The organism is Azohydromonas lata, from assembly GCF_034427735.1.
GTDB lineage: Bacteria > Pseudomonadota > Gammaproteobacteria > Burkholderiales > Burkholderiaceae_C > Azohydromonas > Azohydromonas lata.
The window spans coordinates 1-56206 of record NZ_JAXOJX010000042.1 but is presented as its reverse complement, the minus strand read 5'-3'; the positions used below and the strand labels follow the sequence as shown (position 1 = coordinate 56206).

The window sequence follows — 56206 nt, the reverse complement described above, 5'->3', positions numbered from 1 at the left end:
CTGCAATGGACGGACCGCCACCTCGCCCAAGGCGAGCTGGGCGAGCGCCTGCCCGGCTGGCGCTGGGGCCGCCACGACGACGGCCAGTGGACGCTGCTGGACGCCAACGCCGCCGCCGACGCCGACCTCTGGCTCGCCCATACGCTGTTCGAGGCCGCGCGGCTGTGGCGCGAGCCGCGCCATCGCACGCTGGCCACGCGGCTGCTGGCGCGCATACGCGAGCAGGAAGTGGTGGAAGTGCCGGGCCTGGGGCCGACCGTCCTGCCCGGCCCGCAGGGCTTCAGGCTGGACGGCGGCGTGCTGCGCCTGAATCCGAGCTACCTCGCCGTGCACCAGTTGCGCGGCCTGGCGCGGGAAGACGCCTCCGGCCCCTGGGACGCCATCGCCGCCGGCACCCCGAAGCTGCTGGCCGCCATCGCGCCGCGCGGCTTCGTCCCGGACTGGACGCTCTACGCCGACAAGCTGGGCTGGCACGTGGACGCGTCCTCGCCACCCCTGGGGAGCTGGGACGCCATCCGCAGCTGCCTTTGGGCCGGCCTGCTGCACGCGGACGACCCGTTGAAAGCCCGCCTCATGCACCTCACCCGCGGCATGGCCGCGCTGCTGCAGTCCGGCAAGGAGCTGCCGCAGCAGGTGCGCACCGACACCGGCGCCCCGCAAGGCGCGGCCCCGGCCGGCTTTTCGGCGGCGCTGCTGCCCTGGCTGCAGTCCGGCCAGCGGCCCTGGCTGCTGACGGGGCAGTTGGAGCGGCTGCGCTCCCTGAGCGCCGACGGCCTGCGCTGGCCCGCCGGCTGCACCGCCGGCCTCGTCGGCCAGCCGCCCACCTACTACGACCAGGCGCTGGCGCTGTTCGGCACGGGGTTCGTCGAGGGGCGGTTTGCGTTCGACCGCGCCGGGCGCTTGACGGTGGCCTGGGCACGTTAAGCGACCGAACGGGCCACGCTTGGCGTACTTGTAGGCGGCCCGCCCCTCACATCGACTTCGCCACCCCCAGCGCGATGTACGGCTCCTCGCTCCCATCCCGCGCGCGCAGCCGCCCCGCGCTCAGCTCCAGCGACAGCCCCGACGCCAGCGAGCGCGCCCCGAACAGCCCAACGCCCACCTGGCGGTAGCTTTCGCCGGAGGACAGCGTGGATTCCACGCCCACACGCCAGCCCAGCGCCGCCGGCCGCGCACCCAGTCGCGCACGCACGTAGCGGCTGTTGGGCCCGGCGCTGTAGGACGCCAGCACGTCGGCATCCACCGACTGCGTGAACGCCTGCCGCGCGATGAGCTGCGGCGTGAACGCCCAATGCGTGCCGCGCACATCGCTGCCCGGGTCCACCGGGCTCAGCCGCGTGTAGCGCAGCCCAATGCCCGCCGACAGCTCCAGCGATGAGCGCTCGCCGCTCCACGCCCGGCCAATCGCGTATTCCAGCCCCGGCGCGCGCGCGTGCACGCTGCGCGTGCTGCCCTGCAGCGTCGTGTCGTAGCGGTAGGTCAGCATGCTGGCCACCGAGCGCTGGAACCAGCCCTCGCCCAAGCGCGCGCCCGCAAACGGCTTGATCAGGCCCGCATACGCATAGCCGCCCAAGGACGAGGCCTGCACCCCGCCAATGAACAGCGGCGCCGCCTCCTGTGCCTGCGCCTGCGCGCCCCCATGCAAGGCCGCCAGCAGGCCCATCACGGCCAGGCCGCGGCCCAGGCGGTTGAGGTTGGAATTCACTCGTTCGCTCATCGTCTCGTCTTGGTGTTGGGGGAGGGTCAAGCCTTGTCGTCATGCCGCCGCGCGGGCTGCGCGGGCAGGTGGCGGCGGCGGTAGCGTGCCAGCGACGTGCGCAGCAGCCACACCACCGAGCCCAGCAGCACCAGCAGGAAGGACAGCGCCCACCACGGGTACTGCGAAATCCACAGGCCCAGGCCGCCGCGCAGCGAGTAGGCGGTGAAGGGCGCGTCGTCCGGCGTCACGGTCTGCAGCGGCTCCTCGCCCGCGCGCCACAGCGCCACGCTGCCCTTGAGCTGGCTCCACGCGCCATGGCCCACGAGCTGGCGCATGCCGGCCTCCAGCGCCGCGGCGTCCAGCGCGGTGAACACCGTCACCGGCTCGCCCTTGTCGAGCGTGGTCACCGCCGCACTGCGGCCCTGCAGCGCCGGCGCCACCGCCGCTTGGGCCGAGAGCGTGCCCGGCGCGGCGCCGAAGGCGTCCACCTGGTCGCGCAGCGCCAGCAGCACCTGGCCCTCGCGCACGGGCACGTCGCTGGTCTGGATCAGCGGCACGGGCACGTCCAGCCCGCCCTGCGCGTCCAGCCCCGCGGCGCGCCGCACGGCGTCGGGCAAGCCGCCCACGGGGCCCACCCACACGTGGTTGGTCACGCCCTGGGCCGCGCCCACCGTGAGCTGCGTGCGCAGCAGCGGGCCGCGGAACACCTGCGCCAGCTTGGACAGCAGCGTCAGCCCCGCGCCCACCGTGGCGTCCTGCGCGTCGGTGAGCTGCACCGCCATGCCCACGCCCACGGGCACGTCCGGCATGGGCCGACCGCTGTAGGCCAGCAGCCCCAGGTCCGGCCGCTGCAGCGGGCTGCCGCCAAAGGTCTGCAGCGTCGTGTCCTCGTACACCGTCACCGCCAGGTTGCCGGGGAAGAAGGCCTGGCACTCGCCGCCGTTGTTGCGCGGCACCAGGTTGGGCTGCAGCGTCAGCGTGTTCCAGCCCGGGCGCAGGGCACCCGCGGGCACGGTCACGGCGTAGTTGTCGTAGACGCCGCCGGCCGGGTTGTCCAGCGGGATGGAGCCGTGCATCGTCCCGTTGGCCACCACGTTGAGCGCCGACTGCGGCGCCATGCCCGCCGCGTAGGCCGCGTGCACGCGCACCTGCACCCGCCCCTGCCACGCCGGGTTCCAGAAGCGCACCGACGCGCCGCCGCTGCCGCCCATGCCCACCAGCGTGACGGTCCTGAAGCCCTGGGCGCTCAGCGGAAAGGCCTGCGTGGCCGGGCGCAGCGACGCCGCCGCCCCCGTCACCGAGCCCAGCGGCGGCATGCGCAACTGGCTCACCGTGGCCCACGGCTTGTCCGGCCAGGGCATGCGCGGCATGGCAAAGGCGCGGGCGATCTGCTCCAGCCCCGCCGCGTCCTGCGCGGCCAGGACGAGCAGGAAGCGCCCCTCGTCCCCCGGCAGCCGCCGCAGCACCGCCACCGGCGCGCCGCCGGAGGGCAAGGGCACGCCGGCCAGCATGGGCGCCATCTGCGCCAGCGTGCCCACGGCCACGCCGCCGCGCGCCCCCGGCGGCAGGGCCTCGGCCACGGCCTCCAGCCGCGCCGGCAGCCGCGCGCTGCCCACGCGCACGGGCAGGTAGTCGTAGCGCTGGCCTATGCCCTGCGCCACCAGGCTCAGCGCGGACAGCACCCCGGCGTCCGGCGCCGCGGCGGTGAACACGGGCACCAGCGGCGCCTCGTCCCAACTGCGCTTGTCGAACAGCTCGTCGAGCCGGTCCAACCGCAGCGGCACCGCGCGCGGCGCGGCACGCACCACGAAGCGCGAGGCCACCGGGTCGATCTGCGTCCACAGCTCCGGCGCCATGGGGTACTCGCAGCGCTCGTGGTAGTGCTGCGCAAAGGCCAGCCGCACCTCGTTGTAGCCCTCGTGCAGCAGGCTCACCGGCAGCGCGACGGACAGGCGCAGCGCGCTCTGACCGGCCAGGCGCTGCTGCGCCACCACGCGGCCGTTGAGCTCCACCGCCACTTGCGAGCTGTTGATGAGCGCCTGCGACGCCGTGCCCACCAGCTCCAGCACCACCTCGCTGGCCGACAGCAGCGCCGGCATGGGCAGCGACAGCCGCAGCTCCCCCTGCACGCCCTGCACGCGCAGCGGCGCCGTGTCGCCCGTGAAGCGCGACAGCGGCAGCGACCACGTGGTGGCCACGGCACCGGCGGCCACGGGGGTGGCCGAAGGCGCGGGCGCCGCCGCCGGTGCTTCGCCCGGCACCGCCTGCTGCGCCACGGCGGGCAGCGCGCACAGGCCCGCCGCCATGCCCACGGCCGCTCCCGCCGCCCGCGCGGCCCGCCACCAGCGCCGCAATTCGTTCATCTCAAGCCTCATGGCTGTGCCCATCCATCGTTCTCCGCTTGTCTCGCCGCTGCGCCGCCCGGGCCCGCTGGCGCTGCACCCACAGCTCGCGCAGGTGCAGCAGGTGGTCCAGCCCGTCGGTGAGCGCGTGCCTGAACAGCGCCACCAGGCTGCGCAACACGCTGCGCCCGGCATGGCGGCGGCGGTTGTTGGCCACCAGCACCTCGCTGGAGCCAAAGGCCACGTCCACCGCCAGCCGCTCCTGCAGCACGTTGTCGAAGGCGTAGCGCAGGCCCACGCCCACGCTACCGTCGCGCCGCGGCCTCACGCCCAGCACGGTGGCGTGCAGCCGGCGCTGGCGCCCCGGCAGCTCCACGTCCACGCGCAGCCCCGGCGCCAGGCCGCCAAAGCCCTCAGGCCGCGGCGACAACTGCACGCCCAAGCCGGTGGACGAAGCGTCCACCGTCGCGCCCGTCCAGGTGCGCCGCCCGCTGTGCAGCACCACGCCCTCCTCGTGCGGCGCGCGCGGCTCGTTGCGCAACTGCCGGCGCTCGAAGGTGATGCCCAGCACGCCCAGCAGCAGCAGCAAGTCCAGCGCCCCCCAGAACAGGACGAAGGCGATGGCGCCCTGGTTCCACGGCTCGTGCTGCCAGCGGTACAGGCCCGCGAGCACGGCCGCCGCGGTCAGCGCCAGCAGCACGTAGAAAGGTCGCGCCAGCGAGGAGACGAAATCCGCGTCCAGCGTCTCGCCCTTGGGCGTGACCTTGAACGACGGCGCCGTGGGCCTGCGCATGACTTCCCACAGCCCCCGCACCACGTGCACCGACTGCACGATCTCGTAGAGCTGCGACACGAAGGGCCAGCGCACCCGCCCGTAGATGAACTGCGTGCTGGCGAGGGAGCCCAGCAGCGCCGGCCCCGCATAGGCCAGCAACTGGTCCGCCGTGGTGTCGCACAGGTTGATGCCCAGCAGCAGGTAGGCCGGCGGCGCCAGCAGCATGATCAACCTCGCGCCGGCAAAGCCCCAGTAGAAGGCGAAGTTGGTGTACAGGATGCGCTGCACCAGCCGCAGCTTGGGCTGCTTCCACGGGTTCTTGAGCATGAAGATCTGCCACATGCCCTGCCCCCAGCGCACGCGCTGGACGATGAAGCCCGCGAAAGTCTCGGGCTGCAGCCCCGACACCATGGGCCGGTTGTAGTAGGCGGCCTTGTAGCCCAGCGAGAGCGCGTCCAGCGTGGTCTCGGCGTCCTCGGTGATGGTGCGGCCGGAGATGCCGCCCAACTCGTCGATCACGCAACGGCGCAGCACCGCGGCCGAGCCGCAGAAGAAGGACGTGCCCCAGAAGTCCAGCCCCGGCTGCATCACGTCGTAGAACAGCTCGTTCTCCGCCGGCGACTCGTGGTGCGTGTCCAGGTTGCGCTCCAGCGGGTCGGGGCTCACGAAGTTGTGCGGCGTCTGCAGCACGAACAGCTTGGGATCGGCCAGGAAGAAGCCCACCGTGCGCCGCAGGAAGTCGGCCGTGGGGATGTGGTCGCAGTCCAGGATGAGCAGCAGCTCGCCCCGCGCGTGCGCCAGCGCCGCGTTGAGGTTGCCGGCCTTGGCGTGCAGGTTGCGCTCGCGCGTGAGGTAGGTGGCGCCGTAGCGCTCGGCCAGCGCCTTGAGCGATTCGGCGCGGCGCCGCGCGGCGTCGGCGCGCAGCGCATCGGGGTCGGCGAGCTTTTGCGCCGTGCCGCCGTCGTCCAGCACGTACACGCGCAGCTTGTGCGCGGGGTAGTTCAACTGCGTGGCGGCGATGACGGTGGGCCGCAGCACGGCCGCGTCCTCGTTGTAGGTGGGAATGAACACGTCCACCGTGGGCAGCTCGCGCTCGTCGGCCGGCAGCGGCACGCTGCGGCGGTGGAACGGGGCGCTGTTGATCATGAAGCCCAGCACCATGTTCACGAAGCCGTAGGCCTCGGCCAGGAACAGCAGCAGCCCGCCCACCATGGCGGCCATGCCGAACTGCAGCGGCATGGACTCCGTGGCCCGCCAGTGCATGTAGCGCAGCGACAGCAGCGTGCACACGGCAATCACCGTCAGCCGCCACAGCGACTGCGCGCGCAGCGTGTGCGCATGGCGGCCAAAGTAATGGCAGGGCACCAGCGCCGCCAGCAGCGCGCCTGACAACAACAGTTGCGCCTGCAACGTCGTGGGCACCAGCGCCAGCAGGAACAGGACGGACGCCGGCAACAGCCAGGCCAGGTCCTGCACGTGCAGGCCAGGCGTGGCGCGAAGAGGCAGCGTCGGCAAATCGTTCAGCGGATCTTCTCGTTTCATGCAACCCACCCGGGCAGCGCACGGCGCATGCCGCCGCGCGGCGCTGGGGTGAGGCACCCCGGCTGTCCGGGGGATTTTGTCCTACCTTGCCGAGATCAACCCGCTGCCGCGCTGGGTGCCGCGTCCCGCTGCACGTATTGCGTCACGAAACTGCGCGTGCGCCCGTCCGGGAACTTGATGGCCACCTCGCCGGCGCTGGACGAGGCCACCCGCCCGCTGCCGTAGCGCGGCACGCGCACCGCCTCGCCCACCTGGAAGGCCGCGGGCGCCGACATCGAGGGCGGGCGGCCCGGCTTGCGCAGCCCCCCCATGGGCACCGAGGCAGGCTGCGGCTCACCCACCACCACCTCCGGCCCGGGCTGCACCGCCTGCGGCCGCGGCTGCTCCTGCAGCGCCGAGGCGGCAATGGTCTCGTTGGCCGCCGCCGGGGCAACGGCCCTGGCGCTGGCCGCCGCAGCATCCTGCTGCCGCGCCGCCTCCTGGGCACTGGCGAAATTCAGGCAGTTGTCGCAGTGGCCACAGTGCTCGCCCTCGAAGGGCGGCTCCTGCTCGAAGTACTCCAGCAGCGCCCGCCAGCGGCAGCGGCCCGTCTGCGCGTAGAACACCATGCGCTCCAGCGCCTCGTGCTCGTGCTCGGCGCGGGCCTCGTAATCGGCCACCAGCGGCGTGATGTCCAGGTGCTCCACCCCGCGCAGCAGCGACCACGCCCGCGTGCGGTTGGCGCGCACCATGCCCGCGTCGCGCAGCAGCGTGAGCGCGTGCATGAGCCGGTGGCGCGTGAAGCCCGGCAGGCGTTTGAGCAGCGACGCCACCGGCAGTGGCGCCTCGCCCAGCGCCTGCACCACCGAGCGCAGCTCGTCCGCGTCGGGGCGGCTGCGCGCCAGGAAAAACTGCTGCACCTGCCGGTCGGGCCGGTGGTAGAGCAGCGCGCAGTCGGCCGCCTCGCCGTCGCGCCCGGCGCGGCCGGCCTCCTGGTAGTAGGCCAGCAGGCTGCCCGGGAGCTGGTAGTGCAGGACGAAGCGCAGGTCCGCCTTGTCTATGCCCATGCCGAAGGCGTTGGTGGCGATCATCACCCGCGCCTGCCCGCCCATGAAGCGCTCCTGGTTCGCCTGCCGCTCGGCCGCGCGCAGCTTGCCGTGGTAGCGCGTGACGCTCTCGCCCGCGGCCCCCAGGCGCTGATAAAGCTCCTCGCAGGTCTTCACGGTGGCGGTGTAGACGATGCCGGGGCCGTCGGTCTTGCCCAAGGCGCGCTGCAGCGTCTCGAACTTGTGCTTCTCGCTGTCGCACACGGCCACCTGCAGCCGCAGGTTGGGGCGGTACACGCCCGTGTCCACGATCTCCAGCTTGGGCCGCCCAAGGTGGCGGCGCATGTCGGCAATCACCTGCTCGGTGGCCGTGGCCGTGAGCGCCAGCACGGGCGGGTCGCCCAGGGTGCGCAGCGCCGCGCCTATGCCCAGGAAGGCCGGGCGGAAGTCGTGCCCCCACTGCGAGATGCAGTGCGCCTCGTCCACCACCAGCAGCGCCACGCCGGCCTGGCGCAGCGTCTCCAGGAAGGCCGTGTCGGCCAGCCGCTCCGGCGTGGTGAACACGATGTCGCTGCGCGCCTGCGCGATGCGCGCCATGGAGTCCTTCTGCTCGGCCGCGGGCCGCGCGCTGTTGAGCTGCGCGGCCTCCACGCCGGCCTCCTCGAGCTTGCTGGCCTGGTCGTGCATCAGCGCGATCAGCGGCGAGACGACCACGGTGCGCCCGTCCAGGTGCAGCGCCGGCAACTGGTAGCACAGCGACTTGCCCGCGCCCGTGGGCATCACGGCCAGCGTGTCCTGGCCGGCAAGCACGCGCTCGATCACGGCCTGCTGGCCTTCACGCAGCTCGCGCAGTCCGAAAGTGCGGCGCAGGGAGCGGCGCAAGGCCGCTGGAAGGTTGTTGGCGGTCATGGATGTGCCGGGAAAAGGAAGGTGGCAATGAGCGCTCGGACGGCAAGCCGCATTCCCTTGGTCGCGGCAGGGAATTTGCCCGGGAGACCCGGGCGCCGCGCTTCCTACACTCGCTGCCCCCTTCAACGACAAACGAGGATGACCATGGCAATCGAGAAAGCCCTCTATACCGCAACGGCCACTGCCACGGGTGGCCGCACCGGCAGCGCGAAGTCCGACGACGGCCGCCTGACCGTGAACCTCTCCACCCCCAAGGAGCTCGGCGGCGACGGCGGCCAGGGCACCAACCCCGAGCAGCTCTTTGCGGCCGGCTACTCCGCCTGCTTCATCGGCGCCATGAAGGCCGTGGCCGGACGGCAGAAGCTGCAACTGCCCGCCGAGGTGTCCATCACCTCGCAAGTGGCCATCGGCCCGCACGCCAACAAGCCCGGCGCCTTCGGCATCCAGGTGGACATGCAGATCTCCATCCCCGGCATGGACCGCGCCGCGGCCGAGAAGCTCGTGGCCGAGGCCCACGAGGTCTGCCCCTACTCCAACGCCACGCGCAACAACGTGGACGTGAAGCTCACGGTGGTCTGACGCCGCGGCGCTTGCCTTCGTGACGGACAACGCCGGCCATCGCGCCGGCGTTTTTCATGGAAAACCCGGCCTGCCGTCGCGCAAAAGCATCGAAAAAGCCTCAAAAACGCCGTCCTGCTTCAAGTTGCACGCCGCCCGGCCGAAAAAGGCCTGGATGCGGTGATGCAATAACGACAATGAGCAGTGACTTTTCCCGCGGCGGCCCGGGCCGCCGCGCGCCTTTCCACGCCGCGCCCCGGGCGTGGGCCGCCGCAAGCGGCGCGCTGGCCTGCACGCTGTCACTGCTGCCCCGGGCCGCCGCCGCCCAAGAGCTGCTGCTGCGCGAGGTTCCCTCGGTCTTCGCGGCGTCGGGCTTCGAGCAGTCGGCCAGCGACGCGCCTTCTTCCGTCTCCGTCATCACCGCCACGGACATCGAGCGCTTCGGCTGGCGCACGCTGGCCGAGGCGCTGGGCAGCCTGCCCGGCTTTCACACCAGCAGCGACCTCGTCTACGACTACGTGGGCGTGCGCGGCCTGCTGCGCCCGGGCGACTGGAACGGCCGCATCCTGCTGCTGGTGGACGGGCAGCGCGTCAACGAGAACGTCTACGGCCAGGCCGCCCTGGGCCAGGACGCGCTGGTGGACCTGGGCAGCGTGGAGCGCATAGAGGTCGTGCGCGGCCCGGGCTCGTCGCTGTACGGCGCCTCGGCCGTGTTCGCCGTGGTGGACGTGACCACCAAGCAGGGCCGCGACTACCGCGGCTGGCAGGCCGAGGCCCACGCCGGCTCGCAAGGCACGCGCGGGCTGCGCCTGGGCGGCGGCCAGCGCGAGGGCGGCCTGGAGTACGCACTGTCGCTGGCCGCCACGCACAGCGACGGCACCAGCCTCTACTTCCCGCAACTGGCCGCCCAAACGCCCACGGCCGGCCGCTCCAGCGGCGCCGATGCGCTGCGCACCCTGCAACTCCAGGGCAGCCTGCGCGTCAACGGCTGGAGCCTGCAGGCCGGCGCCCAGGACTGGCACAAGCAGGTGCCCACCGGCGCCTACGCCACCACGCTGTCGGACCCGCGCAACGCGTACCAGCAGATGCAGCGCTACCTGCGCCTGGGCCGCGAGGCCGAGGTCTGGGACGGCGCGCTGCTGCGCCTGAGCGGCTCCATCAACAGCTACCACTACTGGGGCGACTACATCACCCGCAGCGACGGCGGCGCCAGTTTCGACTTCACCGAGGGCCACTGGGGCCGCCTCGAAACGGTGCTGGACCAGCGCGTGGACGAGCGCACGCGGCTCAAGCTGGGGGCGGACTTCCAGCGCGACTCGCGCATGCGCCAGCTCTACTACAGCGCCGCGGCCACCATCCTGGACGACTTGCACAGCGGCTCCTCGCGCGGCTTCTTCGTCCAGCTGGAGCGCTCGCTCGCGCCGCATCTGCGCGTCAACGCCGGCTTGCGCACCGACCGCTACAGCACCTTCGGCAGCACCACCAGCCCGCGGCTGGGCCTGATCTGGCAGCCCGCGGAGCGCCACGCCTTGAAGCTGCTGCAGGGCACGGCCTACCGCGCGCCCAACGCCTTCGAGCTCTGGTACACCGACGGCGGCGCCACGCAACGGCCCAACCCCGCCTTGCAGCCTGAACGCATACGCACCACGGAAGCCGTGTGGGAGGCGGGCTGGAGCGAGCGCTGGCAGACCAGCCTGTCCCTCTATCACAACGTGCTGAACCGGCTCATAGACGTCCAGGAGGTCGCGCCCAACCTGCTGCAGTACGCCAACGGCGGCAGCGTGCGCACCACGGGTGTCGAGGGCCAGATCGACTGGCGCCTGGGCTCGGGGCTGGAAACGCGGTGGTCGCTGTCGTGGCAGGACAGCAAGGCCCACGAGGCCGGCTCGGCCCTCTCCAACTCGCCGCGGCTGCTGGCCAAGGGCGCGCTGATGCTGCAGTTGGGCGACGGCGGCAGCACGCTGGCGCTGGAGGCGCGCAGCACCTCCAGCGTGCGCACGCTGCAGGGCGAGCGGCTGCCGGGCTGCATGCTGCTCAACGCCACGCTCAACCTGCCGGCCACGGCGCTGCCGGGCTGGCGCGGCGCGCTGTCGGTTTACAACGCGCTGGACCGCCACGCCATGCAGCCCGCCGGCCAGGAGCACCTTCCGCTGACTTGGCTGCCCCAGCCCGGCCGCACGCTGCTGCTGCGGCTTGAGAAGAGCCTGTGAGCCGCAGCCGCTTGCTCCAGGCCGGCAAAACCCCGAGCCCGACGGCGCGCGCGCTGGCCTGCGGCTGGGCCATGGCGCTGGGCTGCGGCCTGGTGCTGGCCCAAGGCGCCACGCGCACGGTGCTGCTGGTCATGCCGCCGCAGCCCGGCAAGCTCGAAGTGATGGCGCAAAGCGCCGCCAGGGCGCTCGCCAGCGCCGCGCAGGTGCGGCTGATGCCGGCCGACGCGCAGCCCGGTGCGGGGCTGGAGGCGGCCGTGCGCGGCGGCGGCGTGGACCTGCTCGTGGGCGTGGGCGCCGCGGGCGAGCAGGCGGCCCGCGCGCAGGCCGGCAGCGTGCGGCTCATGTCCTGCGGCGCACCCACCACGACGCTGCCCGGCGTGATGCTGGAACACGACCCCGCCGTGCAGTTCGCGCAGCTGCGCCGCATGCTGCCTACGGCGCACCGCGTGGGCCTGGTCCTGCACGCGGCCGAAGGCAGCCCGCGGCTGGACGCGGCCTTGCAGGCCGCGCGCCGCGCGGGGCTGGAACTGCAGCCGCTGCCGGTGGAGTCCGCCGCCGACGTGCAGCCCACCGTGGAGCGCGCAGCCTCCGCGCTGGACGCGCTCATGGTGCTGGCCGACGCGCAGGTGCTCTCGCCCCAGGCCGCGCGCGCGCTGCTGACGGTGTCCATGCGCCAGCGCGTGCCGCTGGTGGGCCCGGCCGGCAGTTGGGCCCGCGCGGGCGCGCTGTACGCGCTGGAGTGGGATTACGAAGACCTGGGCCTGCAGTGCGCCGACGTCGCGCTGCGCCTGCTGGCCCCGCGCGGCCTGGGCGCGGCCCCGCTGGCGCCGCGGCGCGCGGCGCTGGTCATCAACCGCCGCGCCGCGCAGGTGCTCAAAGTACCCTTGGCGGAAGACGTGCTGCGCTCCGCGGAAAGCATCCATGACTAAACCCTGGCACGGCCTGGCCAGCAAGCTGGGCCTCTACGCGGCACTGCTCATCCTGCTGACCACCGTGGCGCTGGTGGCGAGCCTGGTGGTGCGCCACCAGCAGCGCCAGAGCGCCACCTTCCGCGAGCTGGGCCTGAGCCTGGCCAAGACCGTGGCCGAGCAGGCGCAGATGGGCGTGTTCTCCGGCGACGCGGCCGAGCTGGAGCACGTGGCCCACGGCGCCTCCTCCTTCCCCGACGTGGCCGGCGTCACGGTGTTCGACCTCTCCGGCCGCGTCCTGTCGCGCCACGGCACGGCCGGGCCGGCCGAGCTGCCGACGACGCAGCGCCATCCCGAGCCCACCATGCTGGGCGAGCTCCAGGGGCTGCTGCTGCCCGCCAACGTGCCGGTGAACTTCGTCGCCCCCGTGCTGCTGGCCGCCGGGCCGGCCATGCCCGGCAGCCAGGCCGCGAGCGCGCCGCAGGAACCCCAGGGCTACGTGGTGGTGTCGCTCAGCACGGCCTCGTTCCGCCAGCAACTGCTGATGTTCCTGGAAACCTCCATGGGTGCGGCCGCGCTCATGGGCCTGCTGGGCATGGCCGGCATGGCGGTGCTGGCGCGCGTGGTGCTCAAGCCGCTGCGCGAGGTGACCATCGCCGCCGGCCACGTGGCCGCGGGCGACCTGGACCACCAGGTGCGCGTGCACAGCCGCGACGAGGTGGGCCTGCTGGCCCAGGCCTTCAACCGGATGACGGCGCAACTGCGCGAGGCGCGCGACACGCTGGAGGGCCGCGTGGCCGAGCGCACCCGCATGCTGGAGGAAGCCTCGGCCGAGGCCTACCGGCTGGCCAAGCACGACGCCCTCACCGGGCTGCCCAACCGCGTGCTGCTGCGCGAGCGGCTGGACCTCGCCATCGCCACCGCGCGCGAGCACGGCCACAGCGTGGCCCTCTTCTTCGTGGACGTGGACCACTTCAAGGCCGTCAACGACTCGCTGGGCCACGAAAGCGGCGACCTGGTGCTCAAGGCTATCGCGCAGCGCCTCACCGCCCTGGTGGCCCACCACGGCTTTGCCGCGCGGCTGGCCGGCGACGAGTTCGTCCTGGTGCGCGAGGCGCTGCCCGCCGACGAGGGCCGCACCCTGGCGCATGCGCTGGCGCAGCGCGTGCTCGAAGTCGTGAGCGAGCCCATCGCCGTCCCCGGCCAGGAGGTGCGCATGGGCTCCAGCGTGGGCGTGGCCCTCTACCCCGGCGACGCGCAGGACCCCACCACGCTGCTGCGCGCGGCCGACATGGCCATGTACGCGGCCAAGGGCGGCGGCCGCATGGGCGTGCAGCTCTTCAGCGCCGACATGGAAGCCCCCGTGCTGGAGCGGCTGCACCTGGAAACCGACCTGCGCCGCGCGCTGGCCGAGGGCGAGCTCATGCTGTGGTACCAGCCGCAATGGAGCATGGACGGCCGCCGCCTGGTGGGCGCCGAGGCGCTGCTGCGCTGGAACCATCCGCACCGCGGGCTGGTGCCGCCAGGGCAGTTCATCCCCGTGGCCGAGGCCAGCGGCCTCATCCGCGAGATAGGCGCCTGGGTGCTGGACCAGGCCACGCGCGACGCCCAGGCGTGGAACGCCGCCAACGCCGCGCAGGGCGCCGCGCCGCTGCGCGTGGCCGTCAACGTCTCGGCCAGCCAGCTCAACCGCTCGGACATCGTGGAAACGGTGGCCGCCGCGCTGGCCGCGCACCGCCTGCCGCCGCACCTGCTGGAGCTGGAGCTCACCGAGTCCGGCATCGTCGAGAACCCCGAGCACGGCCTGCAGGTGCTGCTGCGGCTGCAGGCGCTGGGCGTGCGCCTGGCCATAGACGACTTCGGCACGGGCTTCTCCAGCCTGTCCTACCTTACCCGGCTACCGGTGCACAGCCTCAAGATCGACCGCTCCTTCGTCGCCGGGCTGCCCGCCGCGCAAAGCGACCTGGCCGTGGTGCAGGCCATCTGCGCCATGGCGCGCAAGCTGGGCCTGCAGGTGGTGGCCGAGGGCGTGGAAACCCAGGCGCAGCTGCAGACGCTCAAGCACACGGGCTGCGACATGGTCCAGGGCTTCCTGTTCGCCAAGCCCATGCCGGCCCACGAGTTCCGCCAGCGCTGCGTGGCACAGCCGGCCACGGCGCACCCGCTGCTCAGCGGGTCTTAAGCGGCCCCATCCGGCCCTGCCGCCGCCGCGCGCCGCGCCAGCAGTTGCAGCAGCAACTCGATGCGCGCGGCCACCGGCGTGAGCGTGCCGGCCGTCTCGAAGCGCTGCCCCGGCTGCGCGATGACGCCGCCGTGCGCGCAGCGGCTGGCCACCAGCACCGGCACGCCCCGGGCCGCCGCTTCCTCCAGCGCGGCCAGCAGCGCCGCGTGCAGCGTGCCGTTGCCGGTGGCGGCCACGGCCAGGCCGTCCGTGCCCGCGGCCAGCAGCGCGCGCACGACGCGCCCGTCCGCGCCGCCGTGCGACATCACCACGTCCACGCGCGGCCAGTGCGCCACGGGCGCGCTCACGGCGGCCAGCCCAAGCGCCTCGCCCGCGGGCCAGTCGCGCAGGCGGCGCAGCCGGCCGGCCTCCACGAAGCCCAGCGCGCCGGCGTCGCCGCAGGACAGCGTGTCCAGCCGGTAGCTGTGCTGCTTGCGCACCTCGGCCGCGCCATGCACGCCGCCGCCCATGGTCACCAGCACGCCGCGCGCGCCCGGCGTGGCGGCCAGGGTCAAGGCGTCCACCAGGTTTTGCGGGCCGTCGGCCATGAGCGCCGTGGCCGGGCGCATGGCGCCGGTGAACACCACCGGCTTGTCGCGCGGCGCCAGCACGCGGTGCAGGAAGTAGGCGGCCTCCTCCATCGTGTCCGTGCCGTGCGTGACGATGACGCCGGCCACCTCGGGGCGCGCCAGGTGGTGGCTCGCGCGCTGCGCCAGCGCCTGCCACAGCGCGTGCGTGGCGTCCTTGCTGTCGAGCTGCGCGAGCTGTTCGGCCTCCACCGGCCAGTCCTTCAAGGCCGGCACCCCGGCCAGCAGCGTCTGGATGCCCAGTTGGGCGGCCTGGTAGCCCAGGTGGTCGTCGGCGGCCGCGGCGGTACCCGCGATGGTGCCGCCGGTGCCGAGAACGACGAATCGGCTTTGCATGCGCTCACTCCATGGATGAAAATACAGGTATGGATTCCGACAGCCGCCCCCGTGCACGGCCGCGCGCCGCGCCCCGCAGTACACCCACCAGCCCAGCAAGCGCCATGAACACAGCCCTCACGCCACGCCAGCAGCAGGTGTTCGACCTGGTCCAGGAGGCCATCGAGCGCACCGGCGCGCCGCCCACCCGTGCCGAGATCGCGGCGCAGCTGGGTTTCCGTTCGGCCAACGCGGCCGAGGAGCACCTTCAGGCGCTGGCGCGCAAGGGCGCCATCGAGCTCGTGGGCGGCACCTCGCGCGGCATCCGGCTGAAGTCTGACACGCTGCGCGCCCTGCGCGCCGCGCGCGCGGACGACGCCATGGCCCCGGCCGCCCTCCTGGCCGCCGCCGCGCTGTCGCTCCCGCTGGTGGGCCGCGTCGCAGCCGGCAGCCCCATCCTGGCGCAGGAGCACATCGACCAGCACTACCAGGTCAGCCCGGCCCTCTTTCCCACCAAGCCGGACTACCTGCTGCGCGTGCGCGGCATGAGCATGCGCGACGCGGGCATCCTGGACGGCGACCTGCTGGCCGTGCAGCGCAGCGACGACGCGCGCAACGGCCAGATCGTCGTGGCCCGCCTGGGCGACGAGGTCACCGTCAAGCGCTTCCAGCGCACCCGCGCCGGCATAGAGCTGTTGCCCGAGAACCCGGAGTTCCAGCCCATCCACGTGGCGCCGGGCAGCGCGGACTTCGCGCTCGAAGGCGTGGCCGTGGGCCTGATCCGCAACTCGCCCCTGCTGTGACGGCGGCGGCACGGCGCCTCGCTCCCTGCCGCTCATGCCCGCGAAAGCGGGCATCCACGAACACCGAAGTCTCGCCTTCGAACTGCATCGTCCAAAGCCGGCGTCGGCGCACCAACATCCCGGCCGGCGTGGATGCCCGCCTTCGCGGGCATGACGGATGAAGGTGCGCGGTGCCCTGGCCACAGGGGCTAACGGGGCGATACCGTTCGCCCCAAGCAGCACCCTGCTTTCACTTGCCACCATTGCCCGCAGCGCTTACCGCTCGGCCACATTCCCGAGCATTGGCAAACGGCCCGTTACGTTTGAATAGCGACTGTCAAGCGGCTTATTTCACGGCTTAGGCCGGCGGCCACGTCCGGACAATGCGGAGCTTGAGACCCCGCTGCCATGAAGCTCTTCCGCCGATCCAGCCGCCGCACCGAATGCTGCCCTCCCGGGCCGGCGAGCTTCGGCACCTTTGACAGCCGCTGGCACTACCGCTGGCACTACTTCACCCGCTGGCTGCGTCCAAGCGTGGACGCCGTGCCGGAAGAGGCCCGCCAGGCCTTCGAGTTGGCCCTGCACGGCCTGCCCGGCGACGAGGCCGAGAAGCTGCGCGTGCGCGTGCGCAGCGCCCCGGGGCTGCGCGAGCTGTGGCACCTGCGCTCGGCGGTGTTCGGCCTGGTGGCGCGCCACGGCAGCCAGTCCGAGGCACAGCGCCGCATGGCCGCGCTGGACCGGCTTTTCACGACCCGGCTGCGCGCCGGCGGGCAAGCCCGGGCCAAGCGCGTCTGAAGCAACTGAAACGCTTGCGCCAACAGGTTCACGCCCGCCCAACGGGACGCTGCCTGATCCAGGGCAGGCAGAATCCGGCCTGCCCATGAACATCATCATCCTCGACGACTACCAGGACGCGGTGCGCAAGCTGCGCTGCGCCAGCAAGCTCGAACACCTCAATGCCAAGGTGTTCACCAACACCGTCAAGGGCATAGGCCAGCTGTCGGTACGGCTGCGCGACGCCGAGGTGCTGGTGCTCATACGCGAGCGCACGCAGTTTTCGCGCGCGCTGCTGGAGAAGCTGCCCAAGCTCAAGCTCATTGCGCAGACCGGCCGCGTAGGCTCGCACATCGACGTGGAGACCTGCACGCGGCTGGGCATCGCCGTGGCCGAGGGCGTGGGCTCGCCCGTGGCGCCGGCCGAGCTGACGTGGGCGCTCATCATGGCCGCCATGCGGCGGCTGCCGCAGTACATCAGCAACCTGAAGCACGGCGCCTGGCAGCAGTCCGGGCTCAAGGCCGCGTCCATGCCGCCCAACTTCGGATTGGGCATGGTGCTGCGCGGCAAGACGCTGGGCATCTGGGGTTACGGAAAAATCGGCCAGATCGTGGCCGGCTACGCGCGCGCCTTCGGCATGCAGGTGGTGGTGTGGGGCCGCGAGCCCTCGCTGATCCGCGCCCGCGCCGACGGCCATGCCACCGCGCTGAGCAAGGAAAGCTTCTTCGAGGGCTGCGACGTGCTCAGCGTGCACCTGCGCCTGAACGACGAGACGCGCGGCATCGTGACGCTGGAAGACCTCGCGCGCATGAAGCCCACGTCGCTGTTCGTCAACACCTCGCGCGCCGAGCTGCTGGAGGAGAACGCGCTGGTCTCCGCGCTCAACAAGGGCCATCCCGGCATGGCTGCGGTGGACGTGTTCGAGTCCGAGCCCATCCTGCAGGGCCACCCGCTGCTGCGGCTGGAAAACGCCGTGTGCACGCCGCACATCGGCTACGTAGAGCTCGACAGCTACGAGCTCTACTTCGGCGCCGCCTTCGACAACGTGCTGGCCTACATGCGCGGCGAGCCCACCAACATCGTCAACCCCGACGCGCTCAAGGTGAACCGTTGAGCCCCGCGGGCGACCGCGCCGGCGGCGACGCCGACACGCCGCGCGCGCGCCCGCGCAACCTGCTGGAGCTGCTGCTGGCCTTCAACCGGCTGGCGCTGCAGGGCTTTGGCGGCGTGCTGCCCATCGCGCAGCACGAGCTGGTGGAACGCCGCGGCTGGCTCACCAAGGCGCAATTCCTGGAGCTGCTCGCGCTGGGCCAGGTGCTGCCCGGGCCCAACATCGTCAACGTCTCGCTGATGTTCGGCCACCGGCACTTCGGCTGGCGCGGCGCCGCCGCGGCGCTGCTTGGGCTCACGCTGGTGCCCAGCGCCGTGGTGCTGCTGCTGGTCGTGCTGTACGGCCGTTTCAACACCCTGGCACCCGTGGCCGGCGCGCTGCGCGGCATGGCGGCCGTGGCCGCCGGGCTGGTGCTGGCCATGGGGCTCAAGCTGTTGCCGGCGCTCAAGCAGAGCCCGCTGGGCTGGCCGCCCGCGCTGGGCGTGGTGGCGCTGTCGCTGGGCTTGATCCTGGTGCTGCACTGGCCGCTGCCGGCGGTGCTGGCCACCGTGGGCCTGGGCTCGGTGCTGCTGGCCTGGAAGCGGCTGAAATGAGCCCCACCGCGTGAGGCCGACCGCATGAACCCCACCGCCGCAGCCGCCGCCATGGGCTGGCTGGACTGGGCCCAGCTCGTGGCCCACTTCATGATGCTGTCGCTGCTGTCCATAGGCGGGGCCATCGTCACCGCGCCGGAGATGCACCGCTACCTCGTGCGCGAGCACGGCTACCTCAGCAGCGCGGACTTCAGCCAGTGCATCGCGCTGGCGCAGGCCGCCCCCGGGCCCAACGTGCTGTTCGTGGCGGCGCTGGGCTGGCAGATAGGCGGGGCTTTCGGTGCGGTGGCAACGATGGCGGGCATCCTGCTGCCTTCGAGCGTGCTGACGCTGGCGCTGGAGCGCTGGAGCAGCAGCCGCCGCGACAGCCGCGAGGTGCGCGCCTTCACCGGCGGGCTGGCGCCGCTGACCGTGGCGCTGCTGCTGTCCACCGGCTGGCTGCTGGCCGAGCCCGCGCAGGCGCACTTGGGCGCCATGGCGCTGGTGGCGGGCAGCGCCTTCGTGTCCTGGCGCTTCAGGCTCAGCCCGCTGTGGCTGATCGCGGCCGGGGCTTTGGCCGGCATGCTGGGTTTGGCGTAAGCCCGCGCGGGCAGCCTTGGGCGCGCGGCTTGCCGACACAGGTCCATTCCGGACCGTTCAAGGGAGATCGAAATGCCGAATTCCGTGGCCACCTGGGCATCCTGGTGGCGCAACGCACAAACCCTGTGGGACATCGCGCTGGCGGCGCCACAGGTCATCGCCCACCGCACGCTGCGCATGATGGCGGCCGGGCACCTGCCCTCCGAGCGCGACGTCAAGGAGTTCCACCTCATGGGCGCGGAGAAGCTGGAGGCCATGGGCGAATCCGCCGTGGCCATGGTCATGCACCTGTGGCAGGTGCAGCAAAAGGCGCTGCTGGCGCTCATGGGCGCGTGGTGGAAGCCGCAGGCCTGGTTCGACGCCGGCCCATGGCTGCACGCCCTGCCCGGCGTGACCGCCGCAGGCTTGAAGCCCGTGCACAGCCGCGTGACGGCCAACGCGCAGCGCCTGGCCAAGGTGGCGCTCAACCCGGTCACGGTGCCCGTGCTGGCCGTGGCCGAGCACGCGCGGCGCAAGGTGGGGACGGCGCCGCAGGCGCGCATTCGCCACCGCCACGCCTGAAGGCCCGCGCCCATGAAAAAGGCGGCCCGCAGGCCGCCTTGAACCTCACAAACGCGCTGCAGGTCAGCGCGTTTCTTCATCCTTGGTGCCGAAGATCTTGTCGCCGGCATCGCCCAGCCCCGGGATGATGTAGCCCAACTCGTTGAGGTGGGAATCAATCGCGGCGGTCCAGCAGCGCACGTCCGGGTGGGCCTTTTCCAGCGCGGCCACGCCCTCGGGCGCGGCGACCAGCACCAGCGCGCGGATGTCCTTGCAGCCGCGCTCCTTGAGCAGGTCGATGGTGGCGATCATGGAGCCGGCGGTGGCCAGCATCGGGTCCACGATCAGCGCCGTGCGCTGGTCCAGGTGGCCCACGAACTTCTCGAAGTAGTGCTCCGGCTGCAGCGTCTCGTGGTTGCGCGACAGGCCCACGACGCTGATCTTGGCGTTGGGCACCATGTCCAGCACGCCGTCCAGCATGCCCAGCCCGGCGCGAAGAATGGGCACCACGGTGACCTTCAGGCCCGCGATCTCATCGACCTCCACCGGGCCGCTCCAGCAATCGATGGTCGTCTTCTGCAGGGGGAAATCGGCGGTGGCCTCGTAGGCCAGCAGCCGCGCGAGCTCGTGCGTGAGCTCGCGGAATTTTTTGGTGGAAATGCCGGCCTCGCGAAGCAGGCCGATCTTGTGCTTCACCAGAGGGTGAACGACGTCAATGGTAGGCATGGGCGGAAGTCTAAAGGCGGCCCCAGGAACAACCCTTGCCGCAGACCGCAACCTCCGCATGCCCTTGGCGCGATTTCCGCCGCGCCCCCCCCTCGCCATGGACCAGCCCGTCTCCACCCGCACGGCACTTGCCGCCGCGGAACCGCCACCCCACCGCGTCTCGCTCCACATCAACGGCGAAGCCGTGGCCCTTGAAGTGCAGGCCCGCGTCACCCTGCTCGACGCGCTGCGCGAGCACCTGCACTTCACCGGCACCAAGAAGGGCTGCGACCGCGGCCAGTGCGGCGCCTGCACCGTGCTCGTCGAGGGCCGCCGCGTCAACAGCTGCCTGACCCTGGCCGTGATGTGCGAGGGCCGCAGCGTCACCACCGTCGAAGGCCTGGGCACGCCGGACGCTCTGCACCCCGTGCAGGCCGCCTTCGTGGAGTGCGATGCCTTCCAGTGCGGCTACTGCACGCCGGGGCAGATCTGCTCCACCGTGGCGCTGCTGGACGAGGCCCGCGCCGGCCGCGCCAGCCACGTCACGCCGGACCTCGCCCGCGCGGGCGAGCCCCTGAGCGACGACGAGATCCGCGAGCGCATGAGCGGCAACCTCTGCCGCTGCGGCGCCTATCCCAACATCGTGCGGGCCGTGCGCCTGGTGCTGGACAACGACCAGGGCGGCCAGGGCCGCTGAGCGCATGGACAACTTCCTCTACGAACGCCCCGCGTCGATTGCCGACGCCCTGGCCCTCATGGCCCAGCCCGGCGTCACCCCCATAGCCGGCGGCAGCAACCTGCTGGACCTGATGAAGGGCGGCATCGCGCGCCCCTGCAAGTTAATTGACGTGAGCCGCCTGCCCTGGGATGCGATTGAAGCGCTCCCCGACGGCGGCCTGCGCATAGGCGCCGGCGTGCGCAACACCGAGGCGGCCGACCACCCGCTGGTGCGCAAGCGTTACCCGCTGCTGTCGCGCGCGCTGCTGGCGGGCGCCACGCAGCAACTGCGCAACATGGCCACCGTGGGCGGCAACCTGCTGCAGCGCACCCGCTGCCCCTACTTCTACGACGACGGTTTCCGGCGCTGCAACAAGCGCGAGCCGGGCAGCGGGTGTGATGCGCTGGGCGGGTTCAACCGCGGGCACGCCATCCTGGGTGCCAGCGAGCACTGCATCGCCACGCACCCGTCGGACATGGCCGTGGCGATGGCCGCGCTGCAGGCGCGCGTGGTGCTGCAGAGCGCGCGCGGCGAGCGGGTGATGCCGCTCTCGGACTTCCACCGCCTGCCCGGCGACACGCCGCAGCAGGACACGGAAATCGCCCCGGACGAGCTGATCACCGCCGTGGAGCTGCCGCCCTCGCAGGCGGCCGGGCACAGCCAGTATTTGAAGATCCGCGACCGCGCCAGCTACGCCTTCGCGCTGGTGTCGGTGGCTGTAGCGCTGGAGCTGGACGGCGCCGGCCGCGTCACCCGCGCCGGCCTGGCGTTGGGCGGCGTGGCCCACAAACCCTGGCGCGTGGAGGCCGCCGAGGCCGCACTCGCCGGCCGGATGCCGGACGAGGCCGCCGCCAACGACGCCGCCGACGCGCTGCTAGCCGGCGCGCGGGGTTATGGCGACAACGATTTCAAGATCGAACTGGCGCGCCGCGCCGTGCGCCGCGCCATCGCCCGCGCCGCCCGCGGCAGCACGCTGTGAACGCGAGGCAGGACGACATGGACGCAACTTCGACATTGACCCTGACCTCGCCCGCCGTGGGTGCCGAAGACGGCAAGCTCGGCGGCGCCCTCTCCCGCGTGGACGGCCCGCTCAAGGTTTGCGGCCAGGCCCGCTACGCGGCCGACTTCCACCTGCCCGGCCTCACGCACGCCACCCTGGTGCAAAGCCGCGTGGCAGCCGGGCGCCTACGCGCCATCGACACGAAATCCGCCGAGGCCCACCCTGGCGTGCTGCTGGTGATGACGTTTTTCAACGCCCCGCGCCTGCCTGAAGGCGGCCAGGCCGGCATCAAGCCGCCCGCGGGGCGCACGCTCTCGCTGCTGCAGGACGATCGCGTGCACTACGACGGCCAGCCCATCGCCGTGGTCGTGGCCGAGACGCTGGAAGCCTCGCGCCAGGGCGCGCGGCTGCTCCAGGTGGAGTACGACCAGGAGCCGCCGCAGCTCGACTTCGAGGCCGCCAAGGCCCAGGCGCATCCGCCCAAGGAGGCCCAGGGGCAGGAGCCGGACAGCCGCCGCGGCGACGTCGAAGCCGCCTGGAGCCAGGCGGCGCACCGGCTTGAAGCCACCTACACCACGCCGTTGGAGCACCACAACCCGCTGGAGACGCACGCCACGCTGGCGGCGTGGGACGGCGACCAGTTGACGCTCTGGGACTCCACCCAGTACGTGCACGGCGTGAAGCAGACCCTGTCGCAGCGCCTGGGCCTGCAGGCCGAGCAGGTGCGCGTGGTGAGCCCCTTCGTGGGTGGCGCCTTCGGCAGCAAGGGGTCGGCGTGGTCGCACGTCGTCCTGGCCGCCATGGCCGCGCGCGAAGTGAAACGCCCGGTGCGGCTGGTGGTGGAGCGCACGCAGATGTTCGGCCCCGTGGGCAACCGGCCCTTCACGCAGCAGCAGTTCCGGCTGGCGGCGGACGGTGGCGGCCAGCTCACGGCGCTGGAGCACCGGGTGCACGCCGAAACCTCCCGTATCGAGGACTGGATAGAGCCCTCGGCGCTGATCTCCCGCTTCCTGTACGCCTGCGACAACGTGGCGACCACGCACCGGCTGGTGCCGCTGAACGTGGGCGTGCCGACCTTCCAGCGCGCGCCGGGCGAGGCCACGGGCTCGTTCGCGCTGGAGTCGGCCATGGACGAGCTGGCTCACCAGGCCGGCCTGGACCCGCTGGAGTTCCGCCGCCGCAACCATTCCGACTTCGACGCCGGGCAGCAGCTGCCCTACTCCAGCAAGTCGCTGCTGGCGTGCTACGACCAGGGAGCGCAAGCCTTCGGCTGGTCGCAGCGCAACCCCAAGCCGCGCGCCACGCGCCGGGGCGACGTGCTGGTGGGCTACGGCATGGCCACGGCCACCTACCCGGCCAAGCGGCTGGCGTCGGAGGCGCGCGCCACGCTGCTGCCGGACGGGCACGTGCGCGTGCAGTGCGGCACGCACGACCTGGGCACGGGCACCTGGACGCTGCTCACGCAGGTGGCCGCCGACCGGCTGGACCTGCCGCCCGCGCGCATCGCGCTGGAAATCGGCGACACGGCGCTGCCCATGGCGCCGGTCTCCGGCGGCTCCATGACCGCCGCCAGCGCCGGCGCGGCCGTGCACGCCGTGTGCGAGCTGCTGCGCACGCACTTGGCCGAGCTGGCCGTGACGGACGAGGCCTCGCCCCTACACGGCGTGCCGCATGAATTGATAGAGCTGCGCGAAGGCCGCCTGCGCAAGACGGACGAGCCCGGCCGCGGCGAAACCCTGGAATCGCTCGCCGCCCGCCACGCCGACATCGATTTGCAGGTCAACGTGCGCGCCACGCCCGGACCGGATGCCGAAAAATATTCCAAGCACTCCTTCGGCGCCGTGTTCGTGGAAGTGCACGTGGATGCGGACCTCGGAGAAATCCGCGTGCCGCGCATCGTGGCGGCCTATTCGGTCGGCAACCTTTTGAATGCCAAGACCGGCCGCAGCCAGTTGCTCGGCGGCATCGTCTGGGGTTTGTCCATGGCGCTGCACGAACATTCGCTGCGCGACCCGCGTTATGGCCGCATCGCCAATGCCAATTTGGGCGAATACCACATCCCGGTGAATGCCGACATTCCGGATATCGAATTGATCATCGTGCCGGAGGACGACCCGCACATCGGCCCGCTGGGAGCCAAGGGCATCGGTGAAATCGGGATCACCGGCGTGGCCGGCGCCATAGCCAATGCGGTATGGCATGCAACAGGCCGGCGCATCCGGGACTTGCCCATTTCCCTGGACAGCCTGCTGCACGCGCAGCGCTGATAAGCATCGTTCCAAGCCCGCCGGTGAAAGCCGGCGGGCATTCCGCGGCTGTACAGCACTTCCATGCCGCCACGCCCCCGCAGCGCCGGCCATGGCGACAGCCTGCCGAAGCAGACGTCAACACCCCGAAAACCGTGACTTACGTCACGCTTTTCTCGGCCGCCTCGTCGTTGGGCACTCAATAGCAGCCTCGCCGAACCGGTTCCCACCTTGCAGAAGGAAAACCAAACCACATTCCCCGAGCGGGCTTATGGAAACCATTTCTGGAATTATTGAACCCAACGCCGGTGAAGACAGGAAGGTTGGCCGCCATATTCTGCGGTCTGCGGACGGCGGAGCCGTGTTCGTCCTGTCCAGCAACGACGTGTATTTGGATATTTTTCTTCGAAAATTCGTTCTTATTGTGGGTTATCGCAGCAATATACGGCTGACGGACGGGCAGGAACAGTTTATTGTCGTGAGCGTGATGCCTGGAGATGACTCCAACGCCGCCAGTAATCTCGGCGATACGTCCGAAGGCATTTTGAAGCTGCTGGAAGACCCGTCCATTCCCTATGGCACGCATGCGCTCCACGATGTGACCGGCAAGCTTTTATACGCCCTGCAGAGCGATATCATCAAGCTGGATAATTATGTCGGTAAACCGGTGATCGTGAAAGGCCACGCCCTGGCGGGATATCCATTTGAAGGCGGCCCGATCAATTTGAGCGTCACGGATGCCTGTATTCCCGTTGACAGCATGCCGGCCAGGAAGTTCGACATCGAGCTGAGGCTCAAGAATTTGACAACCCATGCCTGGGCCCTGGCCGCGATTTCAGATCGGCCGGTGGTTGAATTGATTGGCGAGCGTCTCGTGCCGGATGACCAAGCGGTGGATGGCAGCTCCGGGACGGCACGGTTCTTATTCTGGACCTCGTCCAGCGGCCGGACGACGCTGACCTTCAAGAAATCCCGCATCTGGGAGTCGGAGAAGGTTCTGGCTGAGGTCAAGTATCTCGTTGTCAGTGAATAAGTCGTGGGCGGCCCCACACCAGAGCGCAGAAACAGCGCGAAAAACTACCACGCCATACTTTTGAAATGCCCATATTTCAAAGCCAGCCCCTTTGATCCTGGCCACCCGCCGCCGCCTCGGTCAAACTTCAGGCTTAGATTCACCGCCCCTGGAGCCACACCGCATGACGGACGACCGCCCCGAAATCACCTGCACCGCCTCGCGGCTGGTTTATGAAAACCGCTGGATCAAGTTGCGCGAGGACGCCATCGTCCGTGCCGACGGCAGCCCCGGCATTTACAGCGTGGTGGAGCGGGCGGATTTCGCCGCCATCGTCGCGATTCAGGACGGGCACATTTACCTGGTCGAACAGTTCCGCTATCCCGTCGGCGGCCGGTATTGGGAATTGCCGCAGGGCGCGTGGGAGGACGACCCCAGCAAATCGCCGGAGGAAGTTGCCCGCGGTGAATTGCGCGAGGAAACCGGCCTGATCGCTGGCCAGATGCAATTCGTCGGCTCCATGTTCATCGCCTACGGTTTATGCACGCAGCGCTGCAACGTCTTCCTCGCCACGGATTTGCAACAAACCGAACAGCAATTGGACGCCGAGGAAGCCGGGCTGGTTTGCCGGGCTTTTGCCTTGAAGGAATTTGAAAGAATGCTGCGGGAGGGGGTGATTCAGGATGGGACGACGTGGGCGGTGGTGGGGATGTTGAAGGTGAAGGGGTTGATTTAACTCCGCGAGCCAGAATGCTTCGCACCCCAGCCCGTCATTCCCGCGAAGGCGGGAATGACGAATCGGCAGGCGCTATGATCCGGCTAACGGATAACGGCTGACGTCCGTAAATTCATTTGGACGATATTTTTGAGCAAGGCAAAGGGCAGCTTAAATCCGAGCAGCTCTCACACCGATCCAATCAACTATTCAGCGAATACCTCCGGCAACACCCCTACCGTCGTCCCCCGCAATATCAGATGCGCCTCCCCATCAATAGCGCTTTCCTGCGGATTCAATATCGCCACATGCGCCCCGGCCTCGCGCGCGACCTGGGCCAACCCGGCGGCGGGCCAGACGGCGCCTGAGGTGCCGACCACCAGCATCACGTCGCACTCAAATGCGGCCTGCTCGGCGGCCTCCATGGCGCCTTCCGGCAACTGCTCGCCGAACCACACCACACCGGGCCGAACGAGATTGCCGCAGTGCGGGCACTTGGGCGGGCGGCCGGGCACGGCAGAGGAAACGTCCAGCAGCGACGGCTGGTGCGCGCAACGCTCCAGCCAGCGGTCCAGCAGGATGTCGCCGTGCAGCCGCAGCGCGTCCGTGTTGCCGGCGCGCTGGTGCAGGTCGTCCACGTTTTGCGTGATGAGCGTGAGCCGCCCCGGGCGGCGGCGCGCGTAGCCGGCCAGCGCCAGGTGGCCGGGGTTGGGCAGCGCGCGGCGCACGCCTTCGCGGCGGTGTTCGTACCAGTCCCACACCAGGCGCGGATCACTTCTGAAGCCCGCCTCGCTGGCGAGTTGCATGGGGTCGAACTTCGCCCATAAACCCGTCTGCGCGTCGCGGAAGGTAGAGATGCCGCTTTCGGCTGACATGCCCGCCCCCGTCAGCACACAGACCTTCTGCGCAGCCAAGAGCCGCACGCGGAGGTCGGCCACGTCGCGCCGGGTGTGCTCGTCCATGGCGCCGCCTCCTCCGGTCACACCATTCAGGCCCCGCGCTGGCGCCGCGCCTCGTACAGGCACACGGCGGCGGCGACCGACACGTTCAGGCTCTCAACGGCGCCCTGCATGGGGATGCGGACCAGCTCGTCGCAAGTCTTGCGCGTGAGCTGGCGCATGCCGGGGCCCTCGGCGCCCAGCACCAGGGCGACGGGGCCCTTGAAGTCCACCTCGTAGAGGGTCTTCTCGGCGTCCTCGGCCGTGCCCACCACCCAGACGTTGCGCTCCTTGAGCTCGTTGAGCGTGCGCGCCAGGTTCGTGACCATCAGGTAGGGCACCGTTTCGGCGGCGCCGCTGGCCACCTTGGCCACCGTGGCGTTCAGGCCCACGGCGTGGTCCTTGGGGGCGACCACCGCGTGCGCGCCGGCACCGTCGGCCACGCGCAGGCAGGCGCCCAGGTTGTGCGGATCGGTCACGCCGTCCAGCACCAGCAGCAGCGGCGCGCCGTCCACGTCGTCCAGCACGTCGTCCAGCGAGTGCTGCTGCGCCAGCGCCTGCACCCGCGCCACCACGCCCTGGTGGCGGTGCGTGCCGCTGATCTTGGACAGGCGCTCGTCGTCGCTCTCGATCAGCTTGGCGCCGGCCTCCTTGGCGCGCTCCACGAACTGGCGCATGCGGGCGTCGCGCCGCGTGGCATCGACGTGGATCTCGGTGATGGATTCAGGCGCCGTCTTGAGGCGCACCGTCACGGCATGGAAGCCGAACAGCAACTTGTTGGAAGAAGAGCTCATCGCAGCATTGTCGCCGCCACGGTCAGCCCAATCAGCACCGGCTGGTGAACCATGTAGAAGCTCAGCGGCCAGCGGCCCAGCACGGCCAGCGGCGCCAGCCCCCGCGGCAGTGGCCCGGCCATCACCTCGCGCCGGTGCGCCAGCAGCCACTGGCCCAGCGCCAGGCCAATGAGCATCACGCCCAGCCAGGGCAGCACGGGCACGTAGTCCTCGGTGACGGGTTTATGCGTCACCAGCCCCGTCCAGTTCAGCCAGCGGTTGTCGAACAGCGGGCTTTGCACGAAGCGCGGCAACAGCACGGCCGCCACGCCCAGCGGCGCCAGCCAGCGCGGGCCCAGGGGCGAGAGCGCGCGGGCCAGGATCAGCATCACCGCCATGCCGTGCAGCACGCCAAATGAAATCCAGCTCCGCGGGAACATGAACCACGAGCCGGCCGACACCAGCAGCGCGCACGCCGCGATCTGCGCCCAGCGCCGCCAGAAGCGCCGCGCGCCCTGCCCGGCCTCGTGCGCCAGCGCCTGCGAGGCGCCCGCGCACAGCAGGAACAGGCTCACGATGGCGGTGCGCTGCAGCGTCCAGAACGGATCGTTGTAGAAGTTCTGCGGCGGCAGCAGCTTGTAGAAATTCAAGTCGAAGCTGAAGTGGAAGGCTGCCATCCAGAGCATGGCGAGCCCGCGCAGGGCGTCGAGTCGTTCGTAGCGGTGCAGCGGCGGCATGGCGGGCATCGTAGCCCTGCCGATCCTTATCATCGCCCTCCCGCCGTTCACGATTCGTTGCGCATGAAGCCGTCGCACCCTCTTCCGCTTCAACCCCGCCGTGCCGTGCTGCAGGGCCTGCTGTTGGGCGCCTGCGCGCTCGGCCTGGGCCTGCCGCCCGCCGTGGCGCGGGCCCAGAAGGAGCGCCCGCAGGCGTTGCCGCGGCCCATCACGCCGCGCGGGCCGCTGGACGCGGACGAGCGCAACCACATCGACGTGTTCAAGCGCGTCTCCCCCTCGGTGGTGAACATCACGAGCCTGGCGCTGCAGCGCGACATGTTCTCGCTCAACGTCTCGCAGGTGCCCACGGGTACGGGCACGGGGTTCATCTGGGACGACGCGGGGCACGTCGTCACGAACTTCCACGTCATCCAGGAAGCCAGCGGCGCGCGCGTCACGCTCAGCGACCAGTCCACCTACCGCGCCGAGCTGGTGGGCGCCTTCCCCGACCGCGACCTGGCCGTGCTGCGCATAGAGGCGCCCAAGGGCAAGCTGCCGGCCATTCCCGTGGGCAGCAGCCGCGACCTGCTGGTGGGCCAGAAGGTCTACGCCATAGGCAACCCCTTCGGCCTGGACCAGACCATGACCACCGGCATCGTCAGCGCGCTCAACCGCGAGATCGAGTCCGTGACGCGGCGCACCATCCGCGGCGTCATCCAGACCGACGCCGCCATCAACCCCGGCAACTCCGGCGGCCCGCTGCTGGACTCGGCCGGGCGGCTCATAGGCGTCAACACCGCCATCTACAGCCCAAGCGGCGGCAGCTCCGGCATCGGCTTCGCCATTCCGGTGGACGAGGTCAACCGCATCGTCCCGCGGCTCATCCGCGACGGGCGCATAGAGCGGCCCTCGCTGGGCATCGCCGCCGGCACGCGGCAGCTGCAAGAGGCGCTGAAACTGCCCAAGGGCGTGGCGCTGCTGCGCGTCACCCCGGGCTGGCCGGCGCAGCGCGCGGGGCTGCAGCCCTTTGCGCGCGCTGCCGCCGGCGGCATCACGGCGGGGGACGTGATCACGGCCGTCAACGGCGCGCCGGTGGAAGACTTCGACGACCTGCTCAACGAGCTGGAGCGCTTCCAGAGCGGCGACACCGTGACGTTGTCGGTGTGGCGCTCCGGGCGCACGCGGCAGGTGAGCGTGAAGCTGGCGGCCGGCGAGGCCTGACCCGGGAGAATCCCCCAGCGCGTGTTGACGGGGGCCGGCAAGAAGCCCCGGCATCCCTGCCAGCATGGCGGGCATGACGCGCATCCTCATCCTCCAGGGCCACCCCGACGCCAGCGAACGCCACTTCAACCACGCCCTGGCCGACGCCTACGCCCGCGGCGCCGAGGACCACGGCCACGACGTGCGCCACATCGACGTGGCCGAGCTGGACTTCCCCATGCTGCGCAGTCCCACGCAATGGATGGAGGGGCTGCTGCCGCCGGGGCTGGTCGATGCGCAGAACGCCATCGGGTGGGCGCAGCACATCGTCATCTTCTTCCCGCTGTGGCTGGGGGGCATGCCGGCGCTCCTGAAAGGCTTTCTGGAGCAGGTGGCGCGGCCGGGCTTCGCCTTCCACCCCGACGGCAAGAACCCGCTGGCCAACAAGGGGCTGACCGGCCGATCCGCCCGCGTGGTGGTGACCATGGGCATGCCGGCGCTGATCTACCGCTTCTACTTCCGCGCCCACAGCCTGAAGTCGCTGGAGCGCAACATCCTGGGCTTCGTGGGCATCGCGCCCATCCATGAAACGCTGGTTGGGCGCATCGGGGAGCTGAGCGACAAGCAGCGCGGCGAGTGGCTCATCAAGCTGGAGCGCATGGGGCAGCAGGCAGGCTGAACAAGTCACGGCCCGCGCCGCCGTCAATCCCCGGTACGCCGGAGGCCCGGGGCCGCGCCGCTACCATGCGCGCCCTATGAGCGCGCCCCGATCCCGTCAACTTGAGCTTCTCGCCCCCGCCCGCGATGCCGACATCGGCATAGAGGCCGTGAACCATGGGGCCGATGCCGTCTACATCGGCGGCCCGGGCTTTGGCGCCCGCGCCTCCGCCGGCAACCCCGTGCAGGACATCGAGCGCCTCACCCGCCACGCCCACCGCTACGGCGCCAAGATCTTCGTCACCCTCAACACCACCCTGCGCGACGACGAGCTCGAAGGCGCCCGCCGCATGGCCTGGGACGTCTACAACGCCGGGGCCGACGCCCTCATCGTCCAGGACATGGGCCTGCTGGAGCTGGACCTGCCGCCGCTGCAGCTCCACGCCAGCACGCAGTGCGACATCCGCTCGGTGGAGAAGGCGAAGTTCCTGGCCGAGTCCGGCTTCGCGCAGATCGTCCTGGCCCGCGAGCTGACGCTGCCGCAGATACGCGCCGTGGCCGACGCGCTGCCGCGCGAGACCGTCGTGGAGTTCTTCATCCACGGCGCTTTGTGCGTGGCCTACAGCGGCCAGTGCTACGTGAGCCACGCCTTCACCGGCCGCAGCGCCAACCGCGGCGACTGCAGCCAAGCCTGCCGGCTGCCCTACACGGTGACGGACACGCAGGGCCGCATCGTGGCGCACGACAAGCACGTGCTCTCCATGAAGGACAACAACCAGAGCGCCAACCTCGCCGCGCTGGTGGACGCGGGCGTGCGCAGCTTCAAGATCGAGGGCCGCTACAAGGACATGGGCTACGTGAAGAACATCACCGCCCATTACCGCAAGCTGCTGGACGAAGTGCTGGAGCAGCGGCCGGAGCTGGCCCGCGCCTCCAGCGGCCGGACGAGCTTCTTGTTCGAGCCCGACCCCGACCGCAATTTCAACCGCGGCGCCACGGACTATTTCGTCAACGGCCGCAAGGACGACATAGGCGCCTTCGACACGCCCAAGCACGCCGGGCTGCCGCTGGGCTACGTGGTGAAACTCGCCAAGGACAGCGTGGACGTCGTGCTGGACGAAGGCGTGGGCGACCTCAACAACGGCGACTCCATCACGTGGTTCGACCTGCAGCAGGAGCTGCAGGGCGTGCAGGTCAACACCGTGGAGCTGCTGGACGCGGCGGCGCGGCGCTGGCGCGTGTTTCCCAAGGAGCCGGTGGCGCAGCTCAAGGACTTGCGCCGCGACACCGTGCTGCAGCGCAACCGCGACATGGCCTGGGAGCGGCTGCTGAAGAAGAAGTCGTCGGACCGCCGCATCGCCGTGGACATGCACTTCGAGGAGACGGCCGGCGGCTTCGCGCTGTCCCTCACCGACGAGGACGGCCACTACGCCCGCGTGGAGGCCGGCCATGCGCACGAGCGCGCGCAGCATGCCGAGCGCGTGGAGCCGCAGTTGCGCGAGCAGCTCGCCAAGCTGGGCGCGACCGTCTTCGAGCCGCGGGAAGTGACGCTGCGCCTGTCAAAGCCGTGGTTCGTCCCGGCCGGCTTCCTGAACGCGCTGCGCCGCGACGCCGTGGCCGCGCTGGAGGCCGAGCGCGAGGCCTGCCGCGAGCGGCTCCTGCCCGCCGCCCGCGTGGAGCCGCCCGTGCCCTACCCCGAGGACACGCTGTCGTATCTGGCCAACGTCTACAACCGCAAGGCGCACGACTTCTACGTGAAGCACGGCGTGAAGCTGGTGGAGGCGGCCTATGAAAGCCACGAGGCCTTGGGCGAGTCCAGCCTGATGATCACCAAGCACTGCGTGCGCTTCTCCCTGAGCCTGTGCCCCAAGCAGGCCAAGGGCGTGACGGGTGTGCAGGGCACGGTGCGGGCCGAGCCGCTGACCATCGCGCACGGCGACGAGGTGCTGACGCTGCGCTTCGACTGCAAGCCCTGCGAGATGCACGTGGTGGGCCGCATCAAGAAGAACGTGCTGCAGCAGGCCCGCGCGGCCGAGAAGGCCAGCTTGAAGGCCGTGCCCCTGCAGTTCTACAAGACGCGGCCGGGGGCGCAGCCGCGCTGAGCGGGCGGATCGCCCCCAGCAAAGGCGGGCCTCCCACAGGCCGACGGCGGGGCGCTATCCGCCGGCCAGCCGCCTCAATGCGACATCAGCACCGGCGCCGTCATGGCGCCGAACACCGAGCGGCTGGCGCCGCCCAACAGCCGCTCGCGGGTGCGGCTGCGGCCGTAGCAGCCCATCACGATCAGGTCCGCGCCCAGGTCCGCGGCGCGCGACAGCAGCAGCTCGCCCACCTGGCCCTCGTCGCCGCCTTCGGAGTGGAACTGCGCCTCCACGCCGTGGTGCTGCAGCAGCGGGCGCAGCTCCGTCGGGTCGCCGCCCCAGGACAGCACGTGCACCTGCGCCCCGGGCTGCAGCAGCGCCAGCGACGCGGACACGGCCCGCGCCGACTCGCGCGACGCCTTCCACGCCACCACCACGCGCCGGCCCACGTCCTGGAAGCGCCCCGCGAAAGGCACCACCAGCGCCGGGCGGCCGCTGTCTATGACCACCTGCTCCGGGAAATCCTTGGCCACGCCGGCGTCGTCCGCGGCGTCCGGGTCCTGCTGGCCGACGATCACCAGGTCGTGCAGCAGCGCCTGCCTGGAAAACGCTTCTGCCCCGGGCGCCGTGGCGTGCAGCTCGGACCAGTTCAAGCGCGGCGGGCCGGAGGCGGCGGCCTCCTCGAACCAGGCGCGCGCCTGGGCGCGGCGGCGCTCGTCGCGCTGCACGTCTTCCATGGTCAGCCCGCCGCCGCCCAAGGGCAGCGGCATGAGGGACGAGGCGCTGGGCGCAGCGGCATAGAGCGCCAGCAGCCCGGCGTCCAGGCGCTGCGCGAGGCGGCAGGCCAGGGCCAGGCGGTCGCGGCTTTGCGGCGCGGCGTCCAGGTGCAGCAGGATGGAGGCGATGGATTTCATGGCATGGGCTCCCGAGGGGTGAAGTGGCCGCGGCGCCTGCACTGCGCGCCGCAGCGCGCAAGCCTGCGGGCAAGGGGAGCCAAGGGACAGGCTTGAAAGCCCGTATTGCGCTGGCCGGCGCCAGCCGTTCGTTTCGGGAAATGCGGGGTCAGGCGTCCTGCCCGGCTCGCACCTGGTTGCGCCCCCCGTGCTTGGCCTCGTACAGCGCCTTGTCGGCGGCGGCCAGCAGCGGGGTCTGCACGTCGCCATGCCGCGGATAGGCGGCCACGCCCAGGGACAGCGTCACCCGGCGCGGCAGCGGCGAATCGCCCTCGTCGTACAGCGCCTCGACGCAGCGGCGCAGCCGCTCGGCGCACTGCATCGCCTCCTCCAGGTGGGTCTGCGGCAGCAGCACCACGAACTCCTCGCCGCCCCAGCGGCACACCGTGTCCACGCCGCGCACCTGCGAAGCCAGCGTGTGGGCCACCAGGCGCAGCACCGCGTCGCCCGCCTCGTGGCCGAAGTTGTCGTTGATGTGCTTGAAGTGGTCGATGTCGCCCAGCAGCACGCAAAAGTCGTCGCCGTGCCGCCGGGCGCGCAGCGCTTCGGCAGCCAGCAGCGCCTGCAGCTTGCGCCGGTTGACCAGGCCGGTGAGCGCGTCGTGCTCGGCCAGGGCGAGCAGCTCGTCGTTGGCGCGCTCCAGGTCGCCGGCAATGGCGCGGACGAAGTGCTGGAAGCGCGAGAGGATGCGCGAGTGGCTGCTCTCGCACAGGGCCGCGGCCGGCGCGCCCGCCATGGGCGCCTGCGGCACACCGCTCTGGCCCGCGCCTTCGCGCAGCGCCACCACCAGCAGCGTGGACGTCATCATGGGACTGCTGCTGCCCAGGTCGCAGAACTCGCCGTAAGTAAAAAAGCCGGCCGTGGGCGCCATGGCCTCGTAGGGGCGCAGCTCCAGCTCCACGTCCTTCTGCATCACGAAGTAGCGGCAGATGCACGAGTAGAAAAGGATGGCCTGGGGCGCGAAGGCCCGCACCTCGGCCTGCGTGCCGCGGGCGCGCGCCAGGATGCCGTCCACGTTGGCGTAGCCGAAGCGCAGCTCCTCGCCCTCGCGCACGTCGCCTATGAACTCGATGGCGCCGTCCGGCAGCGCCTTGTGCGGCACGCGCGCCAGCAGCTCGCCCTCGCGCTCGACCAGGAAGGGGAACTCCATGGCGTTGTGGAACAGCCTGTCGTTGCCCTCTATGCCCAGGTAGTGGCGGTAGACCTCCATGGCGGGCTGGTCGTCGATGGTGTGCATGACGCAGCCGGCCGCGCGCGTGGCGCGCATGCGCTTGCCCATGGGTTCCCAGCCCAGGTAGGTCTGGCGCATCACTTCCAGCGCGTGGCCGTACAGGCCCACGGCAATGCAGCCCGCCTCCAGCGTACGCGTGCCGCACAGCACGACGGTGCGGCCCTGCTCCAGGCCGTCGCCGGCGCCCGCGCCAAACAGCGGCAGGCCCGGCAGGCGGCCGTGCAGCGCCCGCAGCAGCGCACCGGCCTCCACGGTGCCGGAGGTGGACAGCAGCAGCACGCCCTTGAGCGGCGCGTCGCCCGCGCGGGCGATGCCCTCGGCGATGCGCCCGGCCAGCGCCGCCTCGCTGCCCGGCGTGGCGGCGTAGGCCTCGGCGCGCAGCTCAGCCGCATCGAACAGCAGCAGCGACAGCACGTTGCTGGCCGAGCGCGCGCGGCCCCCGCAGATCTCGCCGCAGGTGCTGGCGCCCACCACGACCACGCGCCCCTCCAGCGCGGCCACGCGCGCGGCCGCGGCCTGCGCCAGGGAGCCGCCGCTGCTGGAAACGAACACCTGCGCCAGCACGCTGCGCGAGCGCGCGACCTTGCCGCGCAGCGCGGGGGAGGACAGCAGCTCGTTCAAATCGTCCAGCGTGTCGAAGAAGCTTGCGATCTGCTCCATGGGCGAAGTCTTGTCTCCTGGGTCCTGGTGTCGTACCGGCATAGGCCGTACCAGGCTTGGCTGCAGCTTCGACACGCCGGGCGGCCACTGCAGTGGTGCTTACACGCAAGGGGCGCCACGAAAAAAGTTCAGGCGTGACTTCATGCACGCCGGCCGCAGCATGCCGGGGCTTTGTTACCCGGGCGGCATGGGGGTTGCCATTCAGGCTGCATCCCCACCCAGCAAGGAAACAGACATGGCAAGCATTTACAGATCCACCCTGCTGTCGTTGAGCCTGGCCGCCGCTTGCGGCGTCGCCTTGGCCCAGAACACCACGCCCACCACGCCGGACACCAGCGTCGGCGTGTCGCCCTCCACCGCCAAGGAGGCCATGGACAAGGCCGTGCCGCGCTCGGACACGGCGACCGTCACGCGCACGGGCGAATCCGCCGCCGACAAGGCTGGCCGCGCCGCTAACGCCACGGCCGATGCGGTGACGCCGGGCACGAACCGCGATACCAGCAGCGCTGCGACCGGCTCCAGCACCGGGAGCACCACGGGAGCGGGCACGGGCATGAACGGCAGCAGCACGGCGCCCGCGCGTGCGGCGCGGGCCGACCGGGGCTGAAGGGGCTCAAGCCTTCGGGGCGCCGTATCGGCGGCGCCCTGCCTGGCGCCCTCGCGGCGGGCGCCTGTGCACTTTCGTGCCCACCAGCACGCCATCCCATCGGCGCCATCGTTCAGATTTCTGAACGATGCGGCGTCTGCAAAACGCCAGCTCAGTAATGCGGCGGCAGTTCGTCGCGCAGGCTGCGCGGCGCCGCCCCTGCGGAGGGCAACTGCTCCTGCAGCGCGCGCAGCTGCTGCATGAGGTGAAGGATCTGCATCTGCTGGCGCGCCACGGTGGCGTTGAGCTCGTCGAGCAGGTCTTCAGCGAAGCTGGCCTTGATTTCCAGCGCCTCCAGGCGGCGTTCGGTGTCGTCTTGGTCCATGGACAAATAAATCATTCGGCCGGCGGCCAGGGTTGCACCTTGTCGGCCTCGGCCGCGTCGTTGCGCGCCACCACGGCGCGCGCGGGCTCGGTGGCGCTCAGGTTGAAGGCCTGGTGCGGCACGCCGGGCGGGACGTAGAGAAACTCGCCCGCCTCGCTCACCACCGAGTGCTCCAACTGCTCACCCCAGCGCGTCTCCACCCGGCCTTGCAGCACGTAGATGCCGGTCTCGTAGCCGACGTGCACGTGCGGCTGCGAGGAGGCACCGGGCGGGATGACCACCAGGTGCATCGCCAGCCCCGTGGCACCCACGGTCTGGCCGGACAGGCCGGTGAAGTACGGCAGTCGCTGCGTGGTCATGACCTCGCGGTCGGGACGCACGGCCTGCACGGCGGGTTGAACGGTGTCGGACATGGCGGCGCTCCAGCGGGACGCGGAAGCCGGCATTGTGGGCGCCCAGGGAAACGCCACCGCAGGAGGCCCGCTGGCGGACCGAATGGCGCACAGGCGTGCCCCCGTCGAAAGGGCCGGCATGCCTGCGGTTCGGCCCGCCAGCGGGCCTCCTACGAGCACATGGCAGCCGGCCTTTGTAGCCGGCCGATCAGGCGGTCAGCCCACCCACTTGCGCGCGTTGCGGAACATGCGCATCCAGGGGCTGGCGCCCTCCACGCCTGCGCCACTCCAGCTCATCTGCGCGTTGCGGAAGACGCGCTCGGGGTGCGGCATCATGGCCGTGAAGCGGCCGTCGGCCGTGGTCACCGCCGTCAGGCCGCCGGGGCTACCGTTGGGGTTGAGCGGGTACTGCTCGGTCGGCTGGCCGTGGTGGTCCACGAAGCGCATGGCGCGCACCACCGCGCCCTCGTCGCCGCGCTGCGAGAAGTCCGCGAAGCCCTCGCCGTGCGACACGGCAATGGGCGCGCGGCTGCCGGCCATGCCCTGCAGGAACACGGACGGGCTGTCCAGCACTTCCACCAGGCTCAGCCGCGCCTCGAACTGCTCGCTCTTGTTGCGCGTGAACTTGGGCCAGGCCTGCGCGCCCGGGATGATGGGCGCCAGGGCGGCCATCATCTGGCAGCCGTTGCACACGCCCAGCGCGAAGGTTTCGTTGCGGCCAAAGAAGGCGGCGAACTGCTCGGCCAGCTCCGGGTGGAACATGATCGTGCGAGCCCACCCTTCGCCAGCGCCCAAGGTGTCGCCGTAGCTGAAGCCGCCGCAGGCAATGAAGCCCTGGTACTGGTCCAGCGTGGTGCGGCCGGCCAGCAGGTCGCTCATGTGCACGTCGTAGCTCTCGAAGCCGGCGTGCGCCACGGCGTAGCTCATCTCCACCTGCGAGTTCACGCCCTGCTCGCGCAGGATGGCGACCTTGGGCTTCGCGCCCAGGTTCAGGAACGGGGCGGCGATGTCCTCGGCCGGGTCGAACGTGAGGCTCAGGTGCAGGCCGGGGTCGTCCTGCGCGCCGGCGGCGGCGTGCTCGGCGTCGGCACAGGCCGGGTTGTCGCGCTGCTGGGCGATGCGCCAGCTCACGTCGTCCCAGGCCTGGTGCAGCTCGCGCAGCGGGGCGGTGAACACGGTCTTCGTGTCGCGCCACACCTCCATCACGCCGCGGTCGTTGGGCGTGCCCACCACGTGGCTGTGGCGGCTCAGGCCGAACTCGCGCAGCACGGCGATCACGGCGTCGCGGTCGGCGCGCTTGACCTGCAGCAGCACGCCGGGCTCCTCGTTGAAGAGGGCCTTGAGCGTGAGCTCGTTGCGGCGGGCGCTGACGTGCGTGGCCCAGTTCTTGGCGTCGCCGTGGTCGGCGCGGCTGTCGGTGATGCCGTCGCCTTCGGTGACCAGCAGGTCCACGTTCAGGCTCACGCCGCGGTGGCCGGCAAAGGCCATTTCGCAGGCCGCCGCCCACAGGCCGCCGTCGCTGCGGTCGTGGTAGGCCAGCAGCTTGCCTTCGGCGCGCAGCTTGTTGACGGCGGACACCAGGGCCTTGAGCTGTTCAGGCTGGTCCAGGTCCGGCACGGCGTCGCCGAACTGGTTGAGCGTCTGCGCCAGGATGGAGCCGCCCATGCGGTTCCTGCCCTCGGACAGGTCCACCAGCAGCAGCGTGGTTTCCCCTTCCTGGAGCTGCGGCGTGAGCGTGCCGCGCACGTCGTCCAGCGTGGCGAAGGCCGAGACGATCAGGGAGACGGGGGCCACCACCTGCTTGGTCTCGCCGCCGGCATCGCTCCAGCGGGTGCGCATGGACAGGCTGTCCTTGCCCACGGGCACGCCGATGCCCAGCGCCGGGCAGATGTCCATGCCCACGGCTTTCACCGTGTCGTAGAGCGCGGCGTCCTCGCCGGGCTCGCCGCAGGCGGCCATCCAGTTGCAGCTCAGCTTCACCCGTGACAGCTCGATGGGCGCCGCGAGCAGGTTGAGCACCGCTTCGGCCACGGCCATGCGGCCGGACGCCGGCGCGTCGACCGAAGCCAGCGGCGTGCGCTCGCCCATGCTCATGGCCTCGCCGCGCAGGCCGGCGTAGTCGGCCAGGGTCACGGCGCAGTCGGCCACGGGCACCTGCCAGGGGCCGACCATCTGGTCGCGGTGCGACAGGCCGCCCACGGTGCGGTCGCCGATGGTGATGAGGAAGCGCTTGGAGGCCACCGTCGGGTGGCGCAGCACGTCGAAGGCAGCCTGGTCCAGCGTGGCGTCCGAGAGGTCCAGCGGCGCGGCCTGGCGCGGCACGCGCTTGACGTCGCGCTGCATCTTGGGCGGCTTGCCCAGCAGCACGTCCATGGGCATGGCGATGGCGCGCTCGCCCGCGGGGCCGTCCTCCAGGATCAGCTCGCGGTCGTCGGTGGCCACCCCCACGACGGCGAACGGGCAGCGCTCGCGCTCGCACATCTGCTCGAAGGTGGAGAGCAGCGCCGGGTTCAGGGCCAGGACGTAGCGCTCCTGGCTTTCGTTGCACCAGATTTCCTTGGGCGCCAGGCCGGACTCCTCCAGCGGCACCTTGCGCAGGTCGAAGGTCGCGCCCTTGCCGGCGCCGTCCACCAGCTCGGGGAAGGCGTTGGAGATGCCGCCCGCGCCCACGTCGTGGATGGCCAGGATGGGGTTGCCTTCGCCCAATGACCAGCAATGGTTGATGACTTCCTGGGCGCGGCGCTCGATTTCCGGGTTGCCGCGCTGCACGGAATCGAAGTCCAGCGACGCGGTGTTGGTGCCCGCGGCCATGGAGCTGGCGGCGCCGCCGCCCATGCCGATGCGCATGCCCGGGCCGCCCAGCTGCACCAGCAGCGTGCCGGCGCCGAACGGCAGCTTGTGCGTCTGGCCGTCGCTGATGGTGCCCAGGCCGCCGGCGATCATGATGGGCTTGTGGTAGCCGCGGCGCACGCCGTCCACGGTCTGCTCGTAGACGCGGAAGTAGCCGGCCAGGTTGGGGCGGCCGAACTCGTTGTTGAACGCGGCGCCGCCCAGCGGCCCCTCGGTCATGATCTGCAGCGGGCTGGCGATGTGCTCGGGCTTGCCCACCGGGTTCTGCTCCCAGGGCTCGTTGGTGCCGGGCAGGTTCAGGTTGGAAACGCTGAAGCCGGCCAGGCCCGCCTTGGGGCGGGAGCCGCGGCCGGTGGCGCCTTCGTCACGGATCTCGCCGCCCGCGCCCGTGGAGGCGCCGGGGAAGGGAGAGATGGCCGTGGGGTGGTTGTGCGTTTCCACCTTCATCAGCACGTGGGCCGTTTCCTGGCGGGCCTCGTAGCGCGGGGCGTCGGTGAAGCCCGCGGGCAGCCAGCGCTCCACCGGGCCGCCTTCCATCACGGCGGCGTTGTCGCTGTAGGCGACGATGCTGTGCTGCGGGTTGAGCTTCTCGGTGTTGCGGATCATCCCGAACATCGACAGCGGCTGCGGCTCGCCGTCGATGATGAATTCCGCGTTGAAGATCTTGTGGCGGCAGTGCTCGGAGTTGGCCTGCGCGAACATCATCAGCTCGACGTCGCTGGGGTTGCGCTGCAAGCCGGTGAAGGCCTTGACCAGGTAGTCGATCTCGTCCTCGGACAGCGCCAGGCCGAACTCGCCGTTGGCCTGCTCCAGCGCGGCGCGGCCGCGGCCCAGCACGTCCACGTGCGCCAGCGGCTCGGCGGCGCGCTCGTCGAAGAGGTGCGCGGCGGCCTCGCGCTCGAAGGCCACGCTCTCGGTCATGCGGTCGTGCAGCAGCAGCGCGGCTTCCTGCAGCTCGCGCGCCTCCAGCGGCTTCACGCCGCCCAGCAGGCCGCTCTTGAGCGTGAGGCGGTACTCGGTGACGCGCTCCACGCGGTGCAGCGAGAGGCCGCAGTTGTGCGCGATGTCGGTGGCCTTGGAGGCCCAGGGCGACACCGTGCCCAGGCGCGGCATGACCACCACCAGGGCGCCGGCGGCCTCGCCCGCGTAGGCGCTGCCGTAGTCCAGCAGCGCGGCCAGCTTGGCGTGGGCGTCGCCGGACAGCGGCGCGTCCGACCAGGCCCAGTGCACGAAGCGTGCGCTCACGCCGGTGATGCGGGGGCTGACGGCTTGCAGCCGCTGCAGCAGCGCTTGGGCGCGGAAGGACGACAGGGCATTGCCGCCCTCGAAGGAAAACAGGTGTTTGCTGGTCACGCTGGGGAGCTCGCGTCGTTAGGGGGCCCAAGGCCGCCAGGGCTGCACCTGAGCGCAACAGGGCGTCAGGTACGTGCAAACCCGTGATTTTAGAGGGGGGTGAGATAATCCCCCGCCATGACGATCTCCATCAAGAGCGCGGCCGACATCGAAGGCATGCGCATCGCAGGCCGTTTGGCGTCCGAAGTGCTGGACATGCTCACGCCGCACGTGCGCCCGGGCATCACCACCGGCGAGCTCGACAAGCTGGCCCACGACCACATCGTGCACGAGCAGCAGGCCATCCCCGCGCCGCTGAACTACCAGCCCAGCGGCTACCCGCCCTACCCCAAGTCGGTCTGCACCTCCATCAACGAGCAGGTCTGCCACGGCGTGCCCGGCGAGCGGGTGCTCAAGACCGGCGACATCGTGAACATCGACGTCACCGTCATCAAGGACGGCTGGCACGGCGACACCAGCCGCATGTTCATCGTGGGCGACGGCACCATCGCCGCGCGGCGGCTGTGCACCATCACCTACGAGGCGATGTGGAAGGGCATTGAAAAAGTCCGTCCCGGCGCGCGCTTGGGCGACATCGGCCACGTGATCCAGGTCTTCGCCGAGGGCCAGGGCTTCAGCGTGGTGCGCGAGTTCTGCGGCCACGGCATCGGCAAGAAGTTCCACGAGGAGCCCCAGGTGCTGCACTACGGGCGCCCGGGCACGCTGGAGGAGCTGGTGCCCGGCATGGTGTTCACCATCGAGCCCATGATCAACGCCGGCCGCCGCGAGATCAAAGAGGACCGCAAGGGCGGCCGCTACGACGGCTGGACCATCGTCACCAAGGACCGCTCGCTCTCCGCCCAATGGGAGCACACGGTGCTCGTGACCGAGACGGGATACGAAATTCTCACGCTTTCCGCGGGTTCGCCGCCGCCGCCGGCCTTCGTGAAGCAGCCCGCGGCCGCGGCCTGAGTCATCCTGCAGCCCCTCCAGCTTCCGCCGCAGTCCCGCCGATGTCCGCGACCTTGAGCCCGCCGCCCAACTCCACGGCGGCGCTGCGCCAGCAATTCCGCAGCGGCAAGGCCGCGCTGATCGACGAGTTCCGCAGCGCCCGCCCAAGCGTGCCCGCCGCCACGCGGCTGCTCAGCGGGCTGGCGCGCCACGTGGACGCCACGCTTTGCGAGCTGTGGAAGCAGTGCGGGCTGCCGGACGAGGCGGCGCTGGTGGCCGTGGGCGGCTACGGCCGCGGCGAGCTGTTCCCGTACTCCGACGTGGACGTGCTGCTGCTGCTGCCCAACGGCTGCGCGCTGTGCGACGCGCCGGCCAGCGGCGCCCCGGGCTGCGCCCCGCTGCAGGAATGGCGCGAGGCGGTGGAGCGCTTCATCACCGCGTGTTGGGACATCGGCCTGGAAATCGGCTCCTCCGTGCGCACGCTGGACGAGTGCGTGGCCGAGGCCCAGCGCGACGTCACCATCCAGACCTCGCTGCTGGAGTCGCGCCTGATCTGCGGCCCAAGGAAGCTGTTCGACCAGTTCCGCAAGGACGCCGACGCCGCGGTGGACGCCAAGGCCTTCCTGCGCGCCAAGACGCTGGAGATGCGCCAGCGCCACGTCAAGTACGAGGACACGCCCTACGCCCTGGAGCCCAACTGCAAGGAAAGCCCGGGGGGCCTGCGCGACCTGCAGGTGCTGCGCTGGGTGGCGCTGGGCGCCGGGCTGGGCCGCACTTGGCGCGCCATGGCCGCCAACGGGCTGCTCACGCCCTTCGAGGCGCAGCAACTGCAGCGCAACGAGGGCACGCTGAAACTCATACGCGCGCGGCTGCACATGGTGGCCGGCCGCCGCGAGGACCGCCTGGTGTTCGACCTGCAGACCGCCGTGGCCGAGAGCTTCGGCCACCGCGGCACGCGCATGCAGCGCCCCTCCGAGCAGCTCATGCGCCGCTACTACTGGGCTGCCAAGGCCGTGGTGCAGCTCAACCAGATCGTGCTGCTCAACATGGAGGAGCAGATCCAGGGCTCGCGCGACGCGCCCATGCGGCCCATCGACGAGCGCTTCCTCTCGCGCGCGGGCATGCTGGAAGTCGCCAGCGACGACCTCTACGAGCGCGACCCGCACGCCATCCTGGAAACCTTCGCCATCTTCCAGCGCGAAGTGGGCATCAAGGGCCTGTCGGCACGCACCTGGCGCGCGCTCTACAACGCCCGCACGCTGATGAACGGCAGCTTCCGCCGCGATCTGGTCAACCGCGCCACCTTCATGCGCATCCTGCAGGCGCCCGAAGGCCAGACGCGCACCTTCCGGCTCATGAACCAGAGCTCGGTGCTGGGCCGCTACCTGTGGGTGTTCCGCCGCATCGTGGGCCAGATGCAGCACGACCTGTTCCACGTCTACACCGTGGACCAGCACATCCTCATGGTGCTGCGCAACGTGCGCCGCTTCTTCATGCCGGAGCACGCGCACGAGTACCCCTTCTGCTCGCAACTGGCGCTGCAGTTCGAGCGGCCCTGGGTGCTCTACATCGCCGCCCTCTTCCACGACGTGGCCAAGGGCCGCGGCGGCGACCACTCCACCTTGGGCGCCACCGAGGTGCGCCGCTTCTGCCGCGAGCACGGCCTGGACAAGGAGGACGCGCGGCTGTGCGAATTCCTCGTCGCCGAGCACTTGGGCATGAGCCGCGTGGCGCAGAAAGAAGACCTCTCCGACCCCGACGTCATCCACGCCTTCGCCGCCAAGGTGCGCGACGAGCGCAGCCTCACGGCGCTGTACCTGCTCACCGTGGCCGACATCCGCGGCACGGGCCCCAAGGTCTGGAACGCCTGGAAGGGCAAGCTGCTGGAGGACTTGTATCGCCTCACGCTGCGCGCCCTGGGCGGCGCCAAGCCCTGCCAGGAGGCCGAGATCGAGGCCCGCAAGGCCGAGGCCCGCTCGCTGCTGGCACTGGCCTCGCAACTGCCCGGCACCGAGGGCCCGCTGTGGAAGACGCTGGAGGTCAGCTACTTCGCCCGCCACGACGCCGCCGAGATCGCCTGGCACGCACGCGCCCTCTGGCGCCACGTCGCCAGCCCCGAGCCCGTGGTCCGTGCCCGCCCCTCGCCCGTAGGCGAAGGCCTGCAGGTGCTGGTCTATGCGCCGGACAAGCCGGACCTCTTCGCCCGGCTGTGCGGCTACTTCGACAGCGCGGGCTTCAACATCCAGGACGCCAAGGTCCACACCACGCGCAGCGGCTACGCGCTGGACACCTTCCAGGTCGTCCACCCGCGCCTGGACGAGCCCGGCTCGGCCAGCTACCGCGACCTGACCTCGCTGGTGGAAACGCAGCTCACCGCCGCGCTGCGCGCCAGCGGCCCGCTGCCCGACCCCAGCCGTGGCCGGGTGTCGCGCCGGGTGAAATCCTTCCCGGTGGTGCCGCGCGTGTCGCTGCGCCCGGACGAGCGCGCGCAGCGCTGGCTGCTGAGCGTGAGCACCAGCGACCGCTCCGGGCTGCTCTACGCCATCGCGCGCGTGCTGGCGGCCCACCACATCAACCTGCAGCTCGCCAAGATCAGCACCCTGGGCGAGCGCGTGGAAGACACCTTCCTCGTGGACGGCCACGAGCTGCAGCACGCGCGCAAGCAGCTGCAGATCGAAAGCGAGCTGCTCGACGCCGCGGCGCCGCTGCCCACCTGAGTTTTGCCATGTCACTGACCATCGTGGAGGTCCGCGAGGCCGCCGAGCGCTTGGGCGAGTACGACAGCGTCATAGACGCGCGCTCGCCCGGCGAATTCGCCGAGGACTTCTTGCCCCGCGCCGAGAACTGGCCCGTGCTGGACGACGGCGAGCGCCGCCTCGTCGGCACGCTCTACAAGCAGGTTTCCGCCCTGCACGCCCGCAAGGTGGGCGCGGCGCTGGTGGCGCGCAACGTGGCGCAGCACATCGAGCGCCACGTGGCCGACAAGCCGCGCGAGTGGCGCCCGCTGGTGTATTGCTGGCGCGGCGGGCAACGCTCGGGGAGCTTGGCCTGGTTCCTGTCGCAGATCGGCTTTCGCACCCAGCAACTGGCCGGCGGCTACAAGGCCTTCCGCAACCTCGTGCGGGAAGACCTGGACGTGCTGCCCGCGCGATTGGAGTTCCACGTGCTGGCCGGGCGCACCGGCAGCGGCAAGACGCGGCTGCTGCAGTCGCTGCGCGAGCAAGGCGCGCAGGTGCTGGACCTCGAAGCCCTGGCCTGCCACCGCGGCTCCGTGCTCGGCGGGCTGCCCAACCAGCCGCAGCCGCCGCAAAAGCGCTTCGACACCCTGCTATGGCAGGCGCTGCGGGCGCTGGACCCGGCGCGGCCCGTGTTCGTGGAAAGCGAAAGCCAGAAGGTGGGCAACGTGCGCGTGCCCGACGCGCTCATGCTGCGGCTGCGCGAGCACGGCCGCTGCACCGTGGTCGAGATGGACGAGGCCGCCCGCGTGGAGTTGCTGCTGCAGGAGTACGGTTTCTTCGCTGCCGACCCCGAGCGTTTTTGCCGCCTCATAGACGGCCTCGTCGAGTTGCGTGGCCGCGACACCGTGCAGCACTGGCAGCGCCAGGCGCGCGCGGGCGATTGGGCCGGGGTTTTCGCAGAGATGATGCGCGAGCACTACGACCCGCTGTACTTGCGCTCCATGGACCGGCATTTCCGCCATTTGGCGCAGGCGCCGCGGCTGGCCTTGCGTGACGGAGGCGACGAGAGTTTGGAAGCCGCCGCGCGGGAGTTGCTTTCGCAGGCTTGAGGCGGCTTAAAGTGGGGTGTGCCCACTTCGGCGACAGTCGCCTCTCCACGTATGCGAACCTTCGAACCCGCCGTAGAACAGTCGCGACGCTTTGGCGTGCGGCCCATTCCCTTGCTGCGCCCGCTGGGCTGGCTGGCCCGCGGCTGGCAGGACTTGCGGCGAGCGCCCGGGCCCGGGCTGGCGCATGGCGTGGCCATGGCACTGTTCGGCGCGTTGCTGGCCGTGCTCGCGAAAGAGCATGTCTGGCTGCTGGCCGGTGCGTTCTCGGGCTTCCTGCTCGTGGCGCCGCTGCTGGCCACGGGGCTGTACGCCGTGAGCCGCGCGCTCTACCGCAAGCAGCCGGCCACGCTGGCCACCGCGCTGCGCGCGTGGAAGCCGGACGACGGGCGGCTCATCGTCTTCGGCCTGCTGCTGGCCTTCGCCGGCACGGGCTGGGTCATGACGTCCGCGTCCTTCCTGCTGACCTTCTCCCCCGCGCCGCTGCGCACGCCGCTGGATTTCATCGTGCACGTGGTGCTGGGCGAAAGCCGGCTGTTCGAGGCCTGGCTGATGCTCGGCGGCGTGATGGCCGCCCCCGTGTTCGCCTCCACCGTGGTGGCCATGCCCATGCTGCTGGACCGGCGCGTGGGCGTGATGGTGGCCGTGTTCACGAGCTGGCGCGTGGTCATGCAGCACCCGCTGCCGCTGGCGTTGTGGGCCGCGCTGATCATGGGCCTCACACTGCTGGGCATGGCGACCTTCATGCTCGGCCTCATCGTGGTCATGCCCTGGCTGGCTCATTCAAGCTGGCACGCCTACCGCGACCTGGTGGACACCTCCGTATGGGACGAAATGCCTTGAGAAATTGATCCAAGCCATTCATCCCAGACCTTATGCTTTTCGCCGGGCCGATTTTCATGGCCCGGCCGGGTGGTTTGTTGGGAGCCGCCCGCGCAGCGAATCATTAAAAACTCAAGATGTTTGAATTCAACGAGGAAAATATCGCCCAGCTGGGCCTGACCGTCGGCGTCACGGCCTTCATGCTGTACATGGTGTTCATCATCATTCAATTGGCGAGGGAATCCAAGGCGGGCAAATTCGGCACCTTCGTGCTGTTTCTGGCTCTGGGCTTTGGCCTGCTGGGCTTCGCGGCAAAAGGTCTGATCAAATATTTCTTGGCAGGCATCGTGGAATAACAAGAATCCTGCCCGCCACGGCCCAAGTATTTCAGTATCCCCGGGACAAATAAAAAGGCCGCGCAAAGCGCGGCCTTTTGTCGTGCCCAACGCGGCCCCATGAAGTGCCGCGGGTTGGGTCCTGGTCAGCCCATGTGCAGGCCGCCGTTGCAGCTGAACTCGGCGCCGGTGGTGAAGCCGGATTCCTCGCCCGCCAGCCAGGCCACGATGGAGGCGATTTCCTCCGGGGTGCCCAGGCGCTTGATGGGAATGGTGGAGACGATCTTGTCCAGCACGTCCTGGCGGATGGCCTTGACCATGTCGGTGGCGATGTAGCCGGGGCTCACGGTGTTGACCGTCACGCCCTTGGCAGCCACTTCCTGCGCCAGGGCCATGGAGAAGCCGTGCATGCCGGCCTTGGCGGCGGAGTAGTTGGTCTGGCCGAACTGGCCCTTCTCGCCGTTGACCGAGGAGATGTTGATGACGCGGCCCCAGCCCTTGTCCAGCATGCCGTCGATCACCTGCTTGGTGACGTTGAACATGCTGTCCAGGTTGGTGGACATCACGGCCTGCCAATCGGCCTTGCTCATCTTGCGGAACTGGCCGTCACGCGTGATGCCGGCGTTGTTCACCAGCACGTCCACGGTGCCGTGCTCGGCCTTGACCTTCTCGAAGGCGGCGACGGTGGAGTCCCAGTCGGCCACGTTGCCCACCGAGGCGTAGAACGTGTAGCCCAGGGCCTTCTGCTCGTCCAGCCACTTCTGGAAGTCGCGGCTCGGACCGCAGCCGGCGATGACCTTGAAGCCGTCCTTGTGCAGGCGCTGGCACATCGAAGTACCGATGCCGCCCATGCCGCCCGTCACGTAAGCGAGTTTTTGAGTCATCTCGTCTCTCCTTCATTGGGCCGTCCTGCGGCCCTTGGTGGTGTTCCAGGGAATTTTTCAGCGGCGCCGCGCCCGCGCGTGGGCGCGGCGGCCGCCCGGGCAGCTCCGGCGGCTGCCCTTGGTCGGTCAGCCGATCAGCGCTCGACGGCCAGCGACACGCCCATGCCGCCACCGATGCACAGCGCGGCCACGCCCTTCTTGGCGTCGCGGCGCTGCATTTCGTGCAGCAGCGTCACCAGCACGCGGCAACCGGAAGCGCCGATGGGGTGGCCGATGGCGATGGCGCCACCGTTGACGTTGACCTTGGCCGGGTCCACGCCCAGTTCCTTGTTCACCGCGCAGGCTTGGGCGGCGAAGGCTTCGTTCAGCTCGAACAGGTCCACGTCGCCGACTTGCCAGCCGGCGCGCTCCAGCGCCTTGCGCGTGGCCGGCACCGGGCCCATGCCCATGGTGGCGGGGTCCAGGCCGCTGGTGCCGAAGCTGGCGATGCGCGCCAGCGGCTTCAGGCCCAGTTGCTCGGCCTTGGCGGCCGACATGACCATCACGGCGGCGGCGCCGTCGTTGATGCCGGAGGCGTTGCCCGCGGTCACCGAACCCGCTTTGTCGAAGGCCGGGCGCAGGCCGGCCAGCGCTTCGGCGTTGGTCTTCTTGTTGATGAACTCGTCGGCGTCGAACATCACCGGATCGCCCTTGCGCTGCGGAATGGCAACGGGAACGATCTCGTCCTTGAACTTGCCGGCTTCCTGGGCGGCGGTGGCCTTTTGCTGGCTGGCCAGGGCCAGGGCATCCTGCTGCTCACGGGTGATGTCGTGCGCCTTGGCGACGTTCTCGGCCGTGATGCCCATGTGGTACTTGTTGTACACGTCCCACAGGCCGTCGTTGATCATGGTGTCGACCATCTTCCAGTCGCCCATGCGCTGGCCGTCGCGGCTGCCTTGCAGCACGTGCGGGCTGGCGGACATGTTTTCCTGGCCGCCGGCGATCACGATCTCGCTGTCGCCCCAGGCGATGGCTTGCGCCGCCAGCATCACGGCCTTCAGGCCGGAGCCGCACACGGCGTTGATGGTCAGCGCCGGCGTTTCCTTAGCGATGCCTGCCTTCATCATGGCTTGGCGAGCGGGGTTCTGGCCCGCGCCGGCGGCCAGCACCTGGCCCATGATGACTTCACCGATCTGGTCGGCGCCCACGCCGGTCTTCTCCAGCAGGGCCTTGATCACGGCAGCGCCCAGCTCAGGCGCCGGGATCTTGGCCAGCGTGCCGCCGAACTTGCCCACGGCGGTGCGGGCTGCGGCGACGATGACGATGTCGGTCATGTGTATCTCCTCGTTGTCAAGGTCGGGTAATGACGAAAGCTGTGAGCCCGCGGCTCAAGCCTTCTGCTTCACGTAGCGCCCAGGGGCGGGCTCGATGGGCTTGTAGGTCTTGTTGCCAAGCGTCTTGGGCGCAGCGATTTCCTTGCCCGCGTGCTGCTTGAGCCAGTCGCTCCAGTCCGTCCACCAGCTGCCCGGATGCTCGGTGGAGGTTTCCAGCCACTGGTTGGCGTCGGCAACCAGCTGCTCGTTGGTCCAGAAGCTGCGCTTCTTCTTCTGCGGCGGATTGATCACGCCGGCAATGTGGCCCGAGGCGCCCAGCACGTAGCGCTTGGGTCCGGAGAGGAGTTGCGTGCTGGTGTAGGCCGATTCCCAGGGCACGATGTGGTCCTCGCGCGAGCCGTACAGGTACACCGGCGCCTCGATGCGCGAGAGGTCCACCTTCTCGCCGCACACGGTCAAGGCACCGGGCACGCGCAGCTTGTTCTCCAAGTAGGTGTTGCGCAAGTACCAGCAGAACATGGGCCCGGGCAGGTTGGTCGAGTCCGAGTTCCAGTACAGCAGGTCGAACGGCGGCGGGGCCTCGCCCTTGAGGTAGTTGCCCACGACGTAGTTCCACACCAGGTCGTTGGGACGCAGGAAGCTGAAGGTCGTGGCCAGCTCCTTGCCGTTGAGCAGGCCGGGGCCGTTGGGCGCCTTCTCGCCGATGGTCATCTCGCGCAGCCGCACGCCCGTCTCGTCGATGAACAGGTCCAGCACGCCGGTATTGCTGAAGTCCAGCAGCGTGGTCAGCAGCGTGAGGCTGGCCACGGGCTGCTCGCCACGGGCTGCCAGCACGGCCAGCGCGGTGGAAAGAATGGTGCCGCCCACGCAGAAGCCCAGCGCGTTGAGCTTGTCCTGCCCGGTGATCTGCTGAATGGCGCGGATGGCGCGGATCACGCCATGCTCCACGTAGTCATCCCAGGTCTTGCCGGCCGTGGACGCGTCCGGGTTGCGCCAGCTCACGACGAAGACGCGGTGGCCCTGCGCGACGGTGTAGCGGATGATGCTGTTGTCCGGCTGCAGATCCAGGATGTAGTACTTGTTGATGCACGGGGGCACGAACAGGAAGGGCTTCTCGTGCACCTTGGCCGTCAGCGGCTTGTACTCCAGCAGCTGGAACATGTCGTTTTCGTAGACGACGGCGCCCTCGGTGGTGGCGACGTTCTTGCCCACCTCGAACACGCTCTCGTCGGTCTGCGACACATGGCCCTGCTGGATGTCGTGCCACAACTGCTGCAGCCCCTGGCTGATGCTCTCGCCCTTGGTCTCCAGCGCCTTGCGCTGCGCCTCAGGGTTGAGCGCCATGAAGTTGCTGGGCGCGGCGGCATCGATCCACTGCTGCACGGCGAAGCGGATGCGCGCCTTGGCCTTGGCATCACCCTCGATGGACTCGGCCATCTGCATCAGCGTGCGGGCGTTGAGCAGGTAGACCTGCGCCAGATAGGCGGCGGCGGGGTTCTGCGCCCACTCGGCGGCGGAGAAGCGGCGGTCGGGCAACTTGGCCGGCTCGGCGCTGCCGTCGGCCTGCAGGCGGCCCAGCGTCTTGTTCCACAGTGCCGTGGCTTCGTTGAGGTACTCGCCTTGCAACTTGGCCATGGCCTGCATGGGCAGGTTGAGACCGGACATGGTGCGCAACGCATCCGAAATGGCGGCGCCCAGCGCCGTGGCGTTGTCACCGAACGTTTGCAGTGCGGGAATAGCTTGCAGGGTCACACTCGTCTCCTGAGGACTTTTTCACGAAAACCGTTGGCGTGCAGTGTTGTAGGCTTCGTGTCTTACCGCATCATGACAACTCTTTTCATTCTACGAAATACGTCATTCTGCGTAATCGCGGGTATTTCCTATGTACTTGGTGGCCTTGGCGTGGATGTATGTGGTGCTGATGATGGCCGTGGCGGAGGCCACGGCGCCCAACGGGACAGTGCTGGGCGCCGTGTTCACCTTCGTGCTGTATGGGGCACTGCCCTTGTCCATCGTTCTGTATCTCATGGGCTCGCCGGCGCGGCGCCGGGCACGCAAGCGTGCCGAGGCTTCAGCGCAGCCAGATGACGGCAGCCTGACGCCCCGTGACCCGGTCGCGCCGGAACGAGAAAAACTTTGATTCATCCTGCACCGTGCACCACTGTCCGCCTCTGATCTGACGCAGACCTGCCAAACCGAGCCGCCTGCGCGCGAGCTGAGGCAGGTCCGCCAGCCAGCGCGCGCTGCCGTCGGGGCGCGGCCGCCAGGTGAATGCGGCATCGCCGCCGGCCGGGTCCGCCCCGAAGCCGCGCAACACGTCTTCCCCCACTTCGAAGGCCTGCGGGCCTATGCACGGGCCCAGCCAGGCCAGCACGTCGGCCGACGCGCATTGCGCCAGCGCACAGACCTCGGCCAGCGTGTTTTCCAGCACGCCCCCGGCCAGCCCGCGCCAGCCCGCGTGCGCGGCCCCCACGGCGCGGCCATTGGCGGCGGCCAGCAACACCGGCAGGCAGTCGGCCACCTGCACCACGCAGGCCACGCCGGGTTCCCCGGTGACGGCGGCATCGGCCTCAGGCGGCGGCGCGTCGACCAGCGCGGCGGCGTTGGCCGCCGTCAGGCGCAGCACGCGCGTGCCGTGCACCTGGCGCAGCCACACCGGCACGGCGCCCCCGATCACGGCGGCAACGCGGGCACGGTTCCCGATCACGGCGGCCGGGTCGTCGCCCACGGCATCACCCAGGTTGAGCGCGTTGAAAGGCGCGGCGCTGACGCCGCCGGCGCGCGTGCTCATGAGCGCGCCCACGCCGGCCGGTGCCGGCCATTCGGGCTTCAGCACGCCTTCCAGCTCGTCACTCGGCATCGGGACAAGCGGCCGGCTGCGTCTTGTCGAAGGCATCGAGCTGCATGCAGGCCTCGTACACGCGCATCACGGTGGGCACGTGGTCCAGGCGGCAGTTGAAGCGCTGGGCGTTGAAGACCTGCGGGACCAGCACGCAATCGGCCAGGCCGGGCGTGTCGCCGTGGCAGAAGCGGCCGGTGGCGGGGTGCTCGGCCATCTGGCGCTCCACCACCTCCAGGCCGGTCTCGACCCAGTGGCGGTACCAGCGGTTCTTGTCGTCCTCGCTCACTTTCAAGTCGTGCACCAGGTAGCGCAGCACGCGCAGGTTGTTGAGCGGGTGGATTTCGCAGGCCATGTCCTGCGCCAGCGCGCGCACGCGGGCGCGGCCCAGCGCTTCCTTGGGCAGCAGCGGCGGCTCGGGGTGGGTTTCGTCCAGGTACTCGATGATGGCCATCGACTGCGTGAGCGTCGCGTCACCGTCGCGCAGGAGCGGCACCAGGCGCGAGGCCGACACCGCGGCATACGACTCCGCAAGCTGCTCGCGCTTGACCAGGTGCACCGGCTTGTATTCGTAGTCCAGGCCCTTGAGGGCCAGCGCAATGCGCACGCGGTAGGAAGCGGAGGAGCGGAAGTAGTTGTACAGCTGCATTCAGGAACTTACTGCGGAACTGCGGGATTGACGCGGTGCAGCATAAACCCCTCTGTGGGCTTGTGAACATGGCGGGAACCCTGCACGCCGGCCGAGGCCGCGCGAGGCCCACGCTAAACTGGCCGGATGCTTCTTTCCGAGCGCAGCAGGATCCAGCACTGCCCCGCCTGCGGCAGCCATGTCCAATACCGCATCCCCCCGGACGACAACCGGGAGCGCGCGGTATGTCCGGCATGCAGCCGCATCCACTATGAAAACCCGCTCAACGTCGTCGGGACGCTGCCGGTGTGGAACGACCAGGTGCTGCTGTGCCTGCGCAACATCGAACCCCGGCGCGGCTTCTGGACGCTGCCTGCCGGCTTCATGGAGCTGGGCGAGACCACCTCGCAAGGCGCCCTGCGCGAAACGCAGGAAGAGGCCGGCGCCCACATCGAGCTGGGGCAGCTCTTCAGCGTGATGAACGTGCGCCAGGTCGGCCAGGTGCACCTCTACTACCTCGCCAAGCTCACCGACACCCACCTGGACCCCGGCCCCGAGACGATAGAGGCGCGCCTCTTCTCCGAAGCCGAGATTCCCTGGGACCAGATCGCCTTCCGCACCGTGCGCGAAACGCTCAGGCGCTACTTCGAAGACCGCAAGCGCGGCCAGTTCGGCCTCCATACGGCCGACATCGAATAAGGCACAAGCCCGCAGCGGGAACACGCCCTGCCCCATGTGAAAAACGCGCCGCAAATGCGGCGCGTTTTGCATTGAAGGCCCCGTCCGCGCCCATGAGGACGCGGAGGGAAACCCGGTCAGCGCTTTTGCGGCGGCAGGTCCGTGCAGGAGCCGTGGGCCACTTCGGCGGCCATGCCGATGCTCTCGCCCAGCGTCGGGTGCGGGTGGATGGTCTTGCCGATGTCCACCTCGTCCGCGCCCATTTCGATCGCCAGAGCGATCTCGCCGATCATGTCGCCGGCGTGGGTGCCCACGATGCCGCCGCCCAGGATGCGGTGCGTTTCCGCATCGAACAGCAGCTTGGTGAAGCCCTCGTCGCGGCCGTTGGCGATGGCGCGGCCGGAGGCCGTCCACGGGAACAGGCCCTTCTTGACCTTGATGCCCTGCGCCTTGGCCTCGTCCTCGGTCAGGCCCACCCAGGCCACCTCGGGATCGGTGTAGGCCACGCTCGGAATCACCCGCGCGTCGAAGCGCGCGTGCTCGTCGCCGGCAGCCACTTCCGCCGCCACGTGGGCCTCGTGCACCGCCTTGTGCGCCAGCATGGGCTGGCCCACCACGTCGCCGATGGCGAAGATGTGCGGCACGTTGGTGCGCATCTGCACGTCCACGGGGATGAAGCCGCGCTCGTTCACGACGACACCGGCGTTCTCCGCGCCGATCTTCTTGCCGTTGGGCGTGCGGCCCACGGCCTGCAGCACCAGGTCGTAGACGCCTTCGCTCTTGGTCCCGTCCAGGCCCTCGAACTGCACCTTGATGCCGTCCGGCGTCGCCTCGGCGCCCACCGTCTTGGTCTTCAACATGATGTTGTCGAAGCGCGGGGCGTTCATCTTCTGCCAGACCTTGACCAGGTCACGGTCGGCGCCCTGCATCAGGCCGTCCAGCATTTCCACCACGTCCAGGCGTGCGCCCAACGTGGAGTAAACGGTGCCCATTTCCAGGCCGATGATGCCGCCGCCGATGACCAGCATCTTCTTGGGACGCTGGCGCAGCTCCAGCGCGCCGGTGGAGTCCACGATGCGCGGGTCGTCCGGTAGGAAGGGCAGCCGCACCGCCTGCGAACCCGCGGCGATGATGGCCTTCTTGAAGCGGATGACCTTCTCGCCGCCCGTGCGCTCCTGGGCGTCGCCGCCCGTCTCCTGCACCTTGACGTGGAACGGGTCCACGAAGTTGCCGTAGCCGCGCACGATGGTGACCTTGCGCATCTTGGCCATGGCGCCCAGGCCGCCGGTGAGCTTGCTCACCACCTTGGACTTGTGGGCGCGCATCTTGTCGATGTCCACCGTCGGCTCGGCGAAGGTCACGCCCAGGTCGGCGAAATGCTTCACCTCGTCCATCACGGCGGCCACGTGCAGCAGCGCCTTCGAAGGGATGCAGCCCACGTTCAGGCACACGCCGCCCAGGGTGGCGTAGCGCTCGACGATGACGACCTTCATGCCCAGATCGGCGGCGCGGAAGGCGGCGGAGTAGCCGCCCGGGCCGGCGCCCAGCACCAGCATGTCGCACTCGAGGTCCACGTTGCCGGCGTAGCTGCCGGCATTGGGCGCCGCGACGGGCGCGGCCGCCGGCGCCGCCGGGGCTGCCGCCTGCGCGGGAGCGGGCGCCGGGGCCGACGCGGCGGCGGCCGCGCCCGCGGCCTCCAGCACCAGCACCAGCGAGCCTTCGCTCACCTTGTCGCCCAAGTTGACCTTGAGCTCCTTGACCGTGCCCGCGTGCGAGGACGGGATCTCCATGGAGGCCTTGTCGGACTCCACGGTGATGAGGCTTTGCTCCTCCTTCACCGTGTCGCCCGGCTTCACGAGCACCTCGATGACGGCGACTTCCTTGAAATCGCCGATGTCGGGAACCTTGACTTCTATGAGTGCCATGTCGTCGGTCCCCTTACAGCATCACGCGGCGGAAGTCCGCCAAGATCTGGCAGAAGTACGCGTTGAAGCGCGCGGCCGCGGCACCGTCCACGGCGCGGTGGTCCCACGACAGCGACAGCGGCAGCGTCAGGCGCGGGACGAACTGCTTGCCGTCCCACTTGGGCTCCATGGTGCTCTTGCACACGCCCAGGATGGCCACTTCCGGCGCGTTGATGATGGGCGTGAAGTAGCGCCCACCGATGCCGCCCAGCGACGAGATGCTGAAGCAGCCGCCGCTCATGTCGGCCGGGCCCAGCTTGCCGTCGCGGGCCTTTTTGGCCAGCTCCGACATTTCCTGGCTGATCTGCAGCACGCCCTTCTTGTCGGCGTCCTTGATCACGGGCACGACCAGCCCGTTGGGCGTGTCGGCCGCGAAGCCGATGTGGAAGTACTGCTTGAGCACCACCTGGTCGCCGTCCAGCGAGGCGTTGAACTCGGGGAACTTCTTGAGCGCGGCCACGGCGGCCTTGATCAGGAAGGCCAGCATCGTCACCTTGACGCCGGACTTCTCGTTCTCCTTGTTGAGCTGCACGCGGAAGGCTTCCAGCTCGGTGATGTCCGCGTCGTCATGGTTGGTGACGTGTGGGATCACGACCCAGTTGCGGTGCAGGTTGGCGCCGCTGATCTTCTTGATGCGCGAGAGGTCCTTGCGCTCGACCGGGCCGAACTTGGCGAAGTCCACCTGCGGCCAGGGCAGCAGGCCGGGGAAGGCGCCGCCCGCGGCCGCCGGGACGGCAGCGGGCGCCTTGGCGGCGGCCGCCTTGGTCTGCGCCGTGCCGGCCATCACGGCCTTCACGAAGTTCTGCAGGTCGTCCTGCGTGATGCGGCCCTTGACGCCGGAGCCTGCCACCTCCTCCAGCGGCACGCCCAACTGGCGGGCCTGCAGGCGGATGGAAGGCGAAGCGTGCGGCAGCTTGCCCTTAGGTGCCGTGGGCTCGTGCGCCGGCAGCGCGGCCGTGGGCGCCTGGCGCTGCGCGGGCGGCGCCACGTCGGGCGCCGACACCGTCACGGCCGGGGCCGCAGCGGCGGCAGCCGGTGCGGGAGCCGCGGCGGCCGAAGCCGGTGCAGCCGTACCAGTGGCAGCGCCGGCGCCTTCGAGCAGCACGATCAGCGAGCCTTCGCTCACCTTGTCGCCCAGCTTGATCAGCACTTCCTTGACCGTGCCGGCGTGCGAGGACGGAATCTCCATGGAGGCCTTGTCGGACTCCACGGTGATCAGGCTCTGCTCGACCTTGACCTTGTCGCCGGGCTTGACGAACACCTCGATCACGGCGACTTCCTTGAAGTCGCCAATGTCGGGCACCTTCACCTCGATCACGCCGCCGGCGGCAGCCGCCGCCGGGGCTTCGGCCGCGGGCGTGGGCGCCGCGGCGGGCGCGGGGCTTTGC

49 protein-coding genes (1 of these 49 cut by a window edge) are annotated in these 56206 nt (G+C 70.3%); 28 read left to right on the top strand and 21 right to left on the bottom strand.

Annotated features, from left to right (window positions below; all coding sequences use genetic code 11):
• Positions 1 to 924, top strand: partial view of a cellulose synthase complex periplasmic endoglucanase BcsZ gene (gene bcsZ / locus SM757_RS22535; RefSeq protein WP_322467130.1) — the 3' portion only. It extends 261 nt beyond the left edge of the window; the window shows 924 of its 1185 coding nt (coding positions 262-1185); its start codon lies off the left edge, out of view; it ends in the stop codon at positions 922 to 924.
• 46 nt (positions 925 to 970) lie between these two features.
• Here the strand turns inward: bcsZ and bcsS are convergent, their stop codons facing one another.
• From bcsS to SM757_RS22515, 4 genes are all read right to left on the bottom strand, one after another.
• Entirely contained in the window at positions 971 to 1717 is a 747-nt protein-coding gene (gene bcsS / locus SM757_RS22530; RefSeq protein ID WP_322467129.1) for a cellulose biosynthesis protein BcsS, read from the bottom strand.
• A gap of 26 nt (positions 1718 to 1743) precedes the next feature.
• Complete coding sequence (locus SM757_RS22525; protein WP_322467128.1) at positions 1744 to 4062, bottom strand: cellulose biosynthesis cyclic di-GMP-binding regulatory protein BcsB; 2319 nt, start codon at positions 4060 to 4062, stop codon at positions 1744 to 1746.
• 1 nt (position 4063) lies between these two features.
• On the bottom strand, positions 4064 to 6358 hold the full coding sequence (bcsA, locus tag SM757_RS22520) for a UDP-forming cellulose synthase catalytic subunit (RefSeq protein WP_322467127.1): 2295 nt from the start codon (positions 6356 to 6358) through the stop codon (positions 4064 to 4066).
• 95 nt (positions 6359 to 6453) lie between these two features.
• The gene (locus SM757_RS22515; protein ID WP_322467126.1) at positions 6454 to 8292 is read right to left on the bottom strand and encodes a RecQ family ATP-dependent DNA helicase; all 1839 of its coding nucleotides are present in this window, start codon (positions 8290 to 8292) and stop codon (positions 6454 to 6456) included.
• 144 nt (positions 8293 to 8436) lie between these two features.
• Here SM757_RS22515 and SM757_RS22510 point away from each other — a divergent pair, with 144 nt between their 5' ends.
• The 5 genes from SM757_RS22510 to SM757_RS22490 are packed head-to-tail and all read left to right on the top strand — an operon-like array spanning position 8437 to position 14150.
• Complete coding sequence (locus SM757_RS22510) at positions 8437 to 8871, top strand: organic hydroperoxide resistance protein (RefSeq protein WP_322467125.1); 435 nt, start codon at positions 8437 to 8439, stop codon at positions 8869 to 8871.
• Between the two features lie 19 nt (positions 8872 to 8890).
• On the top strand, positions 8891 to 9034 hold the full coding sequence (locus tag SM757_RS22505; protein WP_169805871.1) for a hypothetical protein: 144 nt from the start codon (positions 8891 to 8893) through the stop codon (positions 9032 to 9034).
• A 13-nt stretch (positions 9035 to 9047) separates the two neighbouring features.
• Positions 9048 to 11060 carry a TonB-dependent receptor plug domain-containing protein gene (locus SM757_RS22500; RefSeq protein WP_322467124.1) on the top strand — a complete coding sequence of 671 codons (2013 nt, stop codon included), beginning with the start codon at positions 9048 to 9050 and terminating at the stop codon, positions 11058 to 11060.
• Entirely contained in the window at positions 11057 to 11989 is a 933-nt protein-coding gene (locus SM757_RS22495) for an ABC transporter substrate-binding protein (RefSeq protein ID WP_322467123.1), read from the top strand. Before SM757_RS22500 ends, SM757_RS22495 begins: the two co-directional genes overlap by 4 nt.
• Positions 11982 to 14150: a putative bifunctional diguanylate cyclase/phosphodiesterase gene (locus SM757_RS22490; RefSeq protein ID WP_322467122.1), complete on the top strand. Its 2169-nt coding sequence runs from the start codon at positions 11982 to 11984 to the stop codon at positions 14148 to 14150. Before SM757_RS22495 ends, SM757_RS22490 begins: the two co-directional genes overlap by 8 nt.
• Here the strand turns inward: SM757_RS22490 and SM757_RS22485 are convergent.
• Positions 14147 to 15112 carry an asparaginase gene (locus tag SM757_RS22485; protein ID WP_066334245.1) on the bottom strand — a complete coding sequence of 322 codons (966 nt, stop codon included), beginning with the start codon at positions 15110 to 15112 and terminating at the stop codon, positions 14147 to 14149. The two genes, SM757_RS22490 and SM757_RS22485, sit on opposite strands and share 4 nt — an antisense overlap.
• Positions 15113 to 15216: 104 nt before the next feature.
• Here SM757_RS22485 and lexA point away from each other — a divergent pair, with 104 nt between their 5' ends.
• The 6 genes from lexA (at position 15217) to SM757_RS22455 (ending at position 19491) form a co-directional block, all read left to right on the top strand.
• Positions 15217 to 15894, top strand: a complete 678-nt coding sequence (gene lexA / locus SM757_RS22480) for a transcriptional repressor LexA (RefSeq protein ID WP_066334246.1) — start codon at positions 15217 to 15219, stop codon at positions 15892 to 15894.
• A 387-nt stretch (positions 15895 to 16281) separates the two neighbouring features.
• The gene (locus tag SM757_RS22475) at positions 16282 to 16668 is read left to right on the top strand and encodes a hypothetical protein (protein WP_322467121.1); all 387 of its coding nucleotides are present in this window, start codon (positions 16282 to 16284) and stop codon (positions 16666 to 16668) included.
• Positions 16669 to 16753: 85 nt separating this feature from the next.
• A complete protein-coding gene (locus tag SM757_RS22470; RefSeq protein WP_066334250.1) occupies positions 16754 to 17761 on the top strand; it encodes a D-2-hydroxyacid dehydrogenase family protein in 1008 nt (335 codons plus the stop codon).
• Positions 17758 to 18351, top strand: a complete 594-nt coding sequence (locus SM757_RS22465; RefSeq protein WP_322467120.1) for a chromate transporter — start codon at positions 17758 to 17760, stop codon at positions 18349 to 18351. Before SM757_RS22470 ends, SM757_RS22465 begins: the two co-directional genes overlap by 4 nt.
• A 24-nt stretch (positions 18352 to 18375) precedes the next feature.
• Entirely contained in the window at positions 18376 to 18930 is a 555-nt protein-coding gene (locus SM757_RS22460; RefSeq protein WP_218011438.1) for a chromate transporter, read from the top strand.
• Positions 18931 to 19002: 72 nt separating this feature from the next.
• Positions 19003 to 19491, top strand: a complete 489-nt coding sequence (locus SM757_RS22455; RefSeq protein WP_066334259.1) for a polyhydroxyalkanoate granule-associated phasin — start codon at positions 19003 to 19005, stop codon at positions 19489 to 19491.
• Between the two features lie 63 nt (positions 19492 to 19554).
• Here the strand turns inward: SM757_RS22455 and upp are convergent, their stop codons facing one another.
• The gene (gene upp, locus SM757_RS22450; RefSeq protein ID WP_066334260.1) at positions 19555 to 20196 is read right to left on the bottom strand and encodes a uracil phosphoribosyltransferase; all 642 of its coding nucleotides are present in this window, start codon (positions 20194 to 20196) and stop codon (positions 19555 to 19557) included.
• Between the two features lie 58 nt (positions 20197 to 20254).
• Here upp and SM757_RS22445 point away from each other — a divergent pair, with 58 nt between their 5' ends.
• The 5 genes from SM757_RS22445 to SM757_RS22425 all read left to right on the top strand — a co-directional run bounded on the left by SM757_RS22445 (position 20255) and on the right by SM757_RS22425 (position 25887).
• Positions 20255 to 20872: a 2Fe-2S iron-sulfur cluster-binding protein gene (locus SM757_RS22445; RefSeq protein WP_322467119.1), complete on the top strand. Its 618-nt coding sequence runs from the start codon at positions 20255 to 20257 to the stop codon at positions 20870 to 20872.
• 4 nt (positions 20873 to 20876) lie between these two features.
• Positions 20877 to 21872, top strand: coding sequence for an FAD binding domain-containing protein (locus SM757_RS22440; RefSeq protein ID WP_322467118.1), 996 nt, complete (start codon positions 20877 to 20879; stop codon positions 21870 to 21872).
• A 17-nt stretch (positions 21873 to 21889) separates the two neighbouring features.
• Entirely contained in the window at positions 21890 to 24160 is a 2271-nt protein-coding gene (locus SM757_RS22435; protein WP_322467117.1) for a xanthine dehydrogenase family protein molybdopterin-binding subunit, read from the top strand.
• A gap of 250 nt (positions 24161 to 24410) precedes the next feature.
• Positions 24411 to 25172: a protease inhibitor I42 family protein gene (locus tag SM757_RS22430; protein WP_322467116.1), complete on the top strand. Its 762-nt coding sequence runs from the start codon at positions 24411 to 24413 to the stop codon at positions 25170 to 25172.
• Positions 25173 to 25335: 163 nt separating this feature from the next.
• Positions 25336 to 25887, top strand: coding sequence for an NUDIX hydrolase (locus tag SM757_RS22425; RefSeq protein WP_322467115.1), 552 nt, complete (start codon positions 25336 to 25338; stop codon positions 25885 to 25887).
• Between the two features lie 185 nt (positions 25888 to 26072).
• On the opposite strand, the gene SM757_RS22420 is transcribed toward SM757_RS22425, so the two are convergent.
• From SM757_RS22420 to SM757_RS22410, 3 genes are read right to left on the bottom strand one after another with little or no spacing between them, the layout of a single operon-like run.
• Positions 26073 to 26828: an SIR2 family NAD-dependent protein deacylase gene (locus SM757_RS22420; RefSeq protein WP_322467114.1), complete on the bottom strand. Its 756-nt coding sequence runs from the start codon at positions 26826 to 26828 to the stop codon at positions 26073 to 26075.
• 26 nt (positions 26829 to 26854) lie between these two features.
• Complete coding sequence (gene rlmB, locus SM757_RS22415) at positions 26855 to 27598, bottom strand: 23S rRNA (guanosine(2251)-2'-O)-methyltransferase RlmB (protein ID WP_322467113.1); 744 nt, start codon at positions 27596 to 27598, stop codon at positions 26855 to 26857.
• Complete coding sequence (locus SM757_RS22410; protein ID WP_407655792.1) at positions 27595 to 28323, bottom strand: DUF1624 domain-containing protein; 729 nt, start codon at positions 28321 to 28323, stop codon at positions 27595 to 27597. Before SM757_RS22410 ends, rlmB begins: the two co-directional genes overlap by 4 nt.
• A gap of 54 nt (positions 28324 to 28377) precedes the next feature.
• Here SM757_RS22410 and SM757_RS22405 point away from each other — a divergent pair, with 54 nt between their 5' ends.
• The 3 genes from SM757_RS22405 (at position 28378) to SM757_RS22395 (ending at position 32252) form a co-directional block, all read left to right on the top strand.
• Positions 28378 to 29514, top strand: coding sequence for a S1C family serine protease (locus SM757_RS22405; RefSeq protein ID WP_322467111.1), 1137 nt, complete (start codon positions 28378 to 28380; stop codon positions 29512 to 29514).
• A gap of 73 nt (positions 29515 to 29587) precedes the next feature.
• On the top strand, positions 29588 to 30172 hold the full coding sequence (locus tag SM757_RS22400) for an NAD(P)H-dependent oxidoreductase (protein ID WP_066334359.1): 585 nt from the start codon (positions 29588 to 29590) through the stop codon (positions 30170 to 30172).
• A 76-nt stretch (positions 30173 to 30248) separates the two neighbouring features.
• Positions 30249 to 32252 carry a peptidase U32 family protein gene (locus SM757_RS22395; protein WP_322467110.1) on the top strand — a complete coding sequence of 668 codons (2004 nt, stop codon included), beginning with the start codon at positions 30249 to 30251 and terminating at the stop codon, positions 32250 to 32252.
• A 74-nt stretch (positions 32253 to 32326) separates the two neighbouring features.
• On the opposite strand, the gene SM757_RS22390 is transcribed toward SM757_RS22395, so the two are convergent.
• On the bottom strand, positions 32327 to 33145 hold the full coding sequence (locus SM757_RS22390) for a universal stress protein (protein WP_322467109.1): 819 nt from the start codon (positions 33143 to 33145) through the stop codon (positions 32327 to 32329).
• Between the two features lie 148 nt (positions 33146 to 33293).
• Positions 33294 to 35075, bottom strand: a complete 1782-nt coding sequence (locus SM757_RS22385) for a sensor domain-containing diguanylate cyclase (RefSeq protein WP_322467108.1) — start codon at positions 35073 to 35075, stop codon at positions 33294 to 33296.
• 235 nt (positions 35076 to 35310) lie between these two features.
• Between SM757_RS22385 and SM757_RS22380 the strand changes: the two genes are divergently transcribed.
• Entirely contained in the window at positions 35311 to 35682 is a 372-nt protein-coding gene (locus tag SM757_RS22380; RefSeq protein ID WP_157118808.1) for a hypothetical protein, read from the top strand.
• Positions 35683 to 35833: 151 nt separating this feature from the next.
• On the opposite strand, the gene SM757_RS22375 is transcribed toward SM757_RS22380, so the two are convergent.
• The 3 genes from SM757_RS22375 to purL all read right to left on the bottom strand — a co-directional run bounded on the left by SM757_RS22375 (position 35834) and on the right by purL (position 40641).
• Positions 35834 to 36046 carry a SlyX family protein gene (locus SM757_RS22375; RefSeq protein ID WP_066334291.1) on the bottom strand — a complete coding sequence of 71 codons (213 nt, stop codon included), beginning with the start codon at positions 36044 to 36046 and terminating at the stop codon, positions 35834 to 35836.
• 11 nt (positions 36047 to 36057) lie between these two features.
• Positions 36058 to 36459 (bottom strand): cupin domain-containing protein, encoded by a 402-nt coding sequence (locus SM757_RS22370; protein ID WP_066334293.1) that lies wholly within the window; start codon positions 36457 to 36459, stop codon positions 36058 to 36060.
• A gap of 195 nt (positions 36460 to 36654) precedes the next feature.
• On the bottom strand, positions 36655 to 40641 hold the full coding sequence (gene purL / locus SM757_RS22365) for a phosphoribosylformylglycinamidine synthase (RefSeq protein ID WP_322467107.1): 3987 nt from the start codon (positions 40639 to 40641) through the stop codon (positions 36655 to 36657).
• 117 nt (positions 40642 to 40758) lie between these two features.
• On the opposite strand from purL, the gene map reads away from it, so the two are divergent.
• The 5 genes from map (at position 40759) to SM757_RS22340 (ending at position 46533) form a co-directional block, all read left to right on the top strand.
• On the top strand, positions 40759 to 41592 hold the full coding sequence (gene map / locus SM757_RS22360) for a type I methionyl aminopeptidase (protein ID WP_066334299.1): 834 nt from the start codon (positions 40759 to 40761) through the stop codon (positions 41590 to 41592).
• A gap of 41 nt (positions 41593 to 41633) precedes the next feature.
• On the top strand, positions 41634 to 44288 hold the full coding sequence (locus tag SM757_RS22355) for a [protein-PII] uridylyltransferase (RefSeq protein WP_322467106.1): 2655 nt from the start codon (positions 41634 to 41636) through the stop codon (positions 44286 to 44288).
• 8 nt (positions 44289 to 44296) lie between these two features.
• On the top strand, positions 44297 to 45358 hold the full coding sequence (mnmH, locus tag SM757_RS22350; protein ID WP_322467105.1) for a tRNA 2-selenouridine(34) synthase MnmH: 1062 nt from the start codon (positions 44297 to 44299) through the stop codon (positions 45356 to 45358).
• 51 nt (positions 45359 to 45409) lie between these two features.
• Complete coding sequence (locus SM757_RS22345) at positions 45410 to 46198, top strand: DUF2189 domain-containing protein (protein WP_322467104.1); 789 nt, start codon at positions 45410 to 45412, stop codon at positions 46196 to 46198.
• 116 nt (positions 46199 to 46314) lie between these two features.
• Positions 46315 to 46533 carry a DUF2788 domain-containing protein gene (locus tag SM757_RS22340; RefSeq protein WP_066334309.1) on the top strand — a complete coding sequence of 73 codons (219 nt, stop codon included), beginning with the start codon at positions 46315 to 46317 and terminating at the stop codon, positions 46531 to 46533.
• Between the two features lie 125 nt (positions 46534 to 46658).
• Here the strand turns inward: SM757_RS22340 and phbB are convergent, their stop codons facing one another.
• From phbB to SM757_RS22325, 3 genes are all read right to left on the bottom strand, one after another.
• Positions 46659 to 47396: an acetoacetyl-CoA reductase gene (gene phbB / locus SM757_RS22335; protein ID WP_066334313.1), complete on the bottom strand. Its 738-nt coding sequence runs from the start codon at positions 47394 to 47396 to the stop codon at positions 46659 to 46661.
• A 134-nt stretch (positions 47397 to 47530) separates the two neighbouring features.
• A complete protein-coding gene (locus tag SM757_RS22330) occupies positions 47531 to 48709 on the bottom strand; it encodes an acetyl-CoA C-acetyltransferase (protein ID WP_066334316.1) in 1179 nt (392 codons plus the stop codon).
• Positions 48710 to 48763: 54 nt separating this feature from the next.
• Positions 48764 to 50374: a PHA/PHB synthase family protein gene (locus SM757_RS22325; protein ID WP_084267317.1), complete on the bottom strand. Its 1611-nt coding sequence runs from the start codon at positions 50372 to 50374 to the stop codon at positions 48764 to 48766.
• A gap of 217 nt (positions 50375 to 50591) precedes the next feature.
• On the opposite strand from SM757_RS22325, the gene SM757_RS22320 reads away from it, so the two are divergent.
• Positions 50592 to 50849, top strand: coding sequence for a hypothetical protein (locus tag SM757_RS22320; RefSeq protein WP_322467103.1), 258 nt, complete (start codon positions 50592 to 50594; stop codon positions 50847 to 50849).
• Here SM757_RS22320 and pgeF read toward each other — a convergent pair.
• Positions 50781 to 51569 carry a peptidoglycan editing factor PgeF gene (pgeF, locus tag SM757_RS22315; protein ID WP_407655791.1) on the bottom strand — a complete coding sequence of 263 codons (789 nt, stop codon included), beginning with the start codon at positions 51567 to 51569 and terminating at the stop codon, positions 50781 to 50783. The genes SM757_RS22320 and pgeF overlap by 69 nt on opposite strands.
• Positions 51559 to 52197, bottom strand: coding sequence for a maleylacetoacetate isomerase (gene maiA, locus SM757_RS22310; protein WP_322467101.1), 639 nt, complete (start codon positions 52195 to 52197; stop codon positions 51559 to 51561). The genes pgeF and maiA overlap by 11 nt, the downstream gene beginning before the upstream one ends.
• 126 nt (positions 52198 to 52323) lie before the next feature.
• Here maiA and SM757_RS22305 point away from each other — a divergent pair, with 126 nt between their 5' ends.
• Positions 52324 to 52875, top strand: coding sequence for an NUDIX hydrolase (locus SM757_RS22305; protein ID WP_322467100.1), 552 nt, complete (start codon positions 52324 to 52326; stop codon positions 52873 to 52875).
• Between the two features lie 116 nt (positions 52876 to 52991).
• Here SM757_RS22305 and lpdA read toward each other — a convergent pair whose 3' ends face one another.
• Positions 52992 to 54779, bottom strand: a complete 1788-nt coding sequence (gene lpdA, locus SM757_RS22300; protein ID WP_322467099.1) for a dihydrolipoyl dehydrogenase — start codon at positions 54777 to 54779, stop codon at positions 52992 to 52994.
• A gap of 13 nt (positions 54780 to 54792) precedes the next feature.
• A partial coding sequence (gene aceF / locus SM757_RS22295; protein WP_322467098.1) for a dihydrolipoyllysine-residue acetyltransferase occupies positions 54793 to 56206 on the bottom strand: 1414 nt, incomplete at its 5' end.

Bases quoted from the DNA above. Each gene is read 5' to 3' on its own strand.
- bcsS (WP_322467129.1), bottom strand. From the start codon at position 1,717: ATGAGCGAACGAGTGAATTCCAACCTCAACCGCCTGGGCCGCGGCCTG.
- SM757_RS22525 (WP_322467128.1), bottom strand. From the start codon at position 4,062: ATGAACGAATTGCGGCGCTGGTGGCGGGCCGCGCGGGCGGCGGGAGCG.
- bcsA (WP_322467127.1), bottom strand. From the start codon at position 6,358: ATGAAACGAGAAGATCCGCTGAACGATTTGCCGACGCTGCCTCTTCGC.
- SM757_RS22515 (WP_322467126.1), bottom strand. From the start codon at position 8,292: ATGACCGCCAACAACCTTCCAGCGGCCTTGCGCCGCTCCCTGCGCCGC.
- SM757_RS22510 (WP_322467125.1), top strand. From the start codon at position 8,437: ATGGCAATCGAGAAAGCCCTCTATACCGCAACGGCCACTGCCACGGGT.
- SM757_RS22500 (WP_322467124.1), top strand. From the start codon at position 9,048: ATGAGCAGTGACTTTTCCCGCGGCGGCCCGGGCCGCCGCGCGCCTTTC.
- SM757_RS22490 (WP_322467122.1), top strand. From the start codon at position 11,982: ATGACTAAACCCTGGCACGGCCTGGCCAGCAAGCTGGGCCTCTACGCG.
- SM757_RS22485 (WP_066334245.1), bottom strand. From the start codon at position 15,112: ATGCAAAGCCGATTCGTCGTTCTCGGCACCGGCGGCACCATCGCGGGT.
- lexA (WP_066334246.1), top strand. From the start codon at position 15,217: ATGAACACAGCCCTCACGCCACGCCAGCAGCAGGTGTTCGACCTGGTC.
- SM757_RS22475 (WP_322467121.1), top strand. From the start codon at position 16,282: ATGAAGCTCTTCCGCCGATCCAGCCGCCGCACCGAATGCTGCCCTCCC.
- SM757_RS22470 (WP_066334250.1), top strand. From the start codon at position 16,754: ATGAACATCATCATCCTCGACGACTACCAGGACGCGGTGCGCAAGCTG.
- SM757_RS22460 (WP_218011438.1), top strand. From the start codon at position 18,376: ATGAACCCCACCGCCGCAGCCGCCGCCATGGGCTGGCTGGACTGGGCC.
- SM757_RS22455 (WP_066334259.1), top strand. From the start codon at position 19,003: ATGCCGAATTCCGTGGCCACCTGGGCATCCTGGTGGCGCAACGCACAA.
- upp (WP_066334260.1), bottom strand. From the start codon at position 20,196: ATGCCTACCATTGACGTCGTTCACCCTCTGGTGAAGCACAAGATCGGC.
- SM757_RS22445 (WP_322467119.1), top strand. From the start codon at position 20,255: ATGCCCTTGGCGCGATTTCCGCCGCGCCCCCCCCTCGCCATGGACCAG.
- SM757_RS22440 (WP_322467118.1), top strand. From the start codon at position 20,877: ATGGACAACTTCCTCTACGAACGCCCCGCGTCGATTGCCGACGCCCTG.
- SM757_RS22435 (WP_322467117.1), top strand. From the start codon at position 21,890: ATGGACGCAACTTCGACATTGACCCTGACCTCGCCCGCCGTGGGTGCC.
- SM757_RS22430 (WP_322467116.1), top strand. From the start codon at position 24,411: ATGGAAACCATTTCTGGAATTATTGAACCCAACGCCGGTGAAGACAGG.
- SM757_RS22425 (WP_322467115.1), top strand. From the start codon at position 25,336: ATGACGGACGACCGCCCCGAAATCACCTGCACCGCCTCGCGGCTGGTT.
- SM757_RS22420 (WP_322467114.1), bottom strand. From the start codon at position 26,828: ATGGACGAGCACACCCGGCGCGACGTGGCCGACCTCCGCGTGCGGCTC.
- rlmB (WP_322467113.1), bottom strand. From the start codon at position 27,598: ATGAGCTCTTCTTCCAACAAGTTGCTGTTCGGCTTCCATGCCGTGACG.
- SM757_RS22410 (WP_407655792.1), bottom strand. From the start codon at position 28,323: ATGCCCGCCATGCCGCCGCTGCACCGCTACGAACGACTCGACGCCCTG.
- SM757_RS22405 (WP_322467111.1), top strand. From the start codon at position 28,378: ATGAAGCCGTCGCACCCTCTTCCGCTTCAACCCCGCCGTGCCGTGCTG.
- SM757_RS22400 (WP_066334359.1), top strand. From the start codon at position 29,588: ATGACGCGCATCCTCATCCTCCAGGGCCACCCCGACGCCAGCGAACGC.
- SM757_RS22395 (WP_322467110.1), top strand. From the start codon at position 30,249: ATGAGCGCGCCCCGATCCCGTCAACTTGAGCTTCTCGCCCCCGCCCGC.
- SM757_RS22390 (WP_322467109.1), bottom strand. From the start codon at position 33,145: ATGAAATCCATCGCCTCCATCCTGCTGCACCTGGACGCCGCGCCGCAA.
- SM757_RS22385 (WP_322467108.1), bottom strand. From the start codon at position 35,075: ATGGAGCAGATCGCAAGCTTCTTCGACACGCTGGACGATTTGAACGAG.
- SM757_RS22380 (WP_157118808.1), top strand. From the start codon at position 35,311: ATGGCAAGCATTTACAGATCCACCCTGCTGTCGTTGAGCCTGGCCGCC.
- SM757_RS22375 (WP_066334291.1), bottom strand. From the start codon at position 36,046: ATGGACCAAGACGACACCGAACGCCGCCTGGAGGCGCTGGAAATCAAG.
- SM757_RS22370 (WP_066334293.1), bottom strand. From the start codon at position 36,459: ATGTCCGACACCGTTCAACCCGCCGTGCAGGCCGTGCGTCCCGACCGC.
- map (WP_066334299.1), top strand. From the start codon at position 40,759: ATGACGATCTCCATCAAGAGCGCGGCCGACATCGAAGGCATGCGCATC.
- SM757_RS22355 (WP_322467106.1), top strand. From the start codon at position 41,634: ATGTCCGCGACCTTGAGCCCGCCGCCCAACTCCACGGCGGCGCTGCGC.
- mnmH (WP_322467105.1), top strand. From the start codon at position 44,297: ATGTCACTGACCATCGTGGAGGTCCGCGAGGCCGCCGAGCGCTTGGGC.
- SM757_RS22345 (WP_322467104.1), top strand. From the start codon at position 45,410: ATGCGAACCTTCGAACCCGCCGTAGAACAGTCGCGACGCTTTGGCGTG.
- SM757_RS22340 (WP_066334309.1), top strand. From the start codon at position 46,315: ATGTTTGAATTCAACGAGGAAAATATCGCCCAGCTGGGCCTGACCGTC.
- phbB (WP_066334313.1), bottom strand. From the start codon at position 47,396: ATGACTCAAAAACTCGCTTACGTGACGGGCGGCATGGGCGGCATCGGT.
- SM757_RS22330 (WP_066334316.1), bottom strand. From the start codon at position 48,709: ATGACCGACATCGTCATCGTCGCCGCAGCCCGCACCGCCGTGGGCAAG.
- SM757_RS22325 (WP_084267317.1), bottom strand. From the start codon at position 50,374: ATGTCCGGTCTCAACCTGCCCATGCAGGCCATGGCCAAGTTGCAAGGC.
- SM757_RS22320 (WP_322467103.1), top strand. From the start codon at position 50,592: ATGTACTTGGTGGCCTTGGCGTGGATGTATGTGGTGCTGATGATGGCC.
- pgeF (WP_407655791.1), bottom strand. From the start codon at position 51,569: ATGCCGAGTGACGAGCTGGAAGGCGTGCTGAAGCCCGAATGGCCGGCA.
- maiA (WP_322467101.1), bottom strand. From the start codon at position 52,197: ATGCAGCTGTACAACTACTTCCGCTCCTCCGCTTCCTACCGCGTGCGC.
- SM757_RS22305 (WP_322467100.1), top strand. From the start codon at position 52,324: ATGCTTCTTTCCGAGCGCAGCAGGATCCAGCACTGCCCCGCCTGCGGC.
- lpdA (WP_322467099.1), bottom strand. From the start codon at position 54,779: ATGGCACTCATAGAAGTCAAGGTTCCCGACATCGGCGATTTCAAGGAA.